Annotated in this window: 51 protein-coding genes and 2 tRNA genes (1 of these 53 cut by a window edge); 11 read left to right on the top strand and 42 right to left on the bottom strand. The window is 60.3% G+C overall.

What is annotated here, in order from left to right:
- From V8Z65_RS02105 to V8Z65_RS02085, 5 genes are all read right to left on the bottom strand, one after another.
- A protein-coding gene (locus V8Z65_RS02105) for a glycoside hydrolase family 2 TIM barrel-domain containing protein (RefSeq protein WP_338722209.1) crosses the window boundary here: on the bottom strand, positions 1 to 914 show its start. It extends 1,288 nt beyond the left edge of the window; only the first 914 of its 2,202 coding nucleotides appear in the window; it begins with the start codon at positions 912 to 914; its stop codon lies off the left edge, out of view.
- 8 nt (positions 915 to 922) lie between these two features.
- Complete coding sequence (locus V8Z65_RS02100; RefSeq protein ID WP_338722207.1) at positions 923 to 1,741, bottom strand: carbohydrate ABC transporter permease; 819 nt, start codon at positions 1,739 to 1,741, stop codon at positions 923 to 925.
- On the bottom strand, positions 1,738 to 2,568 hold the full coding sequence (locus tag V8Z65_RS02095) for a sugar ABC transporter permease (RefSeq protein ID WP_338723936.1): 831 nt from the start codon (positions 2,566 to 2,568) through the stop codon (positions 1,738 to 1,740). The genes V8Z65_RS02100 and V8Z65_RS02095 overlap by 4 nt, the downstream gene beginning before the upstream one ends.
- 158 nt (positions 2,569 to 2,726) lie before the next feature.
- On the bottom strand, positions 2,727 to 4,001 hold the full coding sequence (locus V8Z65_RS02090; protein ID WP_338722205.1) for an extracellular solute-binding protein: 1,275 nt from the start codon (positions 3,999 to 4,001) through the stop codon (positions 2,727 to 2,729).
- Positions 4,002 to 4,103: 102 nt separating this feature from the next.
- Entirely contained in the window at positions 4,104 to 5,096 is a 993-nt protein-coding gene (locus V8Z65_RS02085) for a LacI family DNA-binding transcriptional regulator (protein ID WP_338722203.1), read from the bottom strand.
- A gap of 183 nt (positions 5,097 to 5,279) precedes the next feature.
- On the opposite strand from V8Z65_RS02085, the gene V8Z65_RS02080 reads away from it, so the two are divergent.
- Positions 5,280 to 6,002 (top strand): class I SAM-dependent methyltransferase, encoded by a 723-nt coding sequence (locus V8Z65_RS02080; protein WP_338722201.1) that lies wholly within the window; start codon positions 5,280 to 5,282, stop codon positions 6,000 to 6,002.
- Here V8Z65_RS02080 and V8Z65_RS02075 read toward each other — a convergent pair whose 3' ends face one another.
- From V8Z65_RS02075 to V8Z65_RS02025, 11 genes are all read right to left on the bottom strand, one after another.
- Positions 6,003 to 6,647 (bottom strand): ThuA domain-containing protein, encoded by a 645-nt coding sequence (locus V8Z65_RS02075; protein ID WP_338722200.1) that lies wholly within the window; start codon positions 6,645 to 6,647, stop codon positions 6,003 to 6,005.
- Positions 6,644 to 8,287, bottom strand: coding sequence for an acyltransferase (locus tag V8Z65_RS02070; protein WP_338722198.1), 1,644 nt, complete (start codon positions 8,285 to 8,287; stop codon positions 6,644 to 6,646). The genes V8Z65_RS02075 and V8Z65_RS02070 overlap by 4 nt, the downstream gene beginning before the upstream one ends.
- Positions 8,288 to 8,289: 2 nt before the next feature.
- Entirely contained in the window at positions 8,290 to 9,300 is a 1,011-nt protein-coding gene (locus tag V8Z65_RS02065; RefSeq protein ID WP_338723935.1) for a hydroxyacid dehydrogenase, read from the bottom strand.
- Positions 9,297 to 11,150 (bottom strand): DUF2264 domain-containing protein, encoded by a 1,854-nt coding sequence (locus tag V8Z65_RS02060; protein ID WP_338723933.1) that lies wholly within the window; start codon positions 11,148 to 11,150, stop codon positions 9,297 to 9,299. Before V8Z65_RS02060 ends, V8Z65_RS02065 begins: the two co-directional genes overlap by 4 nt.
- Before the next feature lies 1 nt (position 11,151).
- On the bottom strand, positions 11,152 to 12,183 hold the full coding sequence (locus V8Z65_RS02055) for an oligopeptide/dipeptide ABC transporter ATP-binding protein (protein WP_338722196.1): 1,032 nt from the start codon (positions 12,181 to 12,183) through the stop codon (positions 11,152 to 11,154).
- Positions 12,180 to 13,217, bottom strand: a complete 1,038-nt coding sequence (locus tag V8Z65_RS02050; protein WP_338722195.1) for an ABC transporter ATP-binding protein — start codon at positions 13,215 to 13,217, stop codon at positions 12,180 to 12,182. The genes V8Z65_RS02055 and V8Z65_RS02050 overlap by 4 nt, the downstream gene beginning before the upstream one ends.
- Positions 13,189 to 14,316 carry an ABC transporter permease gene (locus V8Z65_RS02045; RefSeq protein WP_338723932.1) on the bottom strand — a complete coding sequence of 376 codons (1,128 nt, stop codon included), beginning with the start codon at positions 14,314 to 14,316 and terminating at the stop codon, positions 13,189 to 13,191. The genes V8Z65_RS02050 and V8Z65_RS02045 overlap by 29 nt, the downstream gene beginning before the upstream one ends.
- A 14-nt stretch (positions 14,317 to 14,330) precedes the next feature.
- Positions 14,331 to 15,320, bottom strand: a complete 990-nt coding sequence (locus V8Z65_RS02040) for an ABC transporter permease (RefSeq protein WP_338722194.1) — start codon at positions 15,318 to 15,320, stop codon at positions 14,331 to 14,333.
- Between the two features lie 146 nt (positions 15,321 to 15,466).
- Positions 15,467 to 17,374, bottom strand: a complete 1,908-nt coding sequence (locus V8Z65_RS02035; RefSeq protein ID WP_338722193.1) for an ABC transporter substrate-binding protein — start codon at positions 17,372 to 17,374, stop codon at positions 15,467 to 15,469.
- 114 nt (positions 17,375 to 17,488) lie between these two features.
- On the bottom strand, positions 17,489 to 19,315 hold the full coding sequence (locus tag V8Z65_RS02030) for a heparinase II/III family protein (protein ID WP_338722192.1): 1,827 nt from the start codon (positions 19,313 to 19,315) through the stop codon (positions 17,489 to 17,491).
- Positions 19,316 to 19,680: 365 nt separating this feature from the next.
- Positions 19,681 to 20,688: a LacI family DNA-binding transcriptional regulator gene (locus tag V8Z65_RS02025; protein ID WP_338722191.1), complete on the bottom strand. Its 1,008-nt coding sequence runs from the start codon at positions 20,686 to 20,688 to the stop codon at positions 19,681 to 19,683.
- Between the two features lie 189 nt (positions 20,689 to 20,877).
- Between V8Z65_RS02025 and V8Z65_RS02020 the strand changes: the two genes are divergently transcribed.
- From V8Z65_RS02020 to V8Z65_RS02010, 3 genes are all read left to right on the top strand, one after another.
- Positions 20,878 to 20,951: transfer RNA gene (locus V8Z65_RS02020), tRNA-Gly, on the top strand.
- 94 nt (positions 20,952 to 21,045) lie between these two features.
- Complete coding sequence (locus V8Z65_RS02015; protein ID WP_338722190.1) at positions 21,046 to 21,339, top strand: Arm DNA-binding domain-containing protein; 294 nt, start codon at positions 21,046 to 21,048, stop codon at positions 21,337 to 21,339.
- Positions 21,340 to 21,359: 20 nt separating this feature from the next.
- Positions 21,360 to 22,310 carry a site-specific integrase gene (locus V8Z65_RS02010; protein WP_338722189.1) on the top strand — a complete coding sequence of 317 codons (951 nt, stop codon included), beginning with the start codon at positions 21,360 to 21,362 and terminating at the stop codon, positions 22,308 to 22,310.
- Positions 22,311 to 22,533: 223 nt separating this feature from the next.
- Here the strand turns inward: V8Z65_RS02010 and V8Z65_RS02005 are convergent, their stop codons facing one another.
- From V8Z65_RS02005 to V8Z65_RS01980, 6 genes are read right to left on the bottom strand one after another with little or no spacing between them, the layout of a single operon-like run.
- Positions 22,534 to 23,229, bottom strand: coding sequence for a response regulator (locus V8Z65_RS02005; RefSeq protein ID WP_338722188.1), 696 nt, complete (start codon positions 23,227 to 23,229; stop codon positions 22,534 to 22,536).
- Positions 23,226 to 25,910, bottom strand: a complete 2,685-nt coding sequence (locus V8Z65_RS02000; RefSeq protein ID WP_338722187.1) for a sensor histidine kinase KdpD — start codon at positions 25,908 to 25,910, stop codon at positions 23,226 to 23,228. Before V8Z65_RS02000 ends, V8Z65_RS02005 begins: the two co-directional genes overlap by 4 nt.
- Positions 25,911 to 26,474 carry a potassium-transporting ATPase subunit KdpC gene (gene kdpC / locus V8Z65_RS01995; RefSeq protein WP_338723931.1) on the bottom strand — a complete coding sequence of 188 codons (564 nt, stop codon included), beginning with the start codon at positions 26,472 to 26,474 and terminating at the stop codon, positions 25,911 to 25,913. It abuts the gene before it with no gap.
- Between the two features lie 13 nt (positions 26,475 to 26,487).
- Complete coding sequence (kdpB, locus tag V8Z65_RS01990) at positions 26,488 to 28,539, bottom strand: potassium-transporting ATPase subunit KdpB (RefSeq protein ID WP_338722186.1); 2,052 nt, start codon at positions 28,537 to 28,539, stop codon at positions 26,488 to 26,490.
- 10 nt (positions 28,540 to 28,549) lie between these two features.
- Entirely contained in the window at positions 28,550 to 30,259 is a 1,710-nt protein-coding gene (gene kdpA, locus V8Z65_RS01985) for a potassium-transporting ATPase subunit KdpA (protein ID WP_338722184.1), read from the bottom strand.
- Positions 30,260 to 30,286: 27 nt separating this feature from the next.
- Complete coding sequence (locus V8Z65_RS01980) at positions 30,287 to 30,400, bottom strand: potassium-transporting ATPase subunit F (RefSeq protein ID WP_338722183.1); 114 nt, start codon at positions 30,398 to 30,400, stop codon at positions 30,287 to 30,289.
- Between the two features lie 203 nt (positions 30,401 to 30,603).
- Here V8Z65_RS01980 and V8Z65_RS01975 point away from each other — a divergent pair, with 203 nt between their 5' ends.
- Positions 30,604 to 31,935 carry a potassium transporter TrkG gene (locus V8Z65_RS01975; RefSeq protein ID WP_338722182.1) on the top strand — a complete coding sequence of 444 codons (1,332 nt, stop codon included), beginning with the start codon at positions 30,604 to 30,606 and terminating at the stop codon, positions 31,933 to 31,935.
- Positions 31,928 to 32,602, top strand: coding sequence for a TrkA family potassium uptake protein (locus tag V8Z65_RS01970; protein ID WP_338722180.1), 675 nt, complete (start codon positions 31,928 to 31,930; stop codon positions 32,600 to 32,602). The genes V8Z65_RS01975 and V8Z65_RS01970 overlap by 8 nt, the downstream gene beginning before the upstream one ends.
- Before the next feature lie 642 nt (positions 32,603 to 33,244).
- Here V8Z65_RS01970 and V8Z65_RS01965 read toward each other — a convergent pair.
- The 13 genes from V8Z65_RS01965 to V8Z65_RS01905 all read right to left on the bottom strand — a co-directional run bounded on the left by V8Z65_RS01965 (position 33,245) and on the right by V8Z65_RS01905 (position 46,515).
- Positions 33,245 to 34,714 carry an aminotransferase class I/II-fold pyridoxal phosphate-dependent enzyme gene (locus tag V8Z65_RS01965; protein ID WP_338722179.1) on the bottom strand — a complete coding sequence of 490 codons (1,470 nt, stop codon included), beginning with the start codon at positions 34,712 to 34,714 and terminating at the stop codon, positions 33,245 to 33,247.
- Positions 34,714 to 35,337 (bottom strand): NeuD/PglB/VioB family sugar acetyltransferase, encoded by a 624-nt coding sequence (locus tag V8Z65_RS01960; RefSeq protein ID WP_338722177.1) that lies wholly within the window; start codon positions 35,335 to 35,337, stop codon positions 34,714 to 34,716. The genes V8Z65_RS01965 and V8Z65_RS01960 overlap by 1 nt, the downstream gene beginning before the upstream one ends.
- Complete coding sequence (neuC, locus tag V8Z65_RS01955) at positions 35,327 to 36,466, bottom strand: UDP-N-acetylglucosamine 2-epimerase (RefSeq protein ID WP_338722176.1); 1,140 nt, start codon at positions 36,464 to 36,466, stop codon at positions 35,327 to 35,329. Before neuC ends, V8Z65_RS01960 begins: the two co-directional genes overlap by 11 nt.
- The gene (neuB, locus tag V8Z65_RS01950; protein ID WP_338722174.1) at positions 36,463 to 37,494 is read right to left on the bottom strand and encodes an N-acetylneuraminate synthase; all 1,032 of its coding nucleotides are present in this window, start codon (positions 37,492 to 37,494) and stop codon (positions 36,463 to 36,465) included. Before neuB ends, neuC begins: the two co-directional genes overlap by 4 nt.
- On the bottom strand, positions 37,491 to 38,189 hold the full coding sequence (locus tag V8Z65_RS01945) for an acylneuraminate cytidylyltransferase family protein (RefSeq protein WP_338722173.1): 699 nt from the start codon (positions 38,187 to 38,189) through the stop codon (positions 37,491 to 37,493). Before V8Z65_RS01945 ends, neuB begins: the two co-directional genes overlap by 4 nt.
- Before the next feature lie 4 nt (positions 38,190 to 38,193).
- Positions 38,194 to 38,850, bottom strand: coding sequence for an imidazole glycerol phosphate synthase subunit HisH (gene hisH / locus V8Z65_RS01940; RefSeq protein WP_338722171.1), 657 nt, complete (start codon positions 38,848 to 38,850; stop codon positions 38,194 to 38,196).
- A complete protein-coding gene (locus V8Z65_RS01935; RefSeq protein WP_338722170.1) occupies positions 38,847 to 39,608 on the bottom strand; it encodes an imidazole glycerol phosphate synthase cyclase subunit in 762 nt (253 codons plus the stop codon). Before V8Z65_RS01935 ends, hisH begins: the two co-directional genes overlap by 4 nt.
- Positions 39,609 to 39,617: 9 nt before the next feature.
- Positions 39,618 to 40,934: an N-acetyl sugar amidotransferase gene (locus tag V8Z65_RS01930; RefSeq protein WP_338722169.1), complete on the bottom strand. Its 1,317-nt coding sequence runs from the start codon at positions 40,932 to 40,934 to the stop codon at positions 39,618 to 39,620.
- 144 nt (positions 40,935 to 41,078) lie between these two features.
- Positions 41,079 to 42,350: a hypothetical protein gene (locus V8Z65_RS01925; protein WP_338722167.1), complete on the bottom strand. Its 1,272-nt coding sequence runs from the start codon at positions 42,348 to 42,350 to the stop codon at positions 41,079 to 41,081.
- Positions 42,347 to 44,107 (bottom strand): asparagine synthase (glutamine-hydrolyzing), encoded by a 1,761-nt coding sequence (gene asnB / locus V8Z65_RS01920; protein ID WP_338722165.1) that lies wholly within the window; start codon positions 44,105 to 44,107, stop codon positions 42,347 to 42,349. Before asnB ends, V8Z65_RS01925 begins: the two co-directional genes overlap by 4 nt.
- 2 nt (positions 44,108 to 44,109) lie before the next feature.
- On the bottom strand, positions 44,110 to 44,667 hold the full coding sequence (locus V8Z65_RS01915; protein ID WP_338722163.1) for a sugar transferase: 558 nt from the start codon (positions 44,665 to 44,667) through the stop codon (positions 44,110 to 44,112).
- A 7-nt stretch (positions 44,668 to 44,674) separates the two neighbouring features.
- Complete coding sequence (locus tag V8Z65_RS01910) at positions 44,675 to 46,147, bottom strand: lipid II flippase MurJ (protein WP_338722161.1); 1,473 nt, start codon at positions 46,145 to 46,147, stop codon at positions 44,675 to 44,677.
- Positions 46,144 to 46,515: a hypothetical protein gene (locus V8Z65_RS01905; RefSeq protein WP_338722160.1), complete on the bottom strand. Its 372-nt coding sequence runs from the start codon at positions 46,513 to 46,515 to the stop codon at positions 46,144 to 46,146. Before V8Z65_RS01905 ends, V8Z65_RS01910 begins: the two co-directional genes overlap by 4 nt.
- Before the next feature lie 21 nt (positions 46,516 to 46,536).
- On the opposite strand from V8Z65_RS01905, the gene V8Z65_RS01900 reads away from it, so the two are divergent.
- Positions 46,537 to 46,971, top strand: coding sequence for a hypothetical protein (locus V8Z65_RS01900; protein ID WP_338722159.1), 435 nt, complete (start codon positions 46,537 to 46,539; stop codon positions 46,969 to 46,971).
- Between the two features lie 62 nt (positions 46,972 to 47,033).
- Here V8Z65_RS01900 and V8Z65_RS01895 read toward each other — a convergent pair whose 3' ends face one another.
- A complete protein-coding gene (locus V8Z65_RS01895) occupies positions 47,034 to 48,941 on the bottom strand; it encodes a nucleoside-diphosphate sugar epimerase/dehydratase (RefSeq protein WP_338722158.1) in 1,908 nt (635 codons plus the stop codon).
- 249 nt (positions 48,942 to 49,190) lie between these two features.
- On the opposite strand from V8Z65_RS01895, the gene V8Z65_RS01890 reads away from it, so the two are divergent.
- A complete protein-coding gene (locus V8Z65_RS01890; protein ID WP_338722156.1) occupies positions 49,191 to 50,345 on the top strand; it encodes a hypothetical protein in 1,155 nt (384 codons plus the stop codon).
- A complete protein-coding gene (locus V8Z65_RS01885) occupies positions 50,345 to 50,920 on the top strand; it encodes a hypothetical protein (protein ID WP_338722155.1) in 576 nt (191 codons plus the stop codon). Before V8Z65_RS01890 ends, V8Z65_RS01885 begins: the two co-directional genes overlap by 1 nt.
- 169 nt (positions 50,921 to 51,089) lie before the next feature.
- Here V8Z65_RS01885 and V8Z65_RS01880 read toward each other — a convergent pair whose 3' ends face one another.
- The 4 genes from V8Z65_RS01880 to V8Z65_RS01865 form a co-directional block, all read right to left on the bottom strand.
- Positions 51,090 to 52,178 carry an acyltransferase gene (locus V8Z65_RS01880; protein ID WP_338722154.1) on the bottom strand — a complete coding sequence of 363 codons (1,089 nt, stop codon included), beginning with the start codon at positions 52,176 to 52,178 and terminating at the stop codon, positions 51,090 to 51,092.
- 477 nt (positions 52,179 to 52,655) lie between these two features.
- Positions 52,656 to 52,732: transfer RNA gene (locus tag V8Z65_RS01875), tRNA-Arg, on the bottom strand.
- 91 nt (positions 52,733 to 52,823) lie between these two features.
- A complete protein-coding gene (locus V8Z65_RS01870) occupies positions 52,824 to 53,696 on the bottom strand; it encodes a site-specific integrase (RefSeq protein ID WP_338722153.1) in 873 nt (290 codons plus the stop codon).
- Between the two features lie 293 nt (positions 53,697 to 53,989).
- On the bottom strand, positions 53,990 to 54,535 hold the full coding sequence (locus V8Z65_RS01865; protein WP_338722151.1) for a recombinase family protein: 546 nt from the start codon (positions 54,533 to 54,535) through the stop codon (positions 53,990 to 53,992).
- A 184-nt stretch (positions 54,536 to 54,719) separates the two neighbouring features.
- On the opposite strand from V8Z65_RS01865, the gene V8Z65_RS01860 reads away from it, so the two are divergent.
- Entirely contained in the window at positions 54,720 to 55,325 is a 606-nt protein-coding gene (locus V8Z65_RS01860; protein WP_338722150.1) for a hypothetical protein, read from the top strand.
- Positions 55,326 to 55,522: 197 nt separating this feature from the next.
- A complete protein-coding gene (locus tag V8Z65_RS01855; protein WP_338722149.1) occupies positions 55,523 to 55,720 on the top strand; it encodes a DUF3768 domain-containing protein in 198 nt (65 codons plus the stop codon).
- 2 nt (positions 55,721 to 55,722) lie between these two features.
- On the opposite strand, the gene V8Z65_RS01850 is transcribed toward V8Z65_RS01855, so the two are convergent.
- Together V8Z65_RS01850 and V8Z65_RS01845 are read right to left on the bottom strand one after the other, a co-directional pair.
- A complete protein-coding gene (locus V8Z65_RS01850; RefSeq protein ID WP_338723930.1) occupies positions 55,723 to 55,983 on the bottom strand; it encodes a helix-turn-helix transcriptional regulator in 261 nt (86 codons plus the stop codon).
- A gap of 685 nt (positions 55,984 to 56,668) precedes the next feature.
- Positions 56,669 to 57,574 carry an ABC transporter substrate-binding protein gene (locus V8Z65_RS01845; RefSeq protein ID WP_338722148.1) on the bottom strand — a complete coding sequence of 302 codons (906 nt, stop codon included), beginning with the start codon at positions 57,572 to 57,574 and terminating at the stop codon, positions 56,669 to 56,671.
- Positions 57,575 to 57,671: the final 97 nt, after the last annotated feature.

The raw sequence follows: 57,671 nt of genomic DNA, 5'->3' as shown, positions 1-57,671 counted from the left end.
GAGGTGCGCACCATGTTGAGCTTGAGCTCGCGCTTGAGAATTTCCGCGTCGCGTTCCTGAGCAGATTTGCCCAGCGCATAGCCGACATAAGGGAAGGACTGATGGCGGTTGAGGCCACGCAGTTTCAGCGCCTTGCCGTTGAGCTTGAACCCGTCGGTGGTGAATTCGGCCGTACGGAAGCCGAAGCGGAAACTTGCTTCGTCCCGCCCTACTCCCGTGTCGATCATGACGACCAGGGTATAAAGCGCGGGATTGTCGATATCCCAGAGTGCGATGCCGCTGAGATCGTCAAATGCGACATCGACCAACGACCCGTTAATCGCCGCATCGGTCGTGGCAATGGTCTTGCCGTCACCGTCGACAAGGGCGGCCACCAGAGTACCCGACAGCGGTAGATCCTGCGGATTGGCCAGATCGATGCGGGCGCGGATCGATTTCCTTGCCGCCAGCGCATCAGGTGTTTCCACCTTGGCATTGCCGACAAAGACTGGCGCGGTGACCCGAAGCCAGGCTTCGCGGTAGATACCGGCATAGGTCAGGTAATCGATCTGGCCGCCAAAGGGCGGAATGTCCGGATTTTCACTGCCGTCAATGGTGACGGTAAGGACGTTCTCGCCGTCCTTGAGCTTGCCGGTCAGGCGTGCCTCAAAGGGCGTGTAGCCATCCTTGTGGGCGACGACTTCGCTGCCGTTGAGGCTGACCTTGGCATTGGCCATGGCACCATCGAAAACGACACTGACATCCTTGCCGGCCCAGGCGGGGTCGGCGGTGAAGCGCTTCTCATAGGTAAAGACGCGCTGATAGGCCGTCTCGTCGAAATAGTTGAACGGCAGCTCCACCGCGGTGTGCGGCAGGCGGACCTGATCCTTACCCTCGAACAGCCAGCCGGAATTGAAATCGATAAGAGAACGCATGGAATACTCTATTTGACGGCGCCCAGCATGCCTTCGACGAAGCGGCGCTGGAGCAGGAAGAAGATGACGAGAGTGGGCAGGGTGGCAACGATGGCGCCGACCATGACCAGGCCGAAATCGGGGGTGTAACCGGCGCTGAGCGCGGCGACCGCGAGGGTCAGGGTAAACATCTCATTGGTCTGAAGCACGATCAGAGGCCAGAGATAATTGTTCCAGTGCATCATGAAGACGATGATGGTGGCTGCAGCATAGGTCGAGCGCATCACCGGCATGTAGACGAAAAGGAAAATCTGCCACTCCTTGAGACCGTCTATGCGGGCGGCATCGCGCAATTCATGCGGGAAGGCTTTAGTGGCCTGGCGGAAATAGAAGATGATGAAGACCCAGGCGACGGTGGGCAGGATGATGGCCTGGTAGGTGTTGATGAGCTTCAGGTTCGCCATCATCACAAAGAGCGGGATCATCAATGCCGCAAAGGGGATGGACAGCATCAAGAGCAGACCACCGAACAGTTTCTCGCGGAAGCGGCTGCGGAACATTTCAAAGCCATAGCCGGCCAGCGAGGAGACCAGCAGGGTCAGCGCCGTACCGACCCCGGCGATGAAGAACGAATTGAACAGCACGCGCGGCAGGTCGACCGAATTGAGGAATGTGCCGATATTGGCAAAGAGTGCGCCGCCGGGCGTCGCCTTGCCCTTGATGATGTCGGGCGAGGTATTGGTGGCCGCAATCACCATCCAGACGAAGGGAAAGACCGAGACGAAGGCTGCGAGCGAGAGCGCCAGATAGGTTGCAGCACGGCCGATAAGGACGAGGGGATTGCTCATGCGCGGCGATCCCTTGCGACCAGGAACTGGATATAGCTCAAAATGGCCACCAGCACGACGATGACATAGCTGACCGTGGCCGCGTAGCCGAAGCTGGGCATGAAGCGGAAGCTGAGATTGTAGATATACATGGAGAGCGTCAGCGTCGAATCCGATGGGCCACCTTGAGTGAGCAGGTTCGGCTCGTCGAAGAGCTGCAACGTGCCGATGGTGGAAATGACGGCGGTGAACAGGATCACCGGCTTGAGCATCGGCACGGTGATGTACCAGAAGCGGGCCCAGGCCGGGACACCGTCGATGCGCGCCGCTTCATAGATCGAACGGTCGATATTCTGCATGGCGGCGAGGTAGAAAATCATGTTGTAGCCGGTCCAGCGCCAGGTGATGGCGGCCACGACCACGAATTTGGCCCAGAAGGGGTCGGCCAACCAGGGAATGGGCGTCGAGACGATATGCAGGCCCAGCAGCACCTGATTGATAATGCCGTCGCCGGCGAACATGGATTTGAAGATCACCGAATAGGCGACCAGCGAAGTGACGCAGGGCAGGAAGATGGCGGTGCGGAAAAAGCCGCGCCCCCAGAGCTTGCTGTCATTGAGCGCGCTGGCGAAGAGCAGCGCCAGCACGAGCATGATGGGCACCTGAATGGCCAGGAAGATCAGCGTATTGCTGAGAGCCCGCAGAAAGACAGGGTCCTGGGTGAGGCGAATGATGTTGGTCAACCCGCCAAAACTGAACGCCATGCCGCGGCCGACCTGAAAACTCATCCAGAGTGACCACAGGATGGGATAGATCATGAAGATGCCGAGCAGCACCAGAGCCGGCATGACAAACAGCCAGCCGCTCACCTGTTCTCTTCGCGCCAAGCCAGAGTGCGCCACGTCAACCCCCAGTCCGCTTGTATCAAGAACCACCGATGACCCTCGCCTTGCGGCAAGGGCCTCGGGGAGGCCGGGACGGCGAACCGCCCCGGTATTCGGTTTGCTTACTGGATCTGCTGGCTGACCTGGGCGTTGATGGCCGAGATGATCTCGTCAACATTGCCACCGTTAACCAGAGCCGGTAGCTGAGCCACGACGGCGGTGTCGGCTTCTTCGGTGAAAATGCCATAGTTCACGGCCGGGATCTCGCCGAGCCAGGTGGAGAAGTTCTGCCAGACGGGCTGGCCGCCGAAGAACTCGTCGCTGGCCTGATAGGCTTCGCCTTCACGGGCTGCCAGAAGCGAGCCGAGCGCGCCCTGATTGACCAGGATTTCCTGGTAGAAGTCGACATCGCTGCCCCAGACTGTCTTGAGGAAGTCGATGGCAAGGTCCTTCTGCGGCGCCGAGGAGAGGACATACCAGCTCGAGCCGCCCAGATTGGAGGCATTGACCGAGCCTTCAACGCCATCGAGCCGCGGAATGGGGGCGACACCCCACTGGCCGGACTGGTCGGGATTGGCCTTGATGGTGGCCGTCATCCACACTCCGGTAAAGGTCGACATGGTGTCGCCCGAGGTGAAGGAACCGGTATATTCGGTCCAGCCGGCCACCGGCTTGGTGATGCCGGCATTCATCAGGCGCTGATAGGTTTCGAGCGATGCCTTGATGGCCGGATTGTCGGCAATGGTCAGGTTGCCGGCTTCGTCGAAATACCAGGTGCCGGCGGACTGCATCATGATGCGCAGCCAGCCTGCATCGTTCGGATCGATCGGCAACAGGGTTTCGCCGGTCTTTTCCTTGATATCGACGCCGATCTCGATCAGGCGGTCCCAGGTGATGTCCTCGAGGTCGGCGGCGGTGTAGCCGGCCGCTTCGAGCAGATCGGAGCGATAGAAATAGCCGGTGACGCCAGAGTCGAAGGGCATCGAATAGGACTGGCCATCGACAGTGCCGACGGCAACCTTATAGGGCGCAAAGGCGGAATAATCGATCTGGTCGGTCAGCGGTTCGAAGGCGCCGGGGAATGACAGGAGATATTTCTGGGCGCGATAATCTTCGATCAGAACGATATCGGGCAGACCCTCGGTGGTTCCGGAAGCGAGCTGGGTCTGCAGCTTCTGCTCCATGGCGGCCTTGTCGAAGATTTCCACCCGGATAGTGTCGTCGGGATGTTCGGCCTGATAGCGGGCAAAGGCTTGTTCCATGGTTGCGCCATTGAAGTTCGGATCCCAGCACCAGACCAGGATTTCGGCAGCGGACGCCGCCGTGACGCTGAACATGGAAACGCTGGCCAGTGCGACAGCAAGCGAGCGCTTCAGGCCCGTGGACATACGAGTCATTGAATTTCCTCCCAATTGGGTGTTTCCTCATCACCCTGGGAACAGACTAATATGACTTTTGGTTGGCACGCAAGAATTTCAGTAAATATTTACTGAGGAAATTTACTGCGCCTGTTCCTCAGGCCGAGAGCGCGTGCTGGCGCGCCAGACAATGCGCGATGCCAGGCTGATCTGCTTGGCCAATTCACGGCCACCGGCGCGTTCGAGCAGCAGTTCCACAGCGGTCTCTCCAATCTCCTCGGCAGGCAGATGGACCGTGGTCAGGGGCGGGTTGAGAAACTGGGCCACCGAATTGTCGTTGAAGCTGGCGATGCTGATATCGGTGGGAATGGACAGTCCCAGTTCGGCGGCAGCCCGGTACACGCCGATAGCCATGGAATCGTTGAAGGTGATGATGAGTTCGGGCGGCCGCTTTTCCTGGAGAAGCTCGCGGGCAAGCCGATAGCCGCCCTCCTCGGTCTTGTCGCCAGAGCGCAAAAGGCGGTCATCGAACCAGCCAGCCTTGGTCATCCATTCAACGAAGGTCTGGGCACGCCGGTCGAACAGGCCGATATAGGCCATGCGGCGATAGCCCAGACCCGACAGGGACTGCAGCAGCCTCTCCATTGCGACACGCAAATCTGCCTGGACACTGTCGATCTGCTCGTCAAAAGCAACGAAATCGGCCACCACCAAGAGCCGCGCATGGCGCCGCAGCCATTCGATCTCGTCCTCATCGTGGCGGCCGATGGCGATGACACCAGAGGCGCTTTGCAGCAGGGCCGCATCGGGTTTGGCGTCGGTGTGATAAACTTTCACGGTTTCGATCTGGAGCGCAGCGCAACGGCTTTCGATACCCAGGCGCAGGGCAACATAATAGGGGTCGACCAGTTCCTGCTCGGGCCGCAGGAAATGCACCAGCGCCACCTTGCTCAACCCCTGTTGGATAGCGCGATTGCGATTGCGGGGTGTGGCATAGTTCAGCGCTTCGGCGGTTTCGATAATGGCCTGCCGCTTGCGATTGGAAATCGACAGGGTGGAATCGTAGTTGAGGACGCGCGAAACGGTAGCGCTCGAGACACCGACCGTTGCGGCAATTTCTTTGATCGTGACCATGGCCGGCACGCTAGCGCCGGGCCCGTGACCGGGTCAATGCATTTGCTGCGCCGCCCACTCGAGGGTCAGCGGCAATCACCAGGTCGCTGCCAACGCCGCGGCGGGTACGAGCATGTTTGTTCATTTATGGGCTTTTGGCGCGCGGCGCTGTAGCATTGCGCAAACGGAAAAGCCGGAACCGACATGACCACCCGCCTCTATCCCGCCGCTTTTTATGCCGAGCGCCGCAACCACACACTGCATGCCGCCAGGCGCATTTTGGCCGCGCTGCCGGCAGGGCTGCCCCGCCGGCATATTGCCGATGTCGGCTGTGGCACTGGAACGTTCCTCGCCGCAGCGCTGGAAATGGGCGCCATGAGCGCTTTCGGCATAGAGGGCGACTGGGTTCGGCCCGATATGCTGGACGATCCGCGGATCGACTTCGAGCCGCGAGACCTGGAACAGGCCTTTGTCGGCCCAAAGGCGGATCTGGTGCTCTCACTCGAAGTGGCCGAACATCTCTCGCCGGGGAGGGCGGCAGGCTTTGTCGCCGATCTGGTGGCGATGGCGCCAGCCGTCCTGTTCAGCGCGGCCATCCCTGGCCAGGGCGGCGTGGGGCATGTCAACGAGCAGTGGCAGAGCTACTGGGCCGGGCAGTTCGCCGTATATGGGCTCAAGCCTTATGACGTGGTGCGGCCTCAGATTTGGGCCGATGAGGACGTGCCGGCATGGTATCGACAGAATGCCATTCTTTACCTCTACGACCCTACCGCTCTTGATCTGGGCCTGAGGGCAAGCGACCCGGCTCTGCTCGACAAGGTGCATCCCGCCTTCTGGGCGCGCGCCAATCGGGAGCTGAAATATGCCAATGCCCTGCCTGAGTCCGAAGTGCTGCGGCGGCAGGCCGAGGAGCAGCAACAGCAGTGACTATCGCGCGGCCCAGAGCAAGCCGCGCTTGAGGATGGTCCGCACCTGCGGAATTTCCAGCTCATCGGCCGTGTGGCCGAGCGAAGAATAGAATACCCGCCCCTTATCGTGCGTGGTGGTGAAGACCACCGGCATGACCACATTCTTGCGCCAGGGGTGATGCTCGCCGGAAAAGGTCGTCGTCGCGAGCACTTCGACGGCCGGATCATAGTTGAGATAATATTGTTCCGAGGTGTGCTCGAAGCTCTCGATCCCGTCCATGATCGGATGGTCGGGCTGGGTGACATCAACCTTGTAGGGCATGATGTTGCCCGGATGCTGTACCCAGTAGACGCTGGCCGCGTAGCGGAACGGCACGCTGGCGCGGAAGGTGGTTGCCAGGCCCATATGATAGCCGGCAAGGCCCGTACCGGCGCGAATGGCGGCAATCAGGTTGTTCATCTTCTCCGGGGCCAGGGTGCCATCGGTAATGACCGGGACGATGAGATCATTTGTGCCGACATCCTCGGCGCCCAGCGCGTCATAGTCGGGGGTTACGGTGACCGCAAACCCCTCTTGCTCGAGAAGATCCCGCACGACATGGGCGCCGCGCTCCGGCGTATGCAATTCCATGCCACCCCAGACGATGAGGGCTTTTTTGGTCATAGGCCCAGTCCCACTGCCTGGGTGCGATGCACGCCTTTGGGGACGAAGGAGAAGGCGTCCTCCTCGCCCAGCAATTTGGCCGCCAGATGCACGACCGAGAGCCACATTTCGGTGCCCTGAAGACCCGGCGCCTGCCCGTCGGCAAAGGCAAAGCCTTCCCCATCGATCCAGCGCTCGCCAGCGCGGGCAATGACCGACCTGGCGATTTCTTCGGCTTCGGCGCGGCGATGATCGGTCTGGCCGAGGCAAAACAGCAGCGGGTGGATGGTGTCGAGCAGGTTGCAGGCCGTATAGGTCGGGCCGGTGAAACCGCCATAATTACGATGATTGAGCAATACGCTGTCGATGGCTCGTTCCGGGTTGGGCACGGCAATGCCGAACTGGGCATAGGTGCCGCGCGTCAGCCGGTAGAAGCCGTTGACCGGCTGCAGCAGGCCCTGGTCTCCCGTCGGCGCGCCCCATAGGCCCGAGCCGCGATCCTGGTTGAGCGCCAGCCAGCCGAACAGGGTTTGGCGGGCATGGCCGGTGCCGAAATAACGGGCATTGAAATAGAGCGCAGTGCCGATGGTATCGACATCGGCGCCCGCCGCCCAGGCGCGCTCGCGCCAGGTGAGGCTTTCGAGCCATTGGCAGAGGTCGGGGGCGGAAAGCTCGACGGCCCCAATGGGGTGCGCCGGCTGGCTGCCCAGAACCTCGAGCGCATAACCAACGGCCAGAACATTATAGAGCGCCAGCCCGTCCCGGCGCATCGGTATGCCGGGCCTTGGCGGTTGATAGGGATCGGGGAACAGGCCCGTCCGCGGGTCCTGCACAGCCTGCAGGCGGGCAATGGCAGCGGCCGTGTCCAGACCGTCGGGCAGGTTGTCAAAGCCAGCGGCTATTTCGATGGCATCGCAGAGATGACGCATGCTCATACGCGCGGCGCCATGATTTTCGCGCGAGAGATAGTCGCCATCGACCATATTGCGGCGCAAAATGTCCTGGTATTGCGAGGCAGCCCGTTGGCCGAGCGCCTGGAGCTGGCCATGGGTCTCATGGCTTCGTCCCTGGCCGCGATAGCGCAGCACCTTTGCCGGCACACCGCCGACAATGGCCATAGGGGGCACATCTTTGCTGACGACGGCACCGGCGGCGATCACGGCGCCACGACCGATGGTGACGCCATCGACGACAACGGCATTGGCGCCGACCCACACGTCGTCCTCAATGGTGATACCAAGAAATTCGTGCTTTTGCCGATAGATTGGCTGGTCGCGGTCATCAAAGCCATGATTGAAACCAACCAGGGACACATGGCTGGCGATGCGCACACCATCGCCACAGCTGACCTTGCCCGAAATCATCGCATAGGGATTGATGGTGCAATGGGCGCCGAAGACGACTTCGCCGCGCACCAGGGCGTGACCGGCAATCCAGCTTTGCTCACCCATAACCAAGCTGGTGGTGAAAATGGCCGCGTCCGCCGCCACATAAGCGGTGGGATGAAAGCTGGCTCCCGCCCGATCGATAAGCTCGGCCTGCCGGGCGCGGTGCTCGGGACTGTCGATATCCTCCGGTCTGCGATCCCAAGTGAGGAATTGCAGCCGGGATTGGTGCCAGGTCTCGTCAGCGACCGATTGCGGCAATGAAGGATTGTCCATGATCAGGCCAGCCGTTCAAGCAGTTCGGGTTCGATTTCATAGAGCATGGATTCGCCGCGCACGAAGCGTTCGACTTCCTCAACTGCCATCAGGCCCAGGCGCGCCCGCTCGGTGCCTATGGCACCGGCAATGTGGGGGGTGAGGAAAACATTGGGCAGCGAGAAGAAGGGGGAATCGGTGTCGGGCACTTCGGGATCGGTGACATCGATGATCCCCTGGATGCGGCCGGTCTGCAACTCTGCCAAAAGAGCCACCTCGTCGATCAATGCGCCACGCGCAGTGTTGATGAAGGCGGCGCCGTCGCGCATCAGCTTCAACTGACGCGCACCGATCATGCCCCGGGTCGAGGGCAGCGAGGGAGCGTGGATGGACACCACGTCGGATCGCGCCATCAGCCCATCGAGATCGACCAGTTCGGCCTGCATGGCAATGGGGTCGTCCGCCTGCACGAAAGGATCGTAAAGCAGGACGTTGAGATCGAAACCGGCGAGCATGGCCGCCACCTTGCGCCCGATACGCGAGGCGCCCACAAGCCCCACCGTGCGACGAAAATTGCCAATGGGATCATCCATGAGCCGGTAGCTGGTACGGCGCGTGGGGTCGGCGCGGTAGAGATCGCGCAACTCGAAGACCCGCTTATTGGCGAACAGGATGGCCGCAAGGGTGAATTCGGCAACCGGGACCGCATTGGCTTCGGCGGCATGGGTGACACGAATGCCGCTGGCATAGGCGCTGGGATCGATGGTGTATTTGACCGTCCCGGCCGCATGGGCAATCAGCTTGAGCGAGGGGGCGGCGCGCAGCACATCGGGGGTCAGCACCGGACACCCCCAGCCGGTAACCAGAATGTCGGCCAGAGCCAGGAGCCGGCGTGCTTCGGGCGTCGAAAAACTACTGAGCGGCTCCGCGGCAAGGATGTTGCAGGTGCGGCCGAGCCTGTTCAACATCTCCTCATCGAAGACGTGCCGGGTCTTGTTCGGGTCGAAGGCAAAGACGAGGTTTGGCGGCATCAGAAGCGCTCCGGCACCAGAATGGCGCTGACATCCACGCCTTCGCGTTCAAACAGCGCCTCCAGCGCCGCGAGGTCGGGCGCGTGTGGAGGATTGACCAGCGCATTTTCGGCCTCCGGCCCGGCCGGCAGGGCCATGGCCGCGGTGACCAGCACAGTGGTTCCCACCGCGATATCGCCGCGCAATTGCGGCACGATGGTTTTGGAGGCGATGAGATTGGTATTGGGCAAGGCGCGGAAGGCCTGGCCATCCCGCTGGCCGGCGAGATCGAGAATGGCGCTGAGATCGGTTTTCGAGCGCGCCACCGCCCTGCCCTTCTCGTCGAGATAATCGTCGGCGTTAAGGTCAGCGCGACCGATGGCAAAGCCTCCCTCGGTGCCATGCAGGGCGCGGGGCGTCGTGATGCGGTGGACCCGGACATGCCAGTGATGGGCCGGAACCAGCCAGGTTTCGACGGTCACATCGTTCCAGGGTTTCCACCGCGCAAACAGGCAATTTTCGGCGATCCGGGCGACCTCGTTGGTTTCGCGCACGCGATAGTGGCGGCCATCGTCGCTGAGGGCCAAGGCACCGTCGAAGGCCCCGGAATGATAGGCCCGTTCATCGGCTTCCACCGAAAAGCCATAGCGGCTCGAATAGACGAATTTGGCGTATTTCTCGGCGCCATGCCGCATCTGCCAGTTCTGCTGACCCGATGAGAGCGCGACAACATTGCCGGGGGAATGCTGCATGACCATGCCGGGGTGCTTCAGCGGTATCGGCTTGTGGTCAAAGCCGGCCGCTTCCTCCTCTGCGGTCCAGAAGGGATGATCAGCCGGCAGGGCCAGCGGCAGAAAGGCCTTGAGGGCCCAATAGGGCGAGCCGGCCGAATTATAGCTCTCGGACATGAAGAGATTGGGATAGCCATAGCCGATGGAGAGCACGCCATTGCCATGGGCGATAGGCTTATCGGCCCACCAGCGCAGATGACGCATGAAGTGGCCCTTGATCTTGCCCCAGGGCAGGGCTTCGAGATCAGCAAAGGCCAGCGCCCCCCAGAAGCCGCCACAGGCAAAGCGATAGGTCAGGCTCCGCCCGAAGACTAGCGTACCGCCATCCTCGTCGAACCAATGCTGGATATCTTGAGCGAAGAGCTGCGCCCGTTCCTTATAGGCGGCGACGCGCTTGTCGTCGCCACGGGCAAGCTTGGCGTAGATCAGGCCATAAAAATGCATGGCGAAGGGAATGTAGTGGTCAATGCGGCGCACATTGCCATCCCGATACCAGCCTTCGCCGAGGTAGAAGCCATCGAGCTCTTCGAGGTATGTCTCGGTCAGCGAGCGGTCGAAGTCGACCCCGCATTCCTCAAGGCCCAGATCGACCAGGACACGGAAGAATTTCCAATTGTTGTCGGCATAGTCATGCTTGCGTGCATGCTTGAGATAGGCCGCCAGATTGTCCTTGGCCCTTTGCGGCAACGGCTCCCAAACCAGGTGCGGCACCATGCGCATGGTGAAACCGATGGCCGCCAGTTCGACCATGCGCTGATCGGTGGAATTGACCTGGCCCCAATATTCGGGATGGTCCGGATCGGTGCCATTGGCAAGGCCCTGACGATAGAGCTCCCAATGCGCAAAGTCGCCGCCACCTGCGGCCAGTGGCGTCAGGCCCCAGAGCGGACGCGCAAAGCCTTCGAGGTCGGCCGCGGCGCGGTCGAAATGGGCCCCTGCCCCATCGAGGCGCACACGGGCGCCGCCCTCGGAGAAATAGGGCAAGAGCGGATCGAAAAGATCGCGCAGGCCCTTTTCGACATCGGCGCGGGACCGAAGCGGATTGCCAAAGAGCGGATTGGCGGTCGCCGGATTATAGATCATTTCAAGCAATAGCCTTTTGCGGCGCGTCATAGGCGCCGGTGAGTTCGAGTGTTTCGGCAAAGTGGCAGGCCGCCATCTGCGCGGTGCCATTGACGGGGCGAAGCGCCGGCTTTTCGCTGCGGCAGCGATCCTGAACGTGCTTGCAGCGGGTATGGAACGGACAGCCCTTGGGGCGATTGCCGAGATAAGGGATTTCGCCCTTGAGTTCGGTTCGCCGCCCCTTGCGCCGCCTGGGGTCGGCGATAGGCAGGGCCTCGAGCAGCATTTCGGTATAGGGGTGGCGGGGCCGCTCAAAGAGCATTTCGGTGGGCGCGTTTTCCACCACATGGCCCAGATACATGACCACCACCCGGTCGGCGATGTAGTTCACTACGCCCAGGTCGTGGCTGATGAAAATATAGGTGAGGCCGAACTCCGCCTTGAGATCATCGAGCAGATTGAGAACCTGCGCCTGGATGGAGACATCGAGCGCCGAGACGGCCTCGTCGGCAATGACCAGTTTCGGGTCGAGTACCAGGGCGCGGGCGATGCCGATGCGCTGGCGCTGGCCGCCGGAAAAGGCATGCGGATAGCGCCCGGCCGCGTCGGGCGCTATGCCGACCTTGGCCAGGGTCTCATAGACCCGCGCTTCGAGTTCCTTGCCACGCATGAGCCTATGCACCCGCAGCGGCTCGGCAACGATGTCGAAGACCCGCATGTTCGGATTGAGCGAGCTCATCGGGTCCTGGAAGATCATGCGGATGTCGCGGCGATAGGGCTTTATCTCCCGCTTGCCGAGCGTGGTCAGATCGACATGGCCACCCTTGGCAGGATGGTAGAAGACATGCCCCGCGCTCACCGGCTGCGCCTTGATGATACAGCGACCCAGAGTGGTCTTGCCGCAGCCGCTTTCGCCCACAATGGCGAGTGTTTCGCCCGCTTCGACCGTAAGATTGATGTCGTTGAGAGCCACCAGCTCACGGCCTGGCCGAAGCGGGCCGCCACCGAGATGGAAGACTTTGGAGAGATTTTCGACTGAAAGCAAAGTGGTCATGCGGGAACCTCCGCCTTTTGCGTGGTGAGCAGATGGCAGCGCGCGACATGCCCTGCGCTGACCATAGTCCGCTCAGGGCGTTGGCTGGCGCAGGGTTCGAATGCGTAGGGACAACGGCTGGTAAAGGCGCAGCCCTGGGGCCGGTCCTTGGGCGAGGGCACGGTGCCCTTGATAGGCGAGAGGCGTTCCCGTTCGGCCTTGCGCATGAGGCGCGGCACCGAATTCATCAGCGCCTGGGTATAGGGATGTTTGGGGGCGCGGAAGACCTCATAGACGTCCCCCTGCTCGACCACGTCGCCCAGATACATGACGGCGATTTCGTCGGCAATCTCAGCCACCACTCCCAGATCGTGGGTGATGAACAGTATGGCCATGCCGAAATCGTCCTGGAGCTGCCGCAGCAGGTCGAGAATCTGGGCCTGGGTGGTGACGTCGAGCGCGGTGGTGGGCTCGTCGGCAATGAGCAGTTTGGGCGTACAGGCCAGGGCCATGGCGATCATGGCGCGTTGGCGCAGCCCGCCTGACAGCTCGAAGGGATAGGCATTGGCGCGGTCGCGGGCGCCGGGCACCCCGACCTGATCGAGCAATGACACGGTGCGTTCGCGCGCCTGTTTGGGCGAGAGGCCATCATGCAGGATGATGATCTCGTCGATCTGGTCGCCGATTGTGTGCACCGGCGACAGCGAGGTCATGGGCTCCTGGAAGATCATGGAAATCTCGGCGCCACGAATGGAACGCATGGCCAGACTATCCGGTTTGAGCCCGGCGATATCGACGGCCCCTCTGCCCGTGTCGAACAGAATTTCGCCGCTCGGGATTTTCGCGTTCCTGTCGAGCAGACGCAGCACGGCGCGGGCGGTGACGGACTTGCCGCAGCCGCTTTCGCCGACCAGGGCGAGCGTCTTGCCGGGCGTCAGCGTTAGATCGACCTGGCGCACGGCCTCGATATCGGCTTCGTCCGGAGAGGAGAAGACAATGGACATGTCCTTGATGGTGAGAAGAGGTTTATCGACCATGGGGATCAGCGGCGTCACGAAGGCCGTCTCCGAAGAAATTGAGGGCAAGGATGACCACCACGACGCAGACGCCGGGTGCGAGCAGCCAGGGGGCGGTCGCGAGGGTGCGAATATTTTGCGCGTCCTGGAGCAGCGTGCCCCAGCTCACGATCGGCGCTTGAAGGCCAAGGCCAAGGAAGCTCAGCGCTGTTTCGGCCAGGATCATGCCGGGAATGGCCAGGGTTGCCGCCGCGATGATGTGGCTGGTGAAGCTGGGGACCATGTGCCGGGTGACGATGCGCCAGTCGCTGGCCCCGTCGAGCTGGGCGGCGGTGACGAAATCCTCGGTGCGCAATGACAAAAACCGGCCGCGCACCACACGGGCCAGTTCGGTCCAGCCGATCAGCGAGAGGATGATGGTGATGGCGAAATAGGTCTGAAGTGCCGACCAGTCCTTGGGCATGGCGGCGGCTAATCCCAGCCAGAGCGGAATGGTGGGCATGGAGCGGATGAACTCGACGGTGCGCATGACGGCGCTATCGAACCAGCCGCCATAAAAGCCGGCGAAGCCGCCGATGACGATGCCGAAGAACAGGCTCATGGTCACACCGGCCAGGCCAATCGAGAGCGAGATGCGGGTACCATGGATTAGGCGGCTCAGCAGATCGCGGCCGAGCCGGTCGGCGCCCAGGATGTAGAAGGGATCGCGTGGGTTTTCGACGGCCATGAGCTTGATGGACATGGGAATAACGCCGGCCAGCAGATAGGGCTCACTTTGTGCGAAGAAGCGCACGGGCAATTTGACGGTTTCATCGATCACAAAGGTGCGGCGCAGGGCGACCGGATCGATCTCGGTCTTGTAGCCATAGACGAAGGGGCCGAATTCCCAGCCTCCCGCTTCATTCTGCGAGATGAAATGCAGGCCCTGGGGCGGCGCGTAGGTGTAGCGGGCGCTATAGTCGGACGGGTCCATGGGGGCCAGGAATTCGGCCAGCAGCGCCACCAGATAGAAAAAGCCGACCACCCACAGACTGATGACGGCCAGCCGGTGCTGGCGGAAGCGGCGCCACATCAGGCCGAACTGGCTTTCGCGGGCCGGGCGGCGCGGCGTTGTGGTGGCAGGCGCGAGATTTTCCATGCTTTCGACAGCCATTATTTGGCCCCATAGCGAATGCGGGGATCGATGAGGGCGAGAAGAACGTCCGAGATCAGCGTGCCGATGACGGTGAGCACGCTGAGCAGGAGAATGATGGCGCCGGCCAGATACATGTCCTGCGTGGTCAGCGAGCGCAGCAGCATCGGCCCGGCCGTGGGCAGGTTCAAAACCACCGAGACGATGACCGAGCCGGAGACCAGCGCTGGCAGCAGCCAGCCAATGGTCGAGACCAGCGGGTTGAGCGCGAGCCGCACGGGGTATTTGAGGATCACCTTCCACTCGGGCAGACCCTTGGCGCGGGCGGTGACCACATAGGGCTTTTTCAGCTCATCGAGCAGGTTGGCGCGCAGGATGCGGATAAGCTCGGCCGTGCCGCTGGTCGCCAGCACCAGGACCGGCGCCCAGGCATGGGTCAGAAAATCCCAGATGCGCGGCAGGCTCCAGCGCGCCGTTTCAAACTCGGGCGAGAACAGGCCGCCAAGGGTGGTGCCGAACCAGATATAGGCCAGGTACATCAGGATCAGAGCAAAGAAGAAATTGGGCACGGCCAGGCCGATAAAGCCGGCAATAGTGGCCAGGTAATCGCCCAGGGAATATTTGCGCACAGCCGCATAGATGCCGATGGGCAGGGCCACGAGCCACATGACGATGACGGCCAGGCCCTCAACCAGGATCGAATTGCCGAGGCGCCCCCAGATCAGCTCCCAGACGGGCCGTTTCCACTCGAAACTATGGCCGAAATTGCCCTGCACAACGCCGGAGATCCACTTCCCATATTGAATGTAGAAGGGCTCGCCCAGGCCATATTGGTTGCGCAGATTTTCGATGACGCGCGGATCGACCTGATCACCGGTGGCCGAGAGGCTGGCGACATAGCTGGTGAGGAAATCACCCGGCGGTAATTGGATGATGGCAAAGGCCACAATGGAGACCGCGAACAGGGTCAGCACCATGGCGATGGTGCGCCGTATGATAAAGGCAAGCATGGCTGGGGCCCTTGCTAATTCGTTGGAGGGCCCCCTCGCGGCCGGGAAGCACCGCGAGGGGATCGAGCGGGGGGAGGTGACCCGCTAGTGGGGAGCGGAGCGGCCGTTCCGCGATCGGAAGGCGGCCGCCACCGCCATTGCGCCCGCTACTCGAAGTACCAGGTCACCGGATCCATCGGCGCCGGGGTCGGGAAGAGCCAGGCGTTGAACATGGATTCAGGCGCATTTTTGAGATTGTTCCTGATGATCGAATAGGAGTTCGGCATCAGGCCCACGCCGATCACCGGGAACTGCTCCTTGGTGATCGCCAGCACCTGGCGGAAGAGGTCGGCGCGTTCGTCCGGGTCGCCCGAGGCGCGGACCTGCTGATAGAGCTCCATCTGCTCCTTGGCCCAATCGACCGGCTCTTCCGCGATTTCCGGACGCGTGCCATTGAACCACTGTGCCCAGCGATAGGCCCAGACCGATTCATCGGAGAACGGGAAGTAATAGCGCGGCTCCTGGAGGGCCTCGATGCCACCGTCGCCGGCCCAGACCTGGGCATCGAACTCACCGGCAGGACGCTTTTCGTAGAACAGGGTCCGGTCGATATTATTGAGCTCAATCTCGATACCGGCAGCGCCCAGTTGGAGCTGCATGATTTCGAGCATGTCGATCCATTCCGGGCGCAGCGCCGAGATCACGTCGACAGTGATCTTGGCCGGGTTGCCGTCGCTCATCAGGTAGATGCCGTCACCGTTCTTTTCAGTGAGGCCGGCGGCTTCGAAATGCTGGGCGGCAAGGTCCGGGTCGAACTCGGTATATTGCTTGGCCAGCTCTTCGTCATAGAAGGCGGATTCAGGACGCGGGGCGACCTGGAACGGTTCGCCCTGGCCAGTAAAGACCACGTCGATAATCTCCTGCCGGTCGATGGCGTGGGAAATGCCGATGCGGAAGTCCTTGTTCTGGTAGAGCTCGCGCTTGACCGGATCGAGATGGTTGAAATTGAGCTGCAGCACCAGCGTGTTGGAGGCCGAGGGAATGACTTCGCCCAGGTGGTAGCCGCCCGCTTCCTGCCCGTCGAAGAACAGGGGCTTGTTCGTGGTGGTGGCAATATGGCGTTCCTGGAAGTCGATCTCGCCATTGAGCGCGGCAAGGGTCAATTCCTCGACGCCGCCCTGGCTGACGCGCATATCGAGATTGTCGATATAGGGAAGCTGGTTCCCTTCGGCGTCGACCTTCCAATAATAGGGGTTGCGCTTCCAGGTGACGCGGGTGGCATTGGCCGTCAGCGGCTGGTCGATCACCCAGCCATAGATGGTGGGCAGCTCGGGATTGGCAAAACGGATGGTTTCCCAGCCCCAGGCGCAGCGGTCCTGCAGGTAGAGCGCCCAGCTCGAAAAGCCCGCGGCCTCGGCATCGGCGGCGGCGTTCTCGTTATAGTTCGGGTGAAACTGGCTGCAATATTTCTTTTGCAGCGACGTGATGTGAATGCCATCGACGCCGGCAATGGTGCCCATGAACATGCCATTGGGCTTTTCGAAAACGACCGTGAAATTGTAGTCGTCGATGACTTCAAGTGAAGGCAAGTTGTTCTTGTTGTCGATCCAGCTCCCGGCGGCATAGTCGGGGTCCTGGTACATTTCGAAGGCGAAGGCGATGTCCTCAGTGGTGAAGGGTGTGCCGTCCGACCATTTCACACCTTCACGCAGCTTGAAGGTATAGCGGGTGGCGTCGTCATTGACTTCCCAGCTCTCGGCGAGATTGGGGATGACCTTGTCCCACTGATGGTCGTAGCGGACCAGGCCTTCATAGGCGACCGTCTTGACGATCAAGCCATTGTCGCCCCCGCCATTCATGCCCATGCGCCAGGTGCCGCCATATTGGCCGATGCTGTCGTCTTGAACGACCAGCGGATTGGATGGCAGGCGATCTTCCAAAGGTGGCAGGTCGCCGCTCGCTACGAGCGCTTCGAGTTCAGGCGCTTGGCCTGCGGAAAGCGCTGGCCCGGTTGCTGCCAGCATGGCAGCCATGGCCACTGCGCTGGTCAAACCGAGAAGATGGTCTTTTCTCATGCTAGTCCTCCCATGTCCGGGGCTGTCCCACCACCGGAATTCATTTCAGGTGCGCAGCGCTCCTCTGCGCCGCGAACCACGATAGGCATGCCCCAAAGGAGCAGCACTCCCCGCTCAGCCGAGCGGCGAGATTTCGAGCGCGAGTTGACCATCCCGGGCCTTATGCCTGGGCGTGAACACCACGCGCGTGAGATCGATTGCGGGCTGGTATTGTTTTTCCGCCCGCTCATATTTTTCGAAGGTGACGTCCAGGGCCGAGGCGTCGTAGCGCACGGAAACGCCGGCCGGCGCGGCACCGATACGGATCATGCCGTTTTCCGCTTCGGCCGACATGGACGTAACCAGGACCGACTGGAACGACCCGGCGCCGCTGGAAAACGCAAAGCTATCCTCGAGCAGGATGCGGCCACCCGAGACGGTGCGGTCCAGCACGAGATTACGTGTAAGAGTTCCAAGACTGGCCTCCTCTGGATAGGCCGAAGTCATGTCCAATTCCAGACGATCGCGCTCGTCGCCGTGCTCATGCACGATGACACATGCGCCATGCGCGCGGCCCGTCGCCTGCTCAAAGCCATTGATCACCGGCACCGAATGGCCGCGCGACGAGGCAAACAGGTTCTGGTAGCGCTCCGGGCCGAAATAGGCCTTGGAATAGCGGCCACGACCGGGGTCGGTCAGCACAACCTTGCCGCCGGCCACGACCATGAACGAGCCGACATCGTTCTGGTTATGCATTTCATCATTGTGTCCGCCCTTGGCGGCCAGGCGCAGCGATTGCGGGTCCTGGGGATCAAGCCGGCTGATCATCCAGCCCATTTCATCGTACCAGTCATGAGGCCCCGGCACGGCCGGTGCCGCAGCATCCGGCAGCGGCCAAGCAAATTGGCGTAGCGGCCAGCAGAACTGGTTGAAGCCTTCGACGGCAAAGTCATTGACCATGCCCAGACCGAGCAGTCCGGGCAGGTTCATATGCGCCGCCAGATGCGAGAGCAGGCCCGGGTGAAAGACAGGACTGGCGTCGGAGTCCGAGAAACTGACCCAGACCCCGGGGGCCATCTGCGTTCGCAACGGGAATTGAGCGATATCGCGCAGAAAGGGACCTTCGAGCAGATCGATGGCGCCGCCGCTGCGCTGGTGCAGCAGATGGGCCAGAACCACATAATTGCCAAAGCCATAGGTCCAGTAGTCCGGCCCCTCTGAAGAGCCACCCTGCTGGTCAAAGGTTTCAAGATAGTCGGCGAGGCTATGGAGCCCGCGTGTGACGATCCGGGCCAGACGGTTGGCGTCCGGTTCGAGATAGAGGGCAGCACCGACCACGCCGGCGACGCAGACCGCGGTCCAGTTATTGACCTGTTTGTCCGGCGTCGTGTGCAGCCACCAATGGTCGTCCCGGTCTAGGAAGGCACCGATGGCGCGCCGCTCGACTTCCTCTCGCAGGCGCAGGCGCAGATTGGGTGAAAGGCGCTCGCCGATCAGATAGTCCATTTCCGCCATGTCGAGCGCGGTCATGGCCGCTGCCAGATCCAGCGTCGGATGATCGGTGCGATCGAGATCACGGGCGTGGGCGGGCCAGGCCCAATTGGCCTCCTCGAGCCGCGCCCAGGCAACATCCTCAAGAGCGGGCAGGAAGCGCCCCTCTCCCTCCAGCCACTCGGCCAGGGTCAGGCGATAGAGCATATTGCGGCGCAGGCGCTGGGCGTCTTCATAGCCCTCGCGGCGCCCGGTTTCGCGGAATTCGTGATAAAGGCGGGCCGGAAGGGCCGGTATTGGCGCCACGAGATCGTCCTCGGCAGCGGCCAGAAGTTCGGTAACCACGTCTGTGCCAAGACGCGCCTTCAGCGTCGTGAACTCGGAACTGCCATGGCGGGGAAATGGCGCAAAGGTCTGCGCGGCGCTGAGCACCATGCCGACATGCTTCACATTCCAGCCCCGCAGAGTCACGCAAACCTCCCTGGTTGCGCCCGGCGCCAGCAGTCCGTTCGCAAAATCCCCGCTTTGGCTGGGGTTGGTGTTAACGGATTGCTGGCGAATTCCCGTTTGGGATCTTCAGGCGCAGTGCAAAGTTACGCATGATATTGCGCAAATTCAAGCTTTTTGCGCTTTTTGTGCAAATAATGCAAATTTGCGGGAATTGCGTCGCAAAGTCAGCCGCCTAGACCTGTCCGGGCGAGGTACAAGTCACGGCTTTTCAACATGGCGAGTAGGACGCTGAGCAAGATCGCAAGTAAGATGGGGGCAAGATGGGGCGTCAGATGGGCATAAAAATGCGCCTGGATGGGGCGCAAGAAATGTCACTGAAGTGCCGATCAATCGAGGCGACGTACCGTCTCGCCGCCGACCAGGGTCAAGCCGATTTCCAACTGCTGCACGGCGGTTTCGCCATCGAGCTGGGAGGCGAGCAAGCGAATGACCCCGCGCCCCAGGGCTTCGCGATTGACACGGATGGTGCTGAGCCTGGGGCTGGCCATGCCGGCGATGGGGAGGTCGTCAAAGCCGATAATGGAAAAGCCCGGCCGCATGGGCGAATCCTGCCCCAAAAGCGCTTCCACCATGGTCACCGCGACGCCATCATTCCAGCAGAAGACGGCACTGACATCGTATTGTCCGGCCAGAAGGGCCGCCAGCAGGTCCTTGCTCGAATATTCATTGGAAATGACCACCAGCCCTTCGGTGCCCGGATTGGCGGCAATGGCGGCCTCGAAACCGCGGCGGCGCTGCAGGATGGTGGGGCGATGGTGATAGGTATAGTGCAGGATCTTGCGATGACCGGCATCGATGAGATGCTGCGTCGCCTGGTAGGCACCGTAGAAATTGGCCGGGCAAACGGAATTGAACCGCATGAGCGGATCGCTGCCATTGGCCAGCACGAGTGCCATCTGGCTTTGCAGCGCCCATTCGGCAATAGCCTCATCCGGATCGATACCGGCCAGGATGACGCCATTGGCCCCGGTCTTGGACACCTGGCGGCGAATGAAATCCAGGGTCACCATATCTTCATTGACCAGCCGGACATCGAGCACCAGCCCCATCTGCTCGGCCTGTGAGCGCATGCCCTCGACAATGTCGGAGTAGAAGCTGGCCAGACTGCCCACGGCGCTGTTGAGCGGCACCAGGGCCAGGGCGCGTCGGTCGAGATTGCCCGGGACAGGGGGGTGCTTGCTTTTGTAGCCGAGCGCGCGCGCCATGCGCTGCACGTCGGCACGCACCGCATCGCTGATGCCGATTTCATTGGCCAGGGCCCGGGACACGGTGGACACGGAAACTCCAAGCTTCTCGGCGATGTCGGCCTGGCTGGCGCGCTTGCCCGGTGCCATTGTGGTTCCTTTCCTGCTCCATTACGCAATATTTGCGTTTCTTGAGCAAGGCAAGGCCCAATATTGAGGTGGGTCGGGGTCCAGGACCCCGTTAATGAACGGAATATGACCGACCTTGCACCCAGCAGGTCTGCCTGCTCCATAGCGCCGCTTGACGCTGGCCGCGAATTCCAGCATTTAGAGGCCATTGCGGGTGTAGCTCAATGGCAGAGCAGAAGCTTCCCAAGCTTACGACGAGGGTTCGATTCCCTTCACCCGCTCCAGCGACCAGTCCAGCACCGTCCCGCAAAGTCTGATAGTTCAAGGTTTTCGCGGACCTTGGCCCCTCGCGCGCGCGAGGTCGTTCAGCCATGTCCAGTGACAGCCAATGATTTTGGCGGTATTTTTGACGGTATCAAACTCGCCGCTCAAGGGACAATACCGTCATTGCCCCTAACCGACATTCAGATTCGAAACGCGAAGCCTGACAAAAAGGCGAAGAAACTTCCGGATATGGAAGGACTGTATCTTTTCGTCTCACCTGCTGGCGGCAAATCATGGAGGATGGACTACCGATTTGCCGAAAAGCGCAAGACTCTTACGTTCGGCCCATATCCGGCGCTCACTCTTTCAGACGCAAGGTCAAAAAAGATGAGGCAAAACAGCTACTGAGAGAGGGGACTGATCCATCTTTGGCGAAGAAGCGGGCGCGCCTCGATGCAATGGCTGCGGCAGGTAACACTTTTGGAGTGGTTGCGCGAGAGTTCATCGAAAAAATGCGCCGTGATGGAAGGGCCGAGCCGACGATTGAGAAGAATAAGTGGATGCTTCAGACACTCGCGTCCCAACTTGCGCCCCATCTCATCACCCAAATCACCGCCAAGGACGTCCTCGCCGTGCTGGCGGCCTTAGAACGGAGTGGTCGTGTCGAGAGCGCACTTCCTACACGCGCCGCGATCGGGAGAGTCTTTCGTTTCGCCATCGCGACGGCGCGCGCAGAGAGCGATCCGACCTCGGCACTACGCGGGGCGCTTCAAAGGCACGCTCCGGTGAGCCATGCTGCACTCACTGACCCGACGGGCCTCGGCGGACTCCTAAGGGCAATCTATGGCTATGAGGGCTGGCCGTCACTACGTGGCGCCCTCTCGATTCAAGCGTTGTGCTTCGCCCGTCCTGGTGAAACGCGGTCCATGGAATGGTCCGAATTGAACGGAGCAGATGCAGTCTGGACCATTCCAGCAGCGAAAACAAAGATGCGCCGCGAGCATCAAGTACCTCTTTCCCGCCAAGCCCTTATAGTGATCGAGGAAATGCAAAATCTGTTTGGTGACCGGCCCTACGTATTTCCATCAATGATGACAGGCAAAAAGTTGCTGTCCGAGAATTCAATGAACTCGGCCTTGCGTCGGATGGGGATTGGCCGGTCGGAGCACACGGCCCACGGCTTTCGGTCTTCTGCCAGTACCATCCTCAACGAGAGTGGCAAATTTAGCGCAGATGCCATCGAGGCCCAACTCGCTCATCTCGACGCCCGCGAAGTCCGTCGAATATATAACCGCTCTACCTACTGGGACGAACGCGTCCGCATGATGCAGTGGTGGGCCGACCTGCTGGATGAGATGCGGGACGATACGAAGCGGTAGCTCAACCTAGATGCCCATCGATTCGAGGCACATGCCAGTTGGGGGCGTCAGCCGGACTGGCGGGTTTCAGCGAAAAGTCCACGCAAGTGGACTTTCTGCATACCCAAGATGCAACGGCGCAAAGGGGGCCGTTTGCGGTCTGTCGGGTATTATTCAACTTTGAGGGAAAGCCGCCGCCAGACGAGCGCCTAAGGAACAGCCTTTGAGGCATCCTTCTCTGACTTCACTCGTCCCCATTTGGCTCCAGACGATAGCCAACACCAGCTTCGTTCCGGATCAGGGATGGCCGCCCCCCTCCCAGGTCGATCTTGGCCCGGAGCTGGCCGATCAACACCCTAAGATATTGAACATCCTCGGCATGGGCGGGTCCCCAGATCTGGCTGAGAATCTGTCGATGGATCAGGACCCGTCCGGCATTGCGAGCCAGCAGCAGCAACAAATCGTATTCCTTTGGCGTCAGGTGGATGCCCTTACCGTCACGCTCGACGCGGTGGGCCGCATCATCAATGGTCAGGGGCCCGATCGTAATTGTATCCGGACGTCTTTGTGTTGGTTCCTGGTGACGCAACGCCGTGCGGATGCGGGCCAGCAACTCGCCGATGCCGAATGGCTTTTCGACATAGTCGTCGGCACCCAGATCGAGGGCGTCGATCTTTTCGCGTTCCTGGTCGCGCGCGGAGAGCACGATGATGGGCACGCTGGAGAAGGCGCGGACCGTGGCAATCACCTCCTTGCCGTCGCCATCGGGCAGGCCGAGATCGAGCACGACGGCATCGGGCGCCTGCATGGCAATCGCACGTTTGGCTTCGGCCACGGTGCCGGCCTGCACGACATCATAGCCGACGGCCATCAGTGCCGGCTTGAGGAAGCGCTGGATTTGCGGTTCATCGTCAACGACGAGGATACGGGTCTCGGTCATGGCGTCGGGGCCTCCGCCAGAGGCAGGCGGATTATGAACCGAGTCCCGCGCTTGCGGACTGCAGGACTTTCCGCCTTGATCGTCCCGCCCATGGCAGAGACGAAGCCGCGGGCAATGGAGAGGCCAAGGCCGGTGCCGGCGGGTCGGCCATCCCCCTTGGCCCGCCGATAGAATTTCTCGAAGATGAGTTCGAGCTCATCGGTGGGAATGCCCTTGCCCTGATCGGTCACGCTGATCACCGCTTCCTTGCCGTCGCGCCGGAGATAGACACCGAGGGGCTGGTCAGTACCAGCATATTTGCGGGCATTGTCGAAGAGGTTGAAAAGTACCTGTTCCAACAGGCCGGGATCGGCAAGAGCAAGCGGCATGGCGTCGGCGGCGCTGGTTTCGACACGCAGACGGGGATCGAGCCGAGCCATCCTTTCGGTGACTTCGCCGACCAGGGCCCGCAGGTCCACTGGCTCTCGCCGGGCCTTGAGCAAACCGGACTCGATGCGCGTCATGTCGAAGAGATTGCCCACGAAACGGGTGAGGCGAGCGGTCTCCTCTTCGACGGTCGCAAGCAGGTCCGAACGCGTTTCAGCATCCATGCGCTCGCCGAGTTGCCGCAGGGTGGTGACGGATCCGGTGATCGAGGCCAGTGGCGTGCGCAGGTCGTGCGAAAGCGAGGACAGGAGGGCTACCTGCAGCTTTTCACCCTCCTGGGCGACGGCGGCGCGGGCATTTTCGCGCACAAGCCTTGCCCGGTCGATGGCAATCACCGCTTGTTCGAGCACCGCCGCAACCTGCCTCTCTTCGTCCGGTGTCAACGGACCATGATCGGGGGCGAGCCGCAGGCCGGCGACCCCGGCCATGCGCTGGTCGGAGCGGATGGGCAAAAAGAGGTAGGGAACGTTGGGCAAGGTGCCAGTCATGTAGCCGGCGGGCTCCCGCTTGTCATACGCCCACCGCGCGGCGGTCATTGCCGCCTCGTCCAGGGTCTGGTCGGGCGGCCAGGCAACCTGCATCTCGAATTCCCCCCCGTCCTCCTTGGCCAGCGCCACCGCGGGCAGCCCCAGCATGGCGCTAAGCTGCGCTGTGGTCGCAGTCAGGGCGCCGTCCACGCCATAAGCGGCCGAGAGCTTGCGCGAGAAATCATAAAGCGCCTGAGTGCTCCTGACTGCCTGGCGGGCGCGATCGATCTGCTCGCGCAACCGCGCAGCCAGGGTACCGGTGACCACCGCCACCACGACGAAGATCAGCAACGCCAGCACCTCGTGCGGCTTGGCGATGGTGAAGGTGCGCACAGGTTCGATGAAGAAGAAATTGTAGGCCAGGAAGGACAGCCCCGCAGCCAGCAGGGCCGCAAAGCGACCCGCCAGGATGGCCGAAACCAGCACCGCCAGGAGGTAGAGGATCGATAGGTTCTGCAGCACCACCACCTGTGACAGGCCCAGGCCCAGCACGGTGATGGCCCCGGCCGTCGCCACCGGAATGCCAAGGCTGGCCACCCATTCTGGCAGGTGGCGCCTGCGGAACCGCAATTTTCTGCTTGTCCCACCGGCGCCTTCCGACACCAGGTGGACCCCAACCCCATCCAGGACCCCAATCAGCCTGTCCGGCAGGGATTGCTTGAAGATGCGCATGGGAAAGCTGGCCCGCGGACGCCCGATCACGACCTGGGTCACGTTTTCCCGCCGGGCGACGCGCACGATCTCGGCGACAAAGTCGTCGGCAATCACCCGGCGGACCTCACCCCCCAATTGTTCGGCCAGCACCAGTGTCGCCTCGAGGCGCGCCGACCTGTCCGCATCAAGGATCGGGTCGGCGCTGCGCGACAGGGCGACCACGATCCAGCGGGCATTGAGACCCAGCGCTATGCGGCTGGCCGTCCGCACCACCTTTTCGGACAGAGGGTCGGGCCCCACGCACACCAGCAGCCGCTCGCCAGTGACCCAGGGCCCCTCCAGCGCCTGCTGCCGCCAGATATCGGCCATCTGGTCATCGACCCGATTGGCCGTGCGCCGCAGGGCCAGTTCGCGCAAAGCCGTCAGGTTTTCAGGCCGGAAGAACTTGTCGGCAGCGCGGTTCGCGTTTTCAGGGAGGTACACTTTGCCTTCCTTGAGACGCTGGATCAGTTCGGCCGGGGGCAGGTCGACCAGCACGACTTCGTCGGCGCGCTGCAGCACCACGTCGGGTACGGTTTCGCGTACCGGCACACCGGAAATTCGGGCCACCAGATCTGCCTGGCTTTCCAGATGCTGGACATTGAGCGCAGTCCACACGTCGATGCCAGCATCGATCAGCTCGGCAATATCCTGGTAGCGCTTGGGGTGGCGGGCGCCGGCATCGTTGGAATGGGCCAATTCGTCGACGATGATGATGGCCGGCTTGCGTTTGAGCGCGGCGTCGAGATCGAACTCGTCATAGGTTTTGCCCGAATGTTCGCCCTGGCGCCGCGGCAGCACCTCCAGCCCTTCGAGCAGGCGTGCGGTCTCGCTGCGGCCATGGGTCTCGGCCAGGCCCACGACGATTTCGGCGCCGGCGGCGCGGCGCTGCTGGGCGCGGGAGAGCATCGCATAAGTCTTGCCCACGCCCGGCGCCGCACCGAGGAAAATGGTGAGCTTGCCGCGGCCTTCGCCGGCGGCAAGCTTGAGCAGGGCCCCGGGATCGGGGCGCCCCGTGTCCCTTGTGTCGCTCATTCAGGTCTCACCGCTTCCCAGATCATCCAGCGCCAGGTTCAGCTCTAGCACGTTGACCACTGGCTCGCCCAAGATTCCGAGCAGCGGCCATTGGATATGCCGGGCGACGAGATCAGTCACCTGAGCTTGGTCAAGGTCACGCGCGGCGGCAACGCGTTCCACCTGCAACCGGGCAAAGGCAGGGGTGATATGCGGATCGAGACCGGAACCCGAAGCCGTGGCGGCATCGGCGGGCACCGGGGCGCCCGCGCCGTCCAGTTCTGCCACCCGGGCAGCCACGTCGGCGGCCAGGGTCGCCGAAGTCGCGCCAAGATTGGTACCGCTCGACGTGCTGGCATCATAGCCGACCGCCGAAGGACGGGGATGAAAGTAGCCGTCTCCTGCAAAGCCCTGCCCGATGAGGCTCGAACCAACGACGACACCATCGCGGCTGACGAGGCTGCCATTGGCCTGCGCGGGAAGGGCCAACTGAGCGACGCCCGCTATGGCGAGGGGATAGGCGAGGCCCGTGACCAGGCTCAGGAGCACCAGCAGCACCAGGGCCGGACGGATTTGTGCAAGCAACATGGCTCTTCTCCTAGACGAGATTGAGGGCGCTGATGGCCAGGTCGACGACCTTGATGCCGATAAAGGGAGCGACCAACCCGCCAAGACCGTAGATCAGCAGGTTCCGGCGCAGCAGTGCGGCAGCCCCGACCGGCCGATAGGCCACGCCCTTGAGGGCCAGCGGGATCAGCACCACGATGATCAGCGCGTTGAAGATCACCGCCGAGAGAATGGCCGATTCCGGCGAAGCCAGGCCCATGACGTTCAGCGCCCCCAGTTCGGGATAGGTGGCGATGAACAGGGCCGGAATGATGGCGAAATACTTGGCCACGTCATTGGCGATGGAGAAGGTGGTGAGCGACCCGCGCGTCATCAGGATCTGTTTGCCGATCTCGACGATCTCGATGAGCTTGGTGGGGCTGGAATCGAGGTCGACCATATTGCCCGCCTCGCGGGCCGCCTGGGTGCCCGATTGCATGGCAACGCCGACATCGGCCTGGGCCAGCGCAGGCGCGTCATTGGTGCCGTCGCCGCACATTGCGATCAGCCGCCCGCCTTCCTGTTCGCGCCGGATGTAGTCGAGCTTCTGCTCGGGCGTGGCTTCGGCGAGAAAATCGTCGACACCGGCTTCCGACGCGATCGCGGCGGCGGTGACGGGATTGTCGCCGGTGACCATCACCGTCTTGATGCCCATCGCGCGCAGGGCGGCGAAGCGCTCCTTGATGCCGGGCTTTACGACGTCCTTGAGGTGGATAACGCCCAGCAGCTTGCGTCCCTCGGCGACGCCCAACGGCGTGCCGCCGGTCCGCGCTACCCGGTCAACCGCCGCGTTGAACTCGGCCGGCGCCTGCGACTTGTCGATGCCGACGAACTTGAGCACCGCATCCACAGCGCCCTTGCGGATCTCCCGGCCGTCGATGTCGATGCCCGAGATACGCGTCTGGGCCGAGAACGGGATGGCCTTGCCCGTGCCGACCGCCGGCTCAGTGAGGCCATAGTCGGACTTGGCGAGGGCGACGATCGAACGACCTTCCGCCGTTTCGTCGGCAAGGCTCGACAGTAGCACGGCCCGGGCCAGCTCGGTCTCGTCGACGCCGCTGACCGGCAGGAATTCGCTGGCCATGCGGTTGCCGAAGGTGATGGTGCCGGTCTTGTCGAGCAGCAGCGTGTCGACGTCGCCTGCGGCTTCCACGGCGCGGCCGGACGTGGCCACGACGTTGAAGCGGATGAGCCTGTCCATGCCGGCAATGCCAATGGCCGAGAGCAGCCCGCCGATCGTGGTGGGGATCAAGGTCACAAGCAGTGCCGCCAGTACGGCCAGCGACAGGTCGGTGCCCGAATAGAGCGCCAGGCCATACAGCGTCACCACCGCGATCAGGAAGACCAGCGTCAGGCCCGAGAGCAGGATCGAGAGGGCGATCTCGTTGAGGGTCTTCTGCCGCTTGGCGCCTTCGATCAGCCCGATCATGCGATCGACGAAGCTTTCGCCGGGCTTGGTGCTGATGCGGATCCTGAGCCAATCCGAGATGATCTGCGTCCCGCCGGTGACGGCCGAACGGTCGCCGCCACTTTCACGGATCACTGGCGCGGATTCGCCCGTAATGGCGCTTTCGTTGACCGAAGCGACGCCGGCAATCACGTCGCCATCACCCGGGATGATGTCGCCGGCCTCGACGAGCACGATGTCGCCGACCTTCAGCGCTGTGGCCGGAATGACCTCCGACGCCGTGTCCGCATCATCGGCGGGGCGGAGCAGCTTCTTGGCAAAAAGGTCGGCCTTACCGCGCTTGAGGCTCTCCGCCTGCGCCTTGCCGCGCCCTTCGGCCACGGCTTCGGCAAAGTTGGCGAACAGCACCGTGAACCACAGCCAAGCCGCGATCTGGCCGGAAAAGGCCGGAGCGCCGATGCCGGTCGCCAGTTCCTGGAGCCAGAGCAGCGTGACCACGAGGGCTACCACTTCGGTGACGAAGATCACGGGGTTGCGGACCAGCTGGCGCGGGTCCAGCTTGAGCAGCGCATCGCGCAGGGCCGGCAACAGAATGGCCGGATCGAAGACCGAAGGCGTCGCAGCAATCGTTGACATGGATTGTCTCCTAGTAGGTCTGGCCGGCGAGCATGAGCACATGCTCGAGGATCGGTCCGAGGGCGAGCGCGGGGAAGAACTGCAACCCGCCCAGAATGAGGATGATGCCGATAAGCAGGCCGACAAACAGCGGCCCGTCGGTCGGGAAAGTGCCCGATGAGGCCGGCACCTTGGGCTTGCGGGCGAGCGAGCCGGCAATGGCCAGCACAGGCACGATATAGGCGAAGCGCCCGGTCAGCATGGCCAGCCCCAGCGTGGTATTGTACCAGGGCGAGTTGGCGGAGAGGCCGGCAAAGGCCGAGCCGTTGTTCCCCGCAGCCGAGGAATAGGCATAGAGGATTTCGGTCAGCCCATGCGGCCCCGCATTGGCAGGACCAGCAAGGCCCGCTGGGATCACGGCGGCAACCGCCGAGAAGCCCAGAATGGCCAGGGGCAGGATGAGAACGGCGAGCATCGCCAGCTTCATCTCGCGTGCCTCGATCTTCTTGCCCAGGAATTCGGGGGTGCGGCCCACCATGAGCCCGGCCACGAAGACGGTAAGGATGGCAAAGACCACCATGCCGTAGAGCCCCGAGCCCACCCCGCCGGGCAGCACTTCACCCAGCTGGATCAGGAACAGGGGCACAAGGCCACCCAGGGGCGTCAGCGAGGAATGCATGGCATTGACGCCGCCATTGGACAGGCCAGTGGTCACGGCCGCATAGAGCGCGGTCATGGCCTGGCCGAAACGCACTTCCTTGCCTTCCATATTGCCCAGTGCCGGATCGAGCCCGGCGGCAATGTGGATCGGATTGCCCGCCGTTTCGGCCCAGTAGATGGCGCCGATGCCGATGACGAGCAGCACCGCCATGGCCGAGAGCAAGGCCCAGGCCTGCCGCCGGCTGCCGGCGATCTGCCCGAAGGTGTAGACCACGGCCGACGAGATCGCGAGCATGGAGAAGATGGCGAGGTAGTTCGAGAAGGCATTGGGGTTCTCGAACGGATGGGCGGCATTGACGTTCATGAAGCCGCCCCCATTGGTGCCGAGCTGCTTGATCGCTTCCTGGCTGGCCATGGGGCCCATGGCAATGGTCTGGTTGGCGCCTTCGAGCGTGGTTGCCGCCACCGATCCCTCCAGCGTCTGCGGCATGCCCAGGGCCGCGAAGGCCAGGGCGACGACGATGGCGATGGGCAGCAGCACGTAGAGCGTGGCGCGTGTGAGGTCGACCCAGAAATTGCCGATGCGGTCGACGCCGGCGCGGGCAAAGGCGCGCGAAACAGCGACCGCAATGGCGATGCCGGTCGCCGCTGAGACAAAATTCTGCACCGTCAGGCCCAGCATCTGGCTGAGGTGGCTCATCGTCGTCTCGCCACCATAGGACTGCCAGTTGGTATTGGTGACGAAGCTGACCGCGGTGTTGAAGGCCAGGTCTGGCGCCAGGCCCGCAAAACCCTGCGGGTTGAGTGGCAGGCCGCCTTGCAGCCGCAGCAGCGCATAAAGCAACAGCACGCCGAACAGGCTGAACAGCAATACGCCGGTGACATAGCCCAGCCAGGTCTGCTCGACTTTGGGGTCGAGTCCGGACAGACGGAAGAAGCCGCGCTCGATGGGGCCGAGCACGGGCGAAAGAATGGTTCGTTCGCCGCCGAAGACGTGGGCCATGTAGAGCCCGAGCGGCTTGATGGCCGCGGCAACGAGGGCGAGTACGAGGCCGATTTGCAGCCAGCCTTGCCAGGTCATTATGAAATCTCCTTGGGGAGAATGAGTTCAGAAGCGCTCGGGCGCGATCAAGGTCGCCAGCAAATAACCGGCCAGGCCCAGGACGATGAGAAAGGCAATGAGCAGCATAGCGGCCTCACAGGCGCGCCAGGCCGCGCGCATAGGCAAGAAGCCCGAAAAAGGCGGCCACAACGATGGTGAGATAGATAAGGTCAGGCATGGTTACCTCCATGGATGGAGGTGTTCCAATGCTCCCGTCACGCGTAAAAATTCCATCCGGAAGGTTTGGCCCGGCCATAAGAAAAGCATAAAGTCACGCCGCACCCGGCTGCTGCCTGCACCGGTCATGAACGAGAAGGCCGAGCTTGAGATCGTCCCTGCAACATCCCGCGCGCCTGGTCCCGCTGGCGTTTCTCGCCACCATCGCCATTGGCACGCTGCTGCTGTTGCTTCCGGTCGCCAGGGTTGGCCCCGGCGGCGCAGATTTCATCACTGCCCTGTTCACCGCGACCTCTGCCGTGTGTGTCACCGGTCTCATTGTCGTGGATACCCCGACCTATTGGACGCCCTTCGGCCAGGCCGTGATCCTGGTCCTGATCCAGATCGGCGGCTTCGGCATCATGACCGGCAGCACCCTTCTCGGGGTGCTGATCAGCCGCCGCCTGGGGCTGCGGACTCGCATGATCGCCCAGGCCGAAACCCGCACACTGGACCTGGGGGACGTGACGGGTGTGCTCCGTCTCATCTTTGTCGTGACCATCGTGGTCGAGCTGGCCATCTGGGCGATCCTGGCATCGCGCCTCCACTGGCACTACGGCGAAACTATGCCGGTGGCGATCTGGAACGGGCTCTTCCACGCCATCTCCGCCTTCAACAATGCGGGATTCTCGACCTATTCGGACAGCCTGATTGGCTTTGCCGATGACTGGCTGTTTCTCAGCCCCATCATGCTGGCGGTCATTGTCGGCGGTATCGGTTTCCCGGTCATTGCCGATCTCAAGCGTCAGCTCTGGCAGCCCGCGAAATGGTCGGTGCACACCAAGATCACGCTGCTGGGAACTGTCGTGCTGATCGTGATCGGCACCGTCACTGTTCTTGCCTACGAATCAGCAGCAGAGGGCACACTGACCCTGGTGTCGCTGCCCGAACGCCTGCTCGACGCGCTGTTTCATTCGGTCATGACGCGCACCGCCGGTTTCAATTCCGTCGATATCGGCGCGCTGCGGACCGAAACGCTGGCGGTAACCGATATGCTGATGTTCATCGGTGGCGGCAGCGCCGGCACCGCCGGCGGCATCAAGGTGTCCACCGTTTTCATCCTGGCCCTTGCGGTGTGGGCCGAAATCCGCGGCGAGACCGACACCACAGCCTTCAATCGCCGGTTCTCGACCGATGTGCTGCGACAAGCGCTGACTCTGATCGTACTCGCCTCCATCGCCATCGCGCTGGCGACGCTGCACCTGCTTTCGGTCACCTCGTTTCCACTCGAGCAGGTGCTGTTTGAAACCATCTCCGCCTTCGCTACAGTGGGCCTGTCGACCGGCATAACCGCCAGCCTGCCACCCTCGGCCGAGCTGACCCTGGTTGCCCTGATGTTCGTGGGCCGTGTCGGCACCATCACCGTGGCGACCGGACTGGCCCTCAAGCAATTCCAGCGGCCTTACCGATATCCCGAGGAGCGCCCCATCGTTGGCTAAAAAACCCGCTACAGCAACGCCCGGCAGCGTGCTTGTCATCGGCCTTGGCCGCTTCGGCGGCGCGGTGGCCGATTCTCTGATCCGTCTCGGCCACGAAGTGCTGGCCATCGACGAGGACGCGGCCATCGTCCAGTCCTGGGCCAACCGGCTCACCCACGTGGTCCAGGCCGACACCACTAATTCGGATACGCTCAAGCGTCTCGGCGTCGCCGATTTCGAGAAGGCCGTGGTCGGTATCGGCACCGATATCGAAGCCAGCCTGATGACGGTGCTGGCCCTCAGCGAGCTCAAGGTGCCCGATATCTGGGCCAAGGCGCTGAGCTCCAAGCACGGGCGCCTGCTCGAGCGGACCGGCGCGCATCACGTCATCTATCCCGAAGCAGCCATGGGAGAGCGTGTCGCGCATTTGGTCACCGGGCAGATGATCGACTTCATCGAATTCGATGACGGCTTCGCCATCGTCAAGACGCGCGCCCCCAGGGAGAGCTTCAACAAGACACTCGCCGAATCCGCACTGCGCAGTAAATACGGCGTCACGGTCGTGGGCGTGAAACGGCCGCGGACCGACTTCACCTATGCCAGGCCCGAAACCGTGATCCAGCCCGGCGACCTGCTGATCGTCTCCGGCGCCACCGATCTGGTCGAACGTTTCGCTGCGCTCGAGTAACCGAACTGGGGATTGCGGGCCAAATACCCAACCGCTTACGGCCGATTGTCAGCTTTCAGGCATTCGAGAATGCCTACCGAACGACCGGAATGGGGCGCGAAACAGACCATCCGCTACAATTCAATAGCCGTTGCCACATCGAGGTGTACCGTAATGCTACGCGAATGTGCGACGTCGCCGCTGTCGCAACAGGATCAGTTCCAATCGAAAGTGACACTTCGTTCGACACTTTAGGCCCTGACGTTACGACCATTCCACGACAGCAAAGCCCCCGTTCCCGCCATTCGGTCTTCTGCTTCGCATCGCCACCAAGAGACGTAAACCTTCGCCTCAACGCTCTACCGGGTGCAAGTTAGTCTTTGGCGTCCCAGCTTTCGACGAACCCGTCCAACTGTCGGGATATATACGTTATCGGCACATGATGTGACTGCGTAGACGCGGATTGTCGCCAACACTCGACCTTGGGACGCAGATCGAAATTTGTGTTGGCTATTCAGCGATATCGCGAAGCTACCGGGATTCGACCGGGCTCATAAACTCAGGGCTTATCTTGAAAGCACTTGGCAACCGACAGGCCGGCTCGGCCATAACAGCGCACTGAGCGTGCCAACGTTGGAATGCACCATCTACGCGTGAGACATTCTAGGCCGCAGAGTATGCTCGAAGACGTTCGACAACCCGCAGCACTTGACCCTCGGTCATGTTTGAACCGGAGGGCAGGCATATCCCCCGTTCGAACAAGCCGTCGGAAACCGACGCATTACCATGTTCATAATAGTCACAACTCGAGAAAACCGGCTGCAGGTGCATAGGTTTCCACACCGGACGCGCCTCAATAAGGTCTGCGGCAAGGGCAGCGATGACATCCGAGCTGCGGATATGGGTGCTGTCCTTGGCAATTGTGCAGACTGAGAGCCAGTGGGTCGAATGACTCCACTCCGGCTCCGGCATCCATTCAAGCCAGCCAAGGTCGCTGAGCTCTGACTTGTAGAGATCAAATACTGCGCGGCGGGCGGCGACACGTTCGCCCAATACACTGAGCTGACCACGACCAACTCCGGCAAGGATATTGCTCATTCGGTAATTGTATCCGATGACCGAATGCTCGTAGTGCGGCGCTGGGTCACGCGCTTGGGTAGCCAGGAACCGAGCACGGTCCGCAAGCGCCTTGTCCTCGGTTACCAACATGCCGCCGCCGGACGTCGTGATAATCTTGTTCCCGTTGAACGAATAGATGCCCAGCTTGCCGAAGGTGCCCGAAGACTTGTTCTTATAGGTGGCGCCAAGCGACTCAGCGGCGTCCTCGACAACTGGCACACCATAATGGTCGCACAGTTCCAACAGCGGATCCATGTCGGCACTCTGACCATAAAGAGAGACTATGATCACTGCCTTCGGCAGGCGATTGGCCCGAGCTGCAGCCGCCAGCGCCCGCTCAAGCGCGACCGGCGACATATTCCAGCTGTCGGGTTCGGAATCAATCAAGACCGGCTCTGCACCCTGATACACAATCGGGTTGACGCTCGCGGCAAAAGTCAGCGACGAGCAAAGTACCGTGTCGCCGTGGCCAACGCCGAGCAGGATCAGCGCAATGTGTATGGCGGCTGTACCCGAGCTCAACGCAACCGCATGACCAGCACCTACCGCATCGGCCAACTCGTGCTCGAAGGCGTCTACATTGGGACCGAGCGGGGCAATCCAGTTGGTTCGAAACGCCTCACCAACAAAATCAAGTTCCGCGCTTCCCATATGGGGCGTGGATAGCAGTATCTGTTCGTCGATCTCGGCTCTAAGCACGAGGTCCACGGCGCGCCCGGATGCGTCGATGACAGGCACCTGATTGATGCCGTGCTTCTGCATTTTTTCGAGGGCCTGGCGGCGCGTGAACCCGGGGGCCAAGGTTACCGACTCGGCGTAGGCCAAGTCTGCTAGCTGGTCGTCAAGGCTGGCTCCCTGCAGCATTAGTCGACGAAGATCGCCATCGGTGATGGTCCGTTCGAAGCGACCGGACTCATCATTGAGCAGAATGACCCCCTGCGCAGTACGATCGAGCTGCGCGAGAGCCTCACGCAGAGTAGCGTGACGCAGGATGCTCAATTCCAAGATGTCCATCAGGCATTCTTTCTTATCTCGCGGCCTGGCACACCGACCACTGTTGCCCCAGCCGATACATCGGCCAGCACCATCGCGCCAGCGCCAATCGTGGCGCCGTCTCCAATCGTGACGCCAGGCAATATGGTGGCGCCCGCCCCTACCAGCACACCGACGCCGACCTTTACGCCTCCACCCAAAACGGATCCCGGTGCGATATGGCTGAATTCACCCACCAGAACATCGTGGTCCACAATGGCGCGGTGGTTGACGATCACGCCTTCTCCAATGCGGCTCCGTGGCGCGAGGATGGCACCCGCCGCCACAAAGCCCCCCGCTCCGACAATCGAAGTTGCCGCCACGATTGCCTGTGGATGAACCACCATCGTGGGGGTTGCGCCTCTCCCCGCAAATTGCCGCTGCAGTCGCTTTCGTACCGCATTGTTGCCGATGGCGATGTGAATCCGGTCAAGCGCAATACTGTCGTCGAGATACTGGACCACATAGCCAAGCACGTCGTGTCCCGCTTGCACATGATCCTGGGAGTACACGAGCAGCCTCCAACCCGCAGACAACATCGCGGCATCAGCCACCACGGCTGCGTGGCCACCTGCACCGATCAGCTCCAGCGTATCAGTAGGCATTGACCTTGTTCATAAGTTGGCCCGAGAGGTCGAGCGATTCCAAGATGGATACGAGTCGGCGGCCGGCATTGCCGTCACCGTAGACATTGGCAGGATACTGGCGCCCCATCCGCTGCGCCAAGGCCAGGCCATGAGCAATTGCGCTTTCTTGCGCGGCGACATCGATGACGTTGGCGTTTCGTTGGCGCAAGTGCTGCCGCGACCCGATATTGACTACTGGGGTCCCAAAGGAGGCTGCCTCGATGATACCGCTACTGGAATTGCCGACCAACAGATCCACATGCTTGAGCAGGGATACGAACTGGTCGCGTTTGAGGTGAGTTAGAAGTCGAATGTCACCTTGTTCATAACGGCGCTCCAAGGCATCGAGGACCTTCGCGCTACCGGCATCCGAGTTTGGCTTGAGCGCGAGCACGGCAAAGTTCTCGGCAAGCAGTGATCGGATCACGGCTTCAACTTGTTCGCCGGCCTCATCGGCCTCCTGCAATACAGGGTGGTAGAGCAAGAGCGCCGTTTGTTTGACTTGTCCGAGCCCGAGCCTCGCGAATAGCGCCTCCTTTTCGAAGGAGGCTAGGTCCGTCAGCCCATCAAGACCAGGCGCACCGATGATATGCACCGTCTCTGGCATCTCCCCCATCTTGACGAGCCGTTCAGCGCTCTCCTCAGTCGCAACGAGATGGACATGCGAGAGTTTGGAGATCGCATGACGTACCGGTTCGTCTATTGTGCCGGAGCGCTCACCCCCGTGCACGTGGACGACCGGTATCGACATATGGCCGCCAGCGATTGCCGCAGCCAGCATTTCTCCTCGGTCGCCGAGAATCAGAACCAAATCCGGGGCTATTTCTGCAAAGGCATCAACAAAGCCACTGAGCATTGTGGCGATGTTGCGCGCCGTGTCAGCCCCCTGCGACCGGACATGACTTACCGGTACTCGCGCCACGACAGGCAGGCCAGCATCCTCGATTTCCCTGACGGTACAGCCGTAGCGCTCGTCCAGATGCATGCCGGTAGCCACAACGCCCAACTCCAAAGCTGGGCTGGCATGAATGGCTTGCAGGGTCGATTGCATCAGGCCAAAATCTGCCCGTGTGCCTGACACATAGACGACCTTGCGTCGCTGGTTCATTGCAGGTCGACCCAGTCCAGCGTCTTGCCTGCCACGATGTCATGGGCTGCCTTGCGTCCAATGACGGCTTCGAAATCCTTGGGCGCAATGCCGGTGCCGGGCCGCTTCAGCGTCAGGTCCGATGGCTCGATGATCGTGCCGGCGGCGATCGGACGAACCGTGGTGACGCTCCGCCGGACCAGTGCTCGCACCGGGACCTCGGAGGCGGTCGGCGCCTTGATGCCGTCGCCCAGAGCTCCCTCTACGGCCCTTATAGCATCGACCATGGCCTTGAGTTCGTCGGGATCAAGCGAGGCGGCGTGATCAGGTCCCGGCAAGGATTTGTCAAGCGTGAAGTGCTTTTCGATGACGCGCGCACCCATGGCAACCGCTGCAGTGGATACGGCAATACCCAATGTGTGGTCAGAATAGCCCACAGGCATGCCGGTGGCTTTGCCCATGGTGAGCATGGCGTTGAGATTGACGTCTTCGACGGCGGCCGGATAGTTCGAGGTGCAGTGCAGCACGGTGACCATGTCCTTGAGGACGCCAGACAGGCCGCGAGCCTGTCGTTCTGCGGCGATGACCGCTATGGCTTCCTCAACTTCGGCCAGGTCGGCCATGCCCGTCGAAACGATGAGTGGCAGGTTCTTGCGCGCCATATACCGCAGGAAAGGGTGGTTCGTGACCTCCCCAGAGGGCACCTTAATGCGTCTAATACCCAAGGCGACCAAAAGATCGAGCGAGTCCTCATCAAATGCGGTCGACATGAACTCAATGCCCAACTCGCTCGACAGTGCCGCCAACTCCTTGTGTAGGACCTCGGACATCTCGAGCGCCTTAAGCATGTCATACTGGTCGCCGTCGCCGGTCGCACGCTTCTGGTACTCCGCCTTTGCAGCCCCCTTGGCCGTCAGCTTGTCCGCCGAAAAGGTCTGGAACTTGACTGCGTCTGCGCCGCTCTCGGCCGCCACTTCGACCAGCCGCCGCGCGAGCGCAGCGTCACCATTATGATTGACCCCGGCTTCGGCAATGATGAATGTGCTCACGGTTCAATTCCATATCTGTTGGCGATGGTTTCGGCGACAATCCAATCCAGTTCATCGTCGATGTCGATTGTCTCGAACGGCTCGTCGCAGAGAACTCCTGCGGTTCTCTCCGGGAAGAACGTCTGATGGCTCTCGAGCGCGGATGTGCGCGCCAAGTAAAGATTGCCAGCTACCGCCACGACCGTTGGTAGGTCCTGACTGCGCTGCTTCAGGGTCTCACGATCGTGAAGCGGTGCGAGTGCACCCGAACCAAATGTAAAGGTGTGAAACGGGTGCGTGCGCACCGGAGAGACGCCGATCACAGCATCCAAGTCTGGGTCTTCGAGCAGCGAGAAGGCCTCGTCCCAACGTTTGGTCAGACGCATGGGCGATGTCGGCTGTAGCAGCGCAACCGCATCGTAGCGACGACCTTCGGAGGCCTCATGGGTCAGCATATCGAGAACTACCGATATGGTCGTTGCGGTGTCAGTCGCGAGATGAACCGGACGCAAGCGCGTGACTTCGGTCCCAGCGGCAGCGCTTACCGCAGCAATTTCGGGCGAGTCCGTGGAAACTGCGACGCGGTCAAACCGCGGATAAGCCTGCGCAAATCGGATCGACCAGGCGATCAGGGGGGTGCCGGCAAAGGGCCTGATGTTCTTGCCTGGCAATCTCTTGGAACCGCCCCTCGCGGGTATGATGGCCAGCGTCGACATGCCTTCAGGAGTCCATAAACCGCCGCAGCATTTCGATGCCTAAGGCGCCGCTGCGTTCCGGATGAAACTGGGTGGCCGTAACGTTGTCGCGCTTGATAGCGGCGCTGAGATGGTGTCCACCATAGTTGAAGTCCGCAAGGCGGTCTGCGGGATTGGCGGGCACGGCAGCGAAGGAATGAACGAAATAGACCGCGGCCCTGTCCGGCTCGGTGTTCTCTAGCATTGTGCCTTGCCAGCTGCGATTGGTCTCACGTGGCTGCACGAGCTGGTTCCAACCGATATGTGGCACACGCTGAGGCTGACCCTCAAGGCTTTGAGAGGGCACGGCCCTGATCCAGCCGCCGATAATGCCCAGGCCGGCTGCCTGGCCGAATTCGTCGCTGCCTTCGAAAAGGATTTGCATGCCGACGCAGATGCCCAGCATGGGGCGGCCCGTCTCGACGAAGCGCCGGATGGCGTCGTCATGCCCACGCGTCCGCACTTCCTTCATGCTGTCCGAAAAAGCGCCGACACCCGGCACCACCAGCCGTTCAGCGGCCAGGGCATCGCGCGGATCTTCAGTGACTGTCAGTTCGGCACCGGCATGCTCGAAAGCGCGCGCAACATTGAGCATGTTGCACATACCATAGTCGAGCAAAGTCACCTTTCTGGAAGAACTCATATGTCGCGCACCTCGAGTTTGGCATCGAGCGCTGCAGCCCGGATATCTGGCAAGGACATGCGCCCATAGTGGAGCACGTCGGCCATGGCAACGCCATCTGCCCCGCCCTCTTGAGCCGCTTCCAGGAAATGCCCGATCGTTCCCATGCCGCCGCTCGCAATGACGGGTATGCTGACGGCGGAGCGGACTTGCTGAATCAAGTCGAGGTCAAAACCCTTGCGCGTGCCCTCCCGATCGACTGCGGTGACCATCAGTTCGCCGGCGCCCATTTCGGCGCCACGTTTGGCCCATTCGATGACATCGAGCCCGGTGCGCTCCCGGCCATTGTCGGTATAAGCCTCCCACTTGCCGGGAGCCACTTGCTTTGCCTCGATTGACAGAACCATCGCCTGCGATCCAAAGCGTCGGGCCACTTCAGAGATGAGCTCTGGCCGGGCGATGGCCGCCGTGTTGATGGCAACTTTGTCGGCGCCGGAGCGCAGGATGTGCCGCACGTCATCGACCGAACGAATGCCTCCGCCGACCGTGATTGGAATGAAGACCTGATCCGCCGCACGCGAGATGATGTCCGACAGGTTATTGCGGCCATAGAGGCTGGCCACAATGTCCATATATATCAACTCGTCCGCACCCGCCTTGTAGTAGCGAACGGCGAATTCATGGGGATCGCCCATGACCCGCAGGCCCTCAAGGCGAATGCCCTTTATGAGGTTCTTGCCCTTAATGTCCAGGCGCGGAATGATCCGGAGATTACTCATAGAGCAGCACTAGTCCTGCCACACAGCATGACGCAACTGCCACTTGCCATCCTGCCATTTCCAGAGGTGCGGCGAACGGAACGTGTCGCCCAGCTTGTCGAAATATTCCCGATCCATGATCGGCTGCTCGAACTTCTTGCTGGCCTCAGGGAATTCCTTTTCTGGAATGCTGAGATAGCGGAAGATTTCTTCGGCAAAACGAGACGGGAACTCATGGTCGAAGCGCTTGACCAGAGCAACACCCTCATCGCGGTCGATGTCGCCAGAACGGATTTCCTGCGCCGCGTCATAGCTGGCGCGACCGAGACCGAACTTGGCACCTGTCGTGTAATAGTGGAAGTCATCGATGCGGTCGTCGATGCTGTTATACTTGCTATAGGTGCCCGGTGTGCGTTCCGGCGAGGCCTCGAAACCACCGTGCTCAACGGCATAGTAGTAGGCACTCTGTGGGTGCCACTTGAGGTAGTAGCCCAGATAGTGGACCTCGACACCCAGATCATCGATCTGTTCCGGATTAGCCGGCAGGTAGGGCAGCAGATCCTGATGCTCGACGCCAAACTCTTCCTTTAACTCAGGCACAGACACGCCCCCCAAATAGACCTGGGACTGATCCTTGGCGGTGAAATAGGACCAATCGCGCTTGGCTGAATCGGTGTCGCCGATCGGGTTACCGTATTCGGCTTCGTTCTCGCCGTAGAAGACCAGCGGGATCTTGTGCAGCAGCGCCATCTTTGGAGCGAGTGCCTTCTGGCCGAACATGAAGGCCTGGAAGGGGTGGAACAGCAGGTCCACCGCCAAGCGAGTCAGCAGGCGATGTACACGACCGTTCGGAGTCATCAGGAGGTTATCATGACCGGCATGTATCCAACTCTGGAAATTGCGCCAACCCCATTCGGTGTAGATGTGCGGCGCCCATGTCACGGTGAGCGGATGCATGCCGTACTTGGTGCGAAGGATATGGGAGGCATAGAAGCTGTCCTTACCGCCCGAACCTGGCACGATGCAGTCATAGCTACCGTCGGTGCTGCGGTGGCGGTCGCAGAGGTCACGAAGCTGTTTGTCGCGCTCGACCCAGTCAATTGCCCCCTGTTTGCGCTCGGCGAAACGGCAGGCGTCACAGATACCCTCTTCGTCGAAATGGATGGTCTTCTTCACGGACGCCTTTGTGTGGCTGTATTCCACCGCCGAATTGGGTCGCTGGTTGGAAATGACACACCGCTTGCAGAATTTGACCTCCTGCGGCAGGCCATATTTGGTGGGCAGATCCGTTGCGTCCGTCGCGAATTGCGACTTGTCGATGCTGGCAGGGTAACTAACGAAGGTCATCAGGTCGTTCCTCTTTCGGGGCCTCAATCGGGGCCCCAAGCTTTTTGGATGTTGATTTCTGGTGGAGTTCAACCACAGCTTCGGCGGGCCAGCGGCAGCCTACATGATTGCGAAAAACTGACATACGTTAACCGCCCGCTCATATCAATTGGTTCGGCGGGCATGTAAACGGGTGCCGCCATGGGGGACCTCGGCAAGCAAAGATTTGATCTGGTCGGCGACCGCTCGGCAGGCCAAGCCGTCGCCAGGAGGGGGCGCGTCTCCGCCGGAGGCCAGTGCCGCCCGCAAGATCTCTCGCAGATCGTCGAGCGCATTGACGCCTCTGGAAATCCCCATGCGTGAATAGGGGGCGTCGTTCGTGAACACGGACATGTCGACGGACACGACAGGTGTCCCGGCCAAATGGGCCTCGAGTCCGACTGTCGATGCTATGACCACAACCGCATCAACGGCATTGACCAATGCATGGAGGTTTTCCGCGCGCGTGCTCTGGACGACGTTTGCCTGAGGTACGAATTTCACGTTCTCGCTTGGATGATATCGAACAACCAGATGCCAGCCAGGTTCCGTCGCCACGATCTTCCTCAATTCTGCCTCAACGCGTCGTGGCAATGTCGGATCGCCTGCAGTACCCGTGAAAGGGTGGCGATCGGGCTCGACATTGGAGGCCCAGAGAATGACTTTGTCGTCGTCGCCGAAGCCACGCTCGGCTCGCAGAGCTCTGCCTGCGGCTTGCGTGTGCGGCGCAGAAAGAGTGTCGAAGGCCGGGTTCCCCGTAATCACCACAGTTTCCGGGTCGCAGCCATTGGCCACGAAGAAGTCGGCGATCTGCTGGTTGAGGACGCAAATCCGCGATGCATAGCCTGGCTGGGCAATCCACTTGATCTCTTGGATAGCAAAGAGGTCGACTAAACAGAGGGCGGGGATGTCAAGATTACGTGCTGCGATGAAAAGTGCTTTTTCAGCGCGGGGGGAATTGGTGGCGACGACCAGCCTTGGCTTGAGCTGTGTAAGCAGCTTTTCCATCGTCTGCACCGGGAGAAACCCTTGCCGCCCATGTCTGGCGTAGTGTGCCCGCGCCTCTGTTTCGCCCCACAAGGCGACTTGATCGCGGAAATTGAGTCCGTGATAGGCGACGCTCTCAGGATATGGCACAGGTGAGCCGGGCACTTCCGGTCCCGCGAATTCGCGACCCCAGGCCTGCACGGCGGCGCTATCTGCGCCTTCAAGCTCGGCAAATCCAAAGTAATCGAGCCCGTGGCGTTCGAGGTCGGCCTGGGCCGTGGTGAGGCCGAGGAAACCAACTGAAATATTCTCATGTGCTAGGGCCTGAGCTACAGGGCGCAGCATGGTTACATGCCCGCCACCATAGGACGCGAACAGCACGTCGATCTGGCCCTCTGGCAGCTTTCTCATGCGCTAAAGGCCTTGGCCCAATGCTCGATGGCGATCAGGGCGCGGATTTCGCGCGTGTTGTTCTGCGACCCTTGGATATGGTTCTCCAGCAGCACTGATACTTCGTCTGTGAACAGACCGGTGCGGCGCCCGAAGGACTGGCCACCCAGCATTTGCCGACAGTACTCACGCAGCTCGTTACGGAACCAGCCACCCACCGGCACAGTAAACATCTGCTTTTCGCGATAGGCAAGGTTGTGCCCGATCATCGGCGATACGGCCTTCTTCAGGACATATTTGGTCACGCCGTCGCGCAGCTTCATGTTGCCAGGCATACGGAAGGCCAGTTCCATCATGCGATAATCCAGGAAGGGCGTGCGCGCCTCAAGCGAAACCGCCATACCCATGCGATCTGGTTTAACTAGGTTGTTGCCAGAGAGAAGCAGCTCCATGTCGATGTAGAGCGCCTGGTTGACGCGGTCCCAATGTGGAACGCGATCGAAGAGCTCGGACACGAGAGCAAAGGAGTTCTGCCCTTCCCCGTCGGCGTTTTCAAGAAGCCGTGCCTTCTGTTCATCCTGGAACAGGCTGATGTTGCGATAGTAGGCAGCGCGGAATGCGGCCTCATCAAGCCCTTCGACAGCTGGCGTAAAGAAGTTCTTGTACTTATCGTAGCCGGCGAACAATTCGTCACCACCGTCTCCGGTCAGCACCATCTTCACGTGCTTGGCGGCCATTTCCGAAACCTTGAAAGTCGGCAAGAAGGATACGTCACCATGCGGTTGGTCGCAATGATAGGTGGCCATAGGCCAGAGATCGAGCATGTTCGGCGCAACTCTCTGCGAAGTGTGCTCGGTGCCAAACATGTCCGCCGCTTCCTGAGCAAAAGCGGTTTCGTCGTAGCGCGGATCGTCAAATCCGATGGAGAAGGTCTTCACCGGGCTGGCCATGTGCCGGGACATTAGTCCGACGACGGTGGATGAATCCACCCCGCCGGAGAGGAAGGCACCGAAGGGCACATCGGCGCGTAACCTGATGCGCACCGCGTCCTCCAGCGTAGCATTGATCTCTTCGATCCAGGCCGCCTCGCTCTGCTCCACCGGCTCCAATGATGCCAAGTCCCACCAACGGAACTGCTGAGTTCCGGCGCGGTCGATCTTCAACCAGTGGCCTGGCAACACATGCCGGACCCCGCTGAACATGGTGAAAGGACGCGGCACGTAGTTGTAGGTTAGGAAGTGATACAGTGCCTCCTCGTCCATCTGCAGGCTGCCGGTGGCAGGAAGAATGGCCTTGATTTCTGAGCCGAACACCGCTCGGCCGCCATCATCAAAAATGTAAAGCGGCTTTACGCCAATGCGGTCGCGAATGAGATAGACGCTCTGCGTGCGCCGGTCGAATATAGCAATCGCGAACATGCCGTTGAGGCGCGGCACGAAGTCGATACCGTCGCGTTCATAAAGGCGCAACAGCACTTCGGTATCCGAGTGGGTGCGGCAGGCAAAGCGCGTGCCTTTTAGTTCCGCAGCCAGTTCGACGTGGTTGAATATCTCGCCGTTCTGTACGACGACGATATTGCCGTCGTCGGAGATAAACGGTTGGCTTCCCCCGTCAACATCAATGATAGACAGGCGCTGATTGCCCAGGGCGATGCCGGGTTCCGCAAAGACACCTTGCCCGTCCGGGCCGCGATGCTGGATTGAGCTGGCCATGGCCGCAAGGGTCTGCTCGGACAGCCCCCGTCCCTGCCGGTCAAAATAGCCGAATATGCCGCACATCGCTAATTGCCACCTTTTGTCAAAACCTGACGGATCGTCAGCGCCAGTATTTTCATGTCGAGGAGAAAGCTTGCTTGATCAACATATTCCAGATCGAGGCGCTTCCGTTCTTCGCGTGTCGCGGTGGATCGCATGGTCGCTTGGGCCAGACCGGTAATGCCGGGACGAACGCGATTGCGCTTTTCAAACTCTTCAGCGCTATAAAGAGAGCGCTGCTCAGGCACATCGGGACGGGGTCCCACGACGCTCATGTCGCCACGCAGAACATTGAAAAGCTGGGGTAGTTCATCAAGGCTGGTGCGGCGGATAAATCTTCCAATTGGCGTAATGCGAGAGTCGTTGTCCGCGGTCGTGTAGCCGCCAATCTTGTCCGCATTCTGCACCATCGAGCGGAACTTCAGCATGCCGAATGCGCGCCCACCCAGGCCTGTGCGAACCTGCCGGTAGAAGACCGGGCCGCTATCGTGGGCCTTGATCAGAAGGGCAATTACCAACCAGACCGGCGAACTGACGATCAGGACAGACGCAGCGCTCAGGATATCAAAGCCTCGTTTCAGCATGGCAGTCCTATAGGGTCCTCTTTCGCAGAGGATTGCCGTCAGATGCCACCACGGCCACGAGCATCGCGGCCAAGGCTAGGCTCGCGCCGACAATAGCAGAATCCGTTCCGGTGACGCTGGCAAGTATTGCACAAAAGGCAGTCGCAGCTACAGCGGCGAGCGCTGGGCGGAAGAGGCCTCTCCAGGCCCCATACCAGCCGGCAAAGACCGGCTGCTGAGCCGTCAGCACCAGCGCAATCGCATACACGAAGTGGAAAACCGGTAGTGCCGCCATGACCAAGCGCGCGTCCGCGTTCCATAGGCCGGGCAAAGCGGCCAGCGGAACGACACACACACTAACAAGGGTCACCTTGAACAGCCGGCCAGTTTGCCCCCGTGCATTGAGAAGCGTCGTAGCCATCGAACTGACCGCGATGAATGGCAAGGTCAGGAAGCCCAAGCGGGCCAAGTCGCTGATCAGGGCCAGATCAGAGAGACCGATGCGTCCCCGGCCAAAAACCAGTTCGACCAGCGGGTAGGAGAACCAGATACCGGGGATGGTGATGCAAAGTGCCAGAAGCAGTGCGCGCTGTACGCCACTCTCATAAATGCGCAATTGCTCGGGTCCATCATTGGCACCGAAGGCCCTGCTCAATGCCGGGAAAGCCACGGTGCTGATCGTTGTGATGGCTATGCCAAGGGGGAGCTCCACCAGCTTGGTAGCGAAGTTGAAGGCAGCAATGTTGCCTTCGCCATTCAGCGATATGAGGGCCCTTAGGATGACTGGGATAAACAGAACAATTGTGGCAGCGCCAAGAGCCTGGATGAAGCGAAATGCCAGTCGGTGGTAGTCGGTGTCACGATCGGGGGCGGCAGCCCAGTTTGTATGCGGCAGGGCCGCGATCACTTGGCTGATGTAACGCAGAGAGGCCGCAAGGGCCAGTCCGATGGCGAGGACGAGCAAGGATTGCGACCCCGAGGGTACCAAAAAGAGCACCAGGATGATGGTCAAATTGAAGACTAAGGTCCCGGTGCCCGCAACAAAAAAACGATGCTGCGAATTGAGAAGTGCCGAAGTGACGCCTGTGAGGCCCGCCAACGGAATGGCTATGGCCGCTATGGCATAAGGCAGCGCGTAGGCACTCGGCGGCGTGCCGGCATAGCCGGGAGCAAAGGCCAAGAGCAGCAACGCAGGAAAGAACGCAAGCACGATCCCGATCGTCCCGAAGAGGGCCAGCACCAGAAGGCTTATTACCCCGAAGACACGTGCTCGTCCGCATGCATCGAGACGGGCGAATTCAGGAACGAGCGCTGCGCTAAGTCCGCCGGCCAGCAGGAGATTGACGAGCAAGTCCGGGGTGGTCAACATGACAATCGCGAAGTCGCCTTCGCGAGACAGGCCAAATGTGGCACCCAATTGAATCTCGCGCACGAAACCAGACAACCGCCCCAAGAGCAGCGTCAGGCTTAGCACCACGCTTGCGGAGACGAGGCTCTTCACGACGCCCGGCCACCCGCCGATTTATCGCGCACGATACCTGCGACGCGCAAGGCCACTTCGTGATGGATGGCCCGAAGCTCGTCTGGCGAGGACTGCCCGAATGCGCGATAGGCGTCCTGCAGCTTGGCCACTTCGGACGCAAAATCCATCTCGGCTTCGAGGTCTTGAACCGTAAGTCGGTTCCGGTGGAATGTGCGTGAGAGAATTGCCCCTGTCGATCCGAGGCGCACGTGTTCGGCAACAAGCATTTCGGCAGGCAGGAGCCCTTCGCCGGACCGCGCCAGACCGCCAACGCCCAAGGCAAGACCAGCGCCGGTGACCGCACCTGCAAGTTGGTCGACGAGGCCATCCGCAAGAGGTTCGAACATGAACGTGCGTCCTAGATCCAGATGCAGGTCATTGAGGCCGATATGGACCTCATGCACACCCTGGACGCGAACGATATCGGCGACATTGGTGGCCGCCCCGGCGGTTTCAAGAAGCAGGCAGATCCGGACCCTGCCGTCAACAAGGGCGCAGAACTGCTCAACCTCCTGTGCCGAACGGAACATAGGAAGCATCAGAACATCTGCCCCAAGATCGATCGCGCGCTCGACCTCGTCACGGCTAGCGACGTTCAGAGGGTTGAGGCGGACCATCAAATTCTTGTTGGGAATGGCTCTGCGAATCCGTGCAACATCATCAAATGTGTGGCGGCTGATTACGGTGGACAGGTGTCCCTGCCTCTCGACCTTGCCGAGCAATTCGAGATCGACCATCACCCGCTCAACCCCGCGGTCGGACACGTATGCAGCCAATTCGGGCACATTAGTGATGAAAATTAATCGCATATCGACGTCTTCCTCAGACGAGGGGGAGCCCGCTATCGCAGGGCTGCTCCGGCACACTATCCCGCAGTCGCCTTGCCTGGGCGTCCGGCGTCGTTGACATCCGACTCGACGACTAGGCCAAACAGAATGCTGCGTGCCAGCGACTCGTCTGCGGCGTGCAGAGCCGAGCGTAACACGTCAAGCTTACGCCGCATTTGCAGATCGTCCAGAGCCGCCGCAGCCCGGAGGATTTTGGGGTGCCTGGTCCGCTCGGCCGCCGCATCGTCGTAGAACAGCTCCTCATAGAGCTTCTCTCCGGGCCGCTTGCCAACCGCCACGATCTCGATGTCACCATGCGGATTTTCGGCATTCCTCACAGACAAGCCAGCCAATCGGACCATGTTTTCCGCCAAGTCCGAAATCAGCATAGGCTCACCCATGTCTAGCAGGAACACATCGCCGCCCCTCGAGAGCGCACCAGCCTGAACGATCAGTTCAGCGGCCTCCTTGATAGACATGAAATAACGCGTCATGGCCGGATCGGTCAGCGTGATGGGTCCCCCGTGAGCGATCTGCTCCTTAAACAAGGGCACAACGGAACCGTTCGACCCCAAGACATTGCCAAAGCGCACGGCGCAGAATTTCTGCCCGGTGTTCGCCACCGCAGCTTCGACGGCCTTCTCGCGCACAATGAGCTCGGCCCAGCGTTTGGTGGCGCCCATCACGTTAGTCGGGCGAACGGCCTTGTCGGTCGAAATGAGTACGAAGTTCTTCACCCCGAGAGCAAACGCCACGTCTACCACTGTCTTGGTGCCGAAAACGTTGTTCTCGATACCCTCAAGTGCATTGGCCTCGACCAGAGGAACATGCTTGTGTGCGGCCGCATGGAAGACCGCGTCCACCGCGTAGTGTCCCATCGTGCGACGAACCAGCGCTTCATCTGTGACAGAACCAAGGACCGGCACGACAACCGCGTCCCCGCTCCCGGCTAGCTCACGGTCAATCTTGTAGAGCGCAAACTCATTGGCCTCGAACAAGACCAAGCGCTGTGGTCGCCATTGTGAGATCTTCCTGCAAAGCTCAGACCCGATCGAACCTCCAGCCCCGGTTACCATGATGGTTTTACCGGCGACCATTTGTCGAATAAGGTCAAGGTCAGGCGGTACCGTGGAACGCCCCAAGAGGTCATCGATTTCGATCTCACGCACTTGGCTGACGAGATATTTTCCCCTTACCAGGTCCGAAATGTCGGGTAGCGACTGGACCTTCACGCCGTAACGGGACACATCCGCAACGACGGCCTTCCGACGGTCTGCGGAAATTGATGGCATGGACAATATGATCTGCTGGACAGCGTAATTGTCCAGTAGTGCTGGGAGGGCACTGGGCGGATGTACCCGAACGTTCGCGACTTCGCGTCGATGCAGTGCAGGATCGTCGTCAACGAACGCGACCACGTCGTGCGTAATCTTCAGGGATTGAGCCAACTGCGTTCCGGCGGCGCCTGCGCCATAGATGACGACCGATGGACGCTGAACAAGAACGTCTCGACCCAGGTGTGAAATCAACCACTTGGCCATAAACCGGCTGCCGATCAGCAGCATGCAAGCAATCGCGAAGAAGATGATCGGAACAGATCGTGGCAACCAGCCGCGCCACAACAGCTGTGCCATAAAGGCCACGAGCACCCAAGCCATCACAGACAGGGCGGTAGCTTGGAAGATCGTCCACATGGCCCGTTCTGGAAGGTAGCGCACAACCGGACGGTAGAGACCCAAGCCCGCAAAGATAGGGATCGCCACGACTGGCGCGGAGATGATGGCGAACCATTCATCCGCGGTTCCGGGCAGGCCAAATGTGTCGAGCCGGATCGCCAAGCTGGCCCAGGCTGCAAGGACAAGAATAAATGTATCAGTGGTAACGAGGACGACACGTTTCCATCGCCGGGGAATGCTGAGGATGCGGGCCGCGAGTTCACGTATCATGAGTGACAGATCACCGGTCTGGACAGTCGATGAGGTCGCCTGTCATGATTGGCAACTTTGGTCAATAGGTGACCTGTGAGGCCGTCTGGATTTGCGACGAATGTCCCTCAGGAGCAACTCCAAGCTTCGTTCTCCCCTGACGCTCGCCAAGTGCCGCAGCAATTGGCTTGGTATTGTCAGCCGCTTCAACCTCACGGAGTTCTTTGCCGCCACAGCGGCGCCAACGGCAGTGCACGGTGGCAACACCGAATGATCAGCGGCACGTTGGCTGCGCAGACTCGATTGCATCACGACCGTGTAGGCGCTAACAGGGCCACACAACCGATCAGCGGCGGCCCCATGAAGATTGAACGACTCGGCCTTGTGGCCATCTGTGCAACTTTGTCGCTCTTGCTGACGGTATTAGTCGGGTGGAAAACGTTCTCGCTCAATTCTCAGGCATGGCACATGTGGCAGTCGGCTGGGCACGATCCCCTTGGGGCGCTGCTCAGTGGACACCCGCATGGACTTCGCTACCTGGTCTACTACCCGATATTCGCTGTGGCCGAGTTCACAAACTCCCCCCCCGACCTTGTATTCAGTTGTGCATGCGTCCTAGTTCTGCTCTTCATGAGCATGCTTGTCGCACGCATTAGTATCGACGTATGGGGCCCAAAGGGTTACGTGTGGCGCCGAGACACCGTGGTCTTCTGCATGTTCGCAATGTCCATGTTGATGAACGGACGCCTGCTGTTGGCTTTCTATGGCTATTTGCTGATAATTTTCGCTGGAGCCGACTGGTTCACGCGGAGAGAATGGAAGTCCGTCCACACCATCTCGGTAATACTCGGATGTCTTCTGGCGGGGGTAAGTTCCGGCACACTACTGGCCGCAATGGCGCTTTCAGCAGGTATCATCTTGGTCGCCTTGTTGATGGAGGCCAAACTTCTCAAGAACAACCCAATTGCAGCCGTTTCTATTGCCCTCACCCTGGCGATGTTTGTTGGCTATGCTTTAATTGGGCTTGGCAAGAACCTTGCATTTTATGGCGGCGATGAAGCTGCGGTTATCCGCATGCTCGACCATGGGGCAGGTGGTGACATTGCCAAGTCCTTTGGGCTGGGTACGCTGGTGGAACAAGATGACGTCCCTGCCTCCGGAGGGATGTTGGGATCGGCTCTTCAATACTGGTGGATTGGAGTTGTCGTAGCAGCGGTGGTTGCTCGAGGCTATGGCTGGCGACCCGTTCACATGATGCGGACATCATCGCCTGCGCAAAACCTCGTCCATCTGTCCATCGGATTTGCAATGATTGGCGGCTTATTCGGGTATTCTGTCCTTGTGATGGGGGTTTTGCCATTCTTGATGTTTGGGTCTAACCGCATCAGGCCGCTGATTTCGAGAATAGCTGTTTCAAACTCGTAATGTTTTATTCCCGCATTTTGGCCACGGTGGCGGTACTTTCTGTTTTCGCATGCGACGCACCTCCGCCTGAGGGCTTCGTTGAATACGGTAGATATTACGCGGCAGAAGCTGGAGAAACCGCCGTTCTTTTGCGGCAGCTTAACAGTGCCGGCAACTACGTAGATTGGCTGCAATGGGGATATGATGCTGAGCCTCCGCCGGCCCCCGGATGGATGGTGACCGAGAATCTCCAAACTTATGGGGTTCCAATAGATGCAACGGCGGTACGGCTTCACCTCAAGGCAAAGGCCAAGTCAGTAACTTGGGCTACAGGAGACTCTCTTGGCGATATCCAAGTGAAAGTTAGGCCGCATGGTGATGGGCGTGACAAGAACGAGGTTATCCATGCCTATACGGTCAAGGCGGACGGCCTTCCTGGGCCTAACAATGGAACGCTTACAACAGAGGATCTAAATCATGTCTCTGTGGACGTTCCCATCGGGGCTGACGGTCGCCTTGAAATATACCGAGAAATTACGATAGCAGGGTATGCTCAGATTGAGCTAGTTGTCTATATTTCTGGATATTGGAAATAGGGCCTAAGGTGAATCAGCCACTGCCATTCTATATAGGCCGCAATCGTTTCGCCCCATCCAACTGCTCACGACCCTTCAATGAATATGCCCTCCGCCGGCAATTCGGACCTGAATTTTCCAAGTACGTTCGCTTGGCAGGGATTCCTGCTTGAAAAACCTAACGAAGTCCTTAGTCAGAGGTGCTCCGAAGCGGACCTGCCGAAGAGCGTGGCGAGGGGAGCTCGCCCCGCAGGTAGTTGCGGGCGGGCACCTCTAGGAAGCGGAAGAGCAGGTATGCAAAGGTCGTCGCGAGACCGGCGTAGAGGAGCGGCTGCACGTACTCATTACCCAGTTTGGGCGCGAGCCAACTACTGCCCTTATACGCGAACCAATGGGTCAGATATAGGGCATAGCTGATATTGCCGAGCATCACCCCGCTCTTTGTCGCCCAGGAAGGTACCCGGGCCGAATAGGCCGTCAGGACTGCGCCGGCAGTCAATGTGGTTAGCACCAAGTAGGCTGCAGGGTTGCGGTAAACGTCTACCGGGATAGCCAAAGAAAATCCCGCGATTGCTGCAAGGGCCATAATGGAAAGCCAAAAATAGCCTCCAGACCGCGCACGGAGGGGCTTTAGAAAGATTATGATCCCGATCGCGAAAAAGGGCGCAAATACCAGCGGGTTGACATATCGAAACCAAAAGGTGGCTCCGTCATCCCCGGCAATCAGCAAGATGGCGGATTGCTGGCCAATTACGAGCAGAGCCGTTGCCACAAGGAGTGCCCGAAGGCTGACGTTCATTGCCATCAGCGCCAAGACCGGAAACACAAGGTAAAACACAGCCTCGATACCGAGTGACCAAGCCGCAACTACGCCGGAGGTGAATCCAGGCATCTGAAGGCCCATCAGCGTGGAAGCCGTCAGAAAAGTGTGCGCCAACATTTCGCCGCTCACTGAGGCTCCGGACAGAAGCATCCCATAAGCGGGAGCTAGGATCGCCACAAAGGCCAGCAGAGGCAGAATTCTCGCCGCTCTTTTGCGGTAAAACGCCACAAGCTGCGGAAATGTAATTGAGCTCTCGAAGTGTTCGGCATGGGCTATCATCATAGTGAGTGCCGACAACGTAAAGAATACATAGACCAGAAACGCTCCTGCGCTTTCTATCGCTATGCCGTGTTCCCAATCCAAATAGTGATAGGCGGCCACGCCCACAGCACACAGGCCTCGAACCAGGTGCAGCGCAGGGTTGAACGCTGGCTGGTGCGATTGATTGATGGTCATCTCGGCTATTCCTGCTGGCGGCGTGGCGACATTGGAGTGCAGCTGACAATGGCGTCAAGAGCTGCTCGCAACAAGCGCATACTTCGGGCCGCAGCCCCAAGCGCCTGTCATTCTCACAAGGACAGGACACCGCCTTGATCAAGCACCGCGGATACGCGGCGCATTGCCTGACCGGCGGACCGAATTGGACTGCAAATGGCGGTCCCGATCTTCACATGGCATTTGGAGTCGGCTGGGCGCGCTGTCTGTTTGGGTTTCGTCGCGCGCAAGCATGCATCGATCGGATTTTCGGCTACGAACAGTTCAGCATACAGCAAGGCCTCCTTACCTCAGCTGATGCGCCGCATTCGTTCATCAACTGTGAAGGGAGCTCGAACTCACTCGAGCAGCGAGAGTCTTGATCCTATTGTCAGGTTGCCGGCTCAAAGATTGGCTTGTCCCAAGCTTAATTCTTAACATCGATAACTTGGGAGAAATTGGCGCACCCGACAGGATTCGAACCTGTGGCCTTCGCCTTCGGAGGGCGACGCTCTATCCAGCTGAGCTACGGGTGCATAGTCGGCCTTTGGCTTCCGACGCGACGGAACCTAACCAATGGCAAGTGTTCGTGCAACGTCGAAATATCCCGCCATCACAGGTACACACCTATTTGGTGTCTCTTAGCGCTCTGAGTCTCGCCACACTATCGGAAACTCTGGGATGCCTGTATCTGAGAAGGCTTTTGGTATCGACGTGGCCGGAGAAGTCCATCACCTGCTCACTTGTCCAGCCCGCATCGAAACACCTCGAAATTGCCTCGTGGCGGAAGTCGTGCCAACGCAGTGAGGCGACGGAAGCTAGTTCGGGCCGCCCCAGGCGAATTGCTTCCTTGGCGGCCCGGCTCCGGGCATTTTCGAACGCTTTTTTGAGCAGATTTCCCGTTATTGGGAATATCCTGTCCGTGCTTCCACGATCGGACAATTGTTCCACTAGACGTTGCGCCTCCGTCGATAACAGGATGTAACGACCACGGCCGTTTTTGGCGTCAGCAAGCCAGATGGTGCCTCCATTTGCGTCAAAGTCTCGCCATTCAAGCCTTAGGCACTCGCTCCTACGACAGCCAGTTTCTAGCGAGAATTTCGCGACAATAGGAACGAGCGGTTCCTTGGAGCGATCAAGCTGGTCGAAGAGCAGCACTTCTTCATCCAAACTTATCCTCCTAATGCGCTCATCAATGGCTCGTGGCGGCTTCACGAACGATAGCGGCGAATGCTGCAGACTTTGCCTCCTCGCCGCAGTTGAAAAAATCGGTTTCAATAGTGCAAGGTCGCGCCGGACTGTATTTGGCTTTACGACTTCCAGCCGCTCCGAGATCCAGTCGTCAAACATGTCTTCGGTCGCATCTTTGAGCCTGGTGCCGCACAATGCTGGAAAATCACGTTTGAAGGCCAGCAGACGAAGTCGCTCTGTGGCCTCCCCCTTCACCCGTCTGCGACCCATGGTGATCCGCAAGAGCGCATCATCAATAACATCACCCACCGTTGCGGAATTTAGCCCTACGGCAGACGCTGGGGCCCTTATTGAGTGCGGCAAAATCGAAGCCACGCAGCGTTTGGCCTCGTCCAAAAACTTAAATGATCTCTCACAGAGGGGCACGTTCTTTAGTCGAATGCGAACTCTATAAGAAGTTACCCGTCCGTCGGAAGCAAGCCTAGCATAAATGTAGGGACATTCTGGAACTTTTTCCATAGACATGTATTTGCACCAACAAAAAAATCTACAACTATTGTATCTGATAAAATTTCAGCAATGACCCTTGGTCTGGATACGATTCACAGTTCGCCCAAAATTCGATAGACTTGCATCCGTGAACAACCGAGTTGGGTAGCTATCTGAGAGGGTCCGATACCTTCTCTGTAAAGGGATTGAACCTGCGTCCTATCAATGCGCCGCTTGCCACCCTTGTAGACACCCTCTCGCTTTGCCCGGACGATCCCCTCGCGCTGCCGTTCCTTGATGAAGCGGCGCTCCATCTGGGCCACCATGCCGAGAACTGTGATAACGAGGTGCCCCATCTCACCGTGGGTGGATACATGCGGGTCTAGCACTGTGACGCTGGCACCCTTCTGCTCGCATTCGTGGACGACGTTCAGGACGTCTCTTGTGTCACGGCCCAGACGGTCCAGTCGGGTGACCACCAACTCATCTCCAGATCGCAGAAATTGGATGATCGTCTCCAGTTCGTCCCTTCCTACCCTAGAAGCTCCGGACACTTTTTCTGCTCGGACGATCTCGCAACCCTCAGCCTGCAGTTTCGCGATTTGAAGTTCCGCATCCTGGTCCGATGTGCTGACGCGGACATAGCCAATTCGAGCCATTTTTAGCCTCCTTTGAGGCCAAAATTTTCGCACAGTCGCAATAGTCGACGTCAAGTCCGCTTGAGCAGATATTGTTTAGATACAACGGCTTATGAAAGGCCAGGACTTGACAATAGGAATAATTTCCGTATAGTGTTCAGGCTGCCTCGCCGTCGCCGACCGCATCAATTGAAGGACAGATTCAATGGCAGCAGCACGCAAAATGGCCCATGACACGACGGGCAATTCCGCAGCAGTGATTGTCTTCGGGCGACACGGCCAAAAGGCTCGTGGCTCATGGTTTGCACCAGATATGGCGTCAGCCGCGAAGTCTGCGGCAGAACTTATGGGGATAAACAGCCTTACTGTCGCCAATGACGATCTACGCCAATTGGCCACAAAGCTCCCCGAAGGGCGGATGTTCGAAAGTGGCAAAGCGTTTGTGCCATTCGTGAAGGGCACTTTGGTGGATGCTCTTGCGACCCATCTACCTCGCGGGGAACAGCTGAAAATCCGGTTGGTCGGCAGCGCCAGCGAACCTGCCAAAACCGGAGGTGACGAACCGACCAAAGGGAAGGCAGAGCAAGAACAGCCGCACCTTCCCAAAGATTGGTCCGACATCAAAGTGGGCAGCTTGGTTCTGGCCAGCGAAAGCGACGATGATGGCTGGTGGCCCTGCATCGTCACGGAAGCATATCCCAAAGAGCTACGGCTCAAGTGGCAGACCTTTGAGGGGTATCCGCCGTTCACGCGGGCTTATGAACAAGTGGCCTTGTTCTGGGCACCCCCCTCCTCAACCGCAGCTGCATAGGACTAAGGGGCCGATCGTCTGATCGGCCCTTTTCTTTTGGGAGTGTTTTCATGACTGAAACTCAATCAGCAAGCCGTACGGAAGCGATCCGGGCGCTCAATGACCGCCTCCGCATCAGAGGCGAAGGCGGCAAAACGGTGCTTAGCCGAGGCGTGGCAGCTCTACCCCCAGATGAACTGGTCTCCGTATAGCGTGGCGTGGCTGCGTTTTCCGCATTCGAACCATCCAACGATCCGTGTGGCGAACATGACTGCGCGATCTTCGATGCCGGGTTTCACCGCGTGCTTTGGAAGGTCGACTACTACGACCTCGATCTCCGATACCTCAGCCAGGACCCAGCTGATCCGGAACTCACCCGGCGCGTTCTCACCATCATGCTGGCGGAGGAGTACTGATGTTACTTTGCTTTGCGTCCCGGAGTCAGCGGCCGCGGGGCATCTTCTCCTTCATCCGGCATACGCAAGAACTCAGATACATCAACGCCAAGCGCGGAAGCGAGCTTGTCTAGCAAGTTCACACTGGCGCTGAATGTCGCTCGCTCGATATCACTGATGTACGTGCGATCAACGTCTGCGTCCACGGCAAGCGATTCCTGGCTCAAGCCAGCTCGACCGCGGATGCGGCGCAGATTCCAAGCTATTCGGGCGCGACCTTGCATAGGCCGCAAGCCATCAACTTGAAGCAAAACAAACCATCGGATATATCCGACACAATATCGATTGAAGAGAGCGGGCGCTCACGAAGGAAACGTGTGCATCAGTTCGTGACGTGGTTTGCCCTAACGCTGGTTGCGCACCCTTGCTCTCTTGGCTCGAGGCGAGAACCCAGGTTGCACGCCGACCGTACGGCAAACAACCTTGACACTTTCAGATAGTCGACCCCATTCTACTAAAACATGGGAACACCGAACTGCTCATTCGCATAGTTGGATTAGTCATACTGGTATTCGGCCTGCTGGCCTTCGTCGGGACAATCGCAGGCACTCACCCTGACCCATTTGTCAAATGGTCATCTGCCGTCCTGTCGACCGTAATTATTGTGGTGGGATGGAAGCTACTTCGCCGGAAAAAGGCCTCAGAGTCGATTGGCCAAAAGCCTGTAGCGGCAATGGCCGAAGGCCTACCAGTGTCTGATATGCTCGTGGCGCCTGCTACCAGCGAAACCTCAGTAATCTCAACAGAGTCGCCCACCCCACTAAGTTCTACGGGCAAAGAAGCAATGCCCGCGAGGCTGGTGCTGGCAAGCGACCTAAGAGAGCTGAAAATGCGCAATTGCGCCTTCGAAGACCCGCTCCAGCACCCATTTAAAGTAAGTTCCGAAGCGGGCCTGAAGGCACCTGCGCCTTACCGGTCGGCCGGGTCCATGCCATCCCTGACGCCAAGCTCGTCCAGCACGGCGTCGAGGGGGGCGAAATCCACCCATTGCGCCAATTCAAGCGGGGTCTGGCCGGCAAAATCCCCGGTCTGATAGACCCAGTCTGCCGTATAGGCCAATTCGGCCGCGCTCATGCCCCCATTGACACTCCAGCTTTGCGCGAAGGACTGCGCCAGAGCTCGCAGCATTTCCGGATCGGCATCAGGAAGGGCGTCGGACATGGCGCGAACCCAAATTTCGGGATCGGCGGCAATGTCCCGGCTGAGACCTATCAGCGCGCGGATGACTGCTTTGACGTCCTCCGGCCTGTCCTCCAGGACTGCGACGGGAACCGCATTCACTTTGTTCACGACAGGTGCTTTTTCATAATAGGCGTCGGCATCGACGAGCACTTGGAGACTGCTCGTGTCGTCGAGCGCGCTCCAGGTGCCGATGGACATGGTGGTGGCGTCAATTTGCCCGGCCAGCAGCGCCTGTGCACGGACACTGGGCTGGCCCAGCGTAACCAAATTTGTTCCCTCGATATCGACGTCGAACGCCGCCAGGACGGCCGACGATAATGAATGGTCGAGGCTTCCCAGGCGGCCCACGCCGAACGATGCGCCAGCCAGGTCCTCCACCGTCGCGATGCCCTTTCGGCCCACGATCATGAATGGCAGCGACTTGTTCGGTGACATCACGGCGCGGAAGTCACTGGCGCCATTGGCGATGACCTGAAGCAGCGCATCCACGCCAATATTGGCCATGTCGGCCTCTCCCGACTGCAGCGCTGCCAGGGCCGATGGCGTCTGTTGGACACGCACCAATTCGACTTCCACCCCTTCCCGCTCGAAATATCCAAGCTGTGCTGCCAGATCCATCACAGAATTGGGCACCAAAGGGGCCTCGAGGTGCGTCACCACGAGACGAAACGGCCGCCTGGATTGGGCCAGGACTGCATTCGACAACCCCATCGCCAAGACCGCGAGAAGT

The sequence above is a fragment of the Devosia sp. XK-2 genome, from assembly GCF_037113415.1.
GTDB lineage: Bacteria > Pseudomonadota > Alphaproteobacteria > Rhizobiales > Devosiaceae > Devosia.
Note: the sequence above shows the minus strand (reverse complement) of the source record. Positions and strands in the feature narration are given on the sequence as shown.

Coding starts and splice junctions, on each gene's coding strand:
- V8Z65_RS02100 (WP_338722207.1), bottom strand. CDS start 1,741: ATGAGCAATCCCCTCGTCCTTATCGGCCGTGCTGCAACCTATCTGGCG.
- V8Z65_RS02000 (WP_338722187.1), bottom strand. CDS start 25,910: ATGAGCGACACAAGGGACACGGGGCGCCCCGATCCCGGGGCCCTGCTC.
- V8Z65_RS01890 (WP_338722156.1), top strand. CDS start 49,191: ATGATCAGCGGCACGTTGGCTGCGCAGACTCGATTGCATCACGACCGT.
- V8Z65_RS02095 (WP_338723936.1), bottom strand. CDS start 2,568: ATGCCGGCTCTGGTGCTGCTCGGCATCTTCATGATCTATCCCATCCTG.
- V8Z65_RS02080 (WP_338722201.1), top strand. CDS start 5,280: ATGACCACCCGCCTCTATCCCGCCGCTTTTTATGCCGAGCGCCGCAAC.
- V8Z65_RS02060 (WP_338723933.1), bottom strand. CDS start 11,150: ATGATCTATAATCCGGCGACCGCCAATCCGCTCTTTGGCAATCCGCTT.
- V8Z65_RS02025 (WP_338722191.1), bottom strand. CDS start 20,688: ATGGCACCGGGCAAGCGCGCCAGCCAGGCCGACATCGCCGAGAAGCTT.
- asnB (WP_338722165.1), bottom strand. CDS start 44,107: ATGTGCGGCATATTCGGCTATTTTGACCGGCAGGGACGGGGGCTGTCC.
- V8Z65_RS01880 (WP_338722154.1), bottom strand. CDS start 52,178: ATGACCATCAATCAATCGCACCAGCCAGCGTTCAACCCTGCGCTGCAC.
- V8Z65_RS01965 (WP_338722179.1), bottom strand. CDS start 34,714: ATGGACATCTTGGAATTGAGCATCCTGCGTCACGCTACTCTGCGTGAG.
- V8Z65_RS02045 (WP_338723932.1), bottom strand. CDS start 14,316: ATGGAAAATCTCGCGCCTGCCACCACAACGCCGCGCCGCCCGGCCCGC.
- V8Z65_RS02085 (WP_338722203.1), bottom strand. CDS start 5,096: ATGGTCACGATCAAAGAAATTGCCGCAACGGTCGGTGTCTCGAGCGCT.
- V8Z65_RS01850 (WP_338723930.1), bottom strand. CDS start 55,983: ATGCAAGGTCGCGCCCGAATAGCTTGGAATCTGCGCCGCATCCGCGGT.
- V8Z65_RS02035 (WP_338722193.1), bottom strand. CDS start 17,374: ATGAGAAAAGACCATCTTCTCGGTTTGACCAGCGCAGTGGCCATGGCT.
- V8Z65_RS01945 (WP_338722173.1), bottom strand. CDS start 38,189: ATGTCGACGCTGGCCATCATACCCGCGAGGGGCGGTTCCAAGAGATTG.
- V8Z65_RS02040 (WP_338722194.1), bottom strand. CDS start 15,320: ATGCTTGCCTTTATCATACGGCGCACCATCGCCATGGTGCTGACCCTG.
- V8Z65_RS01925 (WP_338722167.1), bottom strand. CDS start 42,350: ATGAGAAAGCTGCCAGAGGGCCAGATCGACGTGCTGTTCGCGTCCTAT.
- V8Z65_RS02055 (WP_338722196.1), bottom strand. CDS start 12,183: ATGACCACTTTGCTTTCAGTCGAAAATCTCTCCAAAGTCTTCCATCTC.
- neuC (WP_338722176.1), bottom strand. CDS start 36,466: ATGAACCAGCGACGCAAGGTCGTCTATGTGTCAGGCACACGGGCAGAT.
- V8Z65_RS02090 (WP_338722205.1), bottom strand. CDS start 4,001: ATGACTCGTATGTCCACGGGCCTGAAGCGCTCGCTTGCTGTCGCACTG.
- V8Z65_RS01865 (WP_338722151.1), bottom strand. CDS start 54,535: ATGGCTCGAATTGGCTATGTCCGCGTCAGCACATCGGACCAGGATGCG.
- V8Z65_RS01900 (WP_338722159.1), top strand. CDS start 46,537: ATGCAGGTCATTGAGGCCGATATGGACCTCATGCACACCCTGGACGCG.
- kdpA (WP_338722184.1), bottom strand. CDS start 30,259: ATGACCTGGCAAGGCTGGCTGCAAATCGGCCTCGTACTCGCCCTCGTT.
- V8Z65_RS02075 (WP_338722200.1), bottom strand. CDS start 6,647: ATGACCAAAAAAGCCCTCATCGTCTGGGGTGGCATGGAATTGCATACG.
- V8Z65_RS01915 (WP_338722163.1), bottom strand. CDS start 44,667: ATGCTGAAACGAGGCTTTGATATCCTGAGCGCTGCGTCTGTCCTGATC.
- V8Z65_RS01905 (WP_338722160.1), bottom strand. CDS start 46,515: ATGTTCGAACCTCTTGCGGATGGCCTCGTCGACCAACTTGCAGGTGCG.
- V8Z65_RS01860 (WP_338722150.1), top strand. CDS start 54,720: ATGGCAGCAGCACGCAAAATGGCCCATGACACGACGGGCAATTCCGCA.
- V8Z65_RS02005 (WP_338722188.1), bottom strand. CDS start 23,229: ATGACCGAGACCCGTATCCTCGTCGTTGACGATGAACCGCAAATCCAG.
- V8Z65_RS01930 (WP_338722169.1), bottom strand. CDS start 40,934: ATGACCTTCGTTAGTTACCCTGCCAGCATCGACAAGTCGCAATTCGCG.
- V8Z65_RS01935 (WP_338722170.1), bottom strand. CDS start 39,608: ATGAGTAATCTCCGGATCATTCCGCGCCTGGACATTAAGGGCAAGAAC.
- V8Z65_RS01885 (WP_338722155.1), top strand. CDS start 50,345: ATGTTTTATTCCCGCATTTTGGCCACGGTGGCGGTACTTTCTGTTTTC.
- hisH (WP_338722171.1), bottom strand. CDS start 38,850: ATGAGTTCTTCCAGAAAGGTGACTTTGCTCGACTATGGTATGTGCAAC.
- V8Z65_RS01960 (WP_338722177.1), bottom strand. CDS start 35,337: ATGCCTACTGATACGCTGGAGCTGATCGGTGCAGGTGGCCACGCAGCC.
- kdpB (WP_338722186.1), bottom strand. CDS start 28,539: ATGTCAACGATTGCTGCGACGCCTTCGGTCTTCGATCCGGCCATTCTG.
- V8Z65_RS02070 (WP_338722198.1), bottom strand. CDS start 8,287: ATGGACAATCCTTCATTGCCGCAATCGGTCGCTGACGAGACCTGGCAC.
- V8Z65_RS01895 (WP_338722158.1), bottom strand. CDS start 48,941: ATGATACGTGAACTCGCGGCCCGCATCCTCAGCATTCCCCGGCGATGG.
- V8Z65_RS01980 (WP_338722183.1), bottom strand. CDS start 30,400: ATGCGCGCGGCCTGGCGCGCCTGTGAGGCCGCTATGCTGCTCATTGCC.